Origin of the sequence: Paenibacillus sp. 276b (genome assembly GCF_900107875.1) — a bacterium.
In the GTDB taxonomy this organism is placed as follows: domain Bacteria; phylum Bacillota; class Bacilli; order Paenibacillales; family Paenibacillaceae; genus Paenibacillus; species Paenibacillus marchantiae.
Window position 1 is genome coordinate 807,402 of record NZ_FNRR01000001.1, and the last position, 57,671, is coordinate 865,072.

The 57,671-nt window shown below is 45.9% G+C and carries 47 protein-coding genes and 1 other annotated feature (2 of these 48 cut by a window edge); of the genes, 36 read left to right on the forward strand and 11 right to left on the reverse strand.

Translation table 11 applies throughout. The annotated features are described in order from the left end of the window. A protein-coding gene (locus BLV50_RS03605; protein WP_090805920.1) for a cellulase family glycosylhydrolase crosses the window boundary here: on the reverse strand, positions 1-230 show its 5' end (the start). 1,495 nt of this gene lie to the left of the window's left edge; the window shows 230 of its 1,725 coding nt (coding positions 1-230); its start codon is at positions 228-230; its stop codon lies beyond the left edge, outside the window. A gap of 622 nt (positions 231-852) precedes the next feature. On the opposite strand from BLV50_RS03605, the gene BLV50_RS03610 reads away from it, so the two are divergent. The 3 genes from BLV50_RS03610 to BLV50_RS03620 all read left to right on the forward strand — a co-directional run bounded on the left by BLV50_RS03610 (position 853) and on the right by BLV50_RS03620 (position 5,527). Continuing rightward, positions 853-2,295, forward strand: coding sequence for a 6-phospho-beta-glucosidase (locus BLV50_RS03610; protein WP_063563508.1), 1,443 nt, complete (start codon positions 853-855; stop codon positions 2,293-2,295). A gap of 297 nt (positions 2,296-2,592) precedes the next feature. Beyond that, complete coding sequence (gene licT / locus BLV50_RS03615; protein ID WP_090807446.1) at positions 2,593-3,423, forward strand: BglG family transcription antiterminator LicT; 831 nt, start codon at positions 2,593-2,595, stop codon at positions 3,421-3,423. A gap of 214 nt (positions 3,424-3,637) precedes the next feature. Next, a complete protein-coding gene (locus BLV50_RS03620) occupies positions 3,638-5,527 on the forward strand; it encodes a beta-glucoside-specific PTS transporter subunit IIABC (protein ID WP_072732637.1) in 1,890 nt (629 codons plus the stop codon). A 70-nt stretch (positions 5,528-5,597) separates the two neighbouring features. Here the strand turns inward: BLV50_RS03620 and BLV50_RS03625 are convergent, their stop codons facing one another. From BLV50_RS03625 to BLV50_RS03640, 4 genes are all read right to left on the reverse strand, one after another. Next, complete coding sequence (locus BLV50_RS03625) at positions 5,598-6,656, reverse strand: helix-turn-helix domain-containing protein (RefSeq protein WP_090805923.1); 1,059 nt, start codon at positions 6,654-6,656, stop codon at positions 5,598-5,600. 3 nt (positions 6,657-6,659) lie between these two features. Further along, positions 6,660-7,145 (reverse strand): AraC family ligand binding domain-containing protein, encoded by a 486-nt coding sequence (locus BLV50_RS03630; RefSeq protein ID WP_090805926.1) that lies wholly within the window; start codon positions 7,143-7,145, stop codon positions 6,660-6,662. 90 nt (positions 7,146-7,235) lie between these two features. Then, positions 7,236-8,243 (reverse strand): ABC transporter substrate-binding protein, encoded by a 1,008-nt coding sequence (locus BLV50_RS03635; protein ID WP_170867780.1) that lies wholly within the window; start codon positions 8,241-8,243, stop codon positions 7,236-7,238. A gap of 196 nt (positions 8,244-8,439) precedes the next feature. Then, on the reverse strand, positions 8,440-9,030 hold the full coding sequence (locus BLV50_RS03640; protein ID WP_090805928.1) for a biotin transporter BioY: 591 nt from the start codon (positions 9,028-9,030) through the stop codon (positions 8,440-8,442). Between the two features lie 130 nt (positions 9,031-9,160). Here BLV50_RS03640 and BLV50_RS03645 point away from each other — a divergent pair, with 130 nt between their 5' ends. The 7 genes from BLV50_RS03645 (at position 9,161) to BLV50_RS03675 (ending at position 14,800) form a co-directional block, all read left to right on the forward strand. After that, positions 9,161-10,006: an ATP-binding cassette domain-containing protein gene (locus BLV50_RS03645; RefSeq protein WP_218135359.1), complete on the forward strand. Its 846-nt coding sequence runs from the start codon at positions 9,161-9,163 to the stop codon at positions 10,004-10,006. Next, positions 9,991-11,742 carry an ATP-binding cassette domain-containing protein gene (locus tag BLV50_RS03650; RefSeq protein ID WP_090805933.1) on the forward strand — a complete coding sequence of 584 codons (1,752 nt, stop codon included), beginning with the start codon at positions 9,991-9,993 and terminating at the stop codon, positions 11,740-11,742. Before BLV50_RS03645 ends, BLV50_RS03650 begins: the two co-directional genes overlap by 16 nt. 97 nt (positions 11,743-11,839) lie before the next feature. After that, a complete protein-coding gene (locus BLV50_RS03655) occupies positions 11,840-12,145 on the forward strand; it encodes a hypothetical protein (RefSeq protein ID WP_063563514.1) in 306 nt (101 codons plus the stop codon). A 173-nt stretch (positions 12,146-12,318) separates the two neighbouring features. Then, a complete protein-coding gene (locus tag BLV50_RS03660; RefSeq protein ID WP_090805936.1) occupies positions 12,319-12,894 on the forward strand; it encodes a GNAT family N-acetyltransferase in 576 nt (191 codons plus the stop codon). A gap of 82 nt (positions 12,895-12,976) precedes the next feature. Next, positions 12,977-13,525 carry a hypothetical protein gene (locus BLV50_RS03665; protein ID WP_090805939.1) on the forward strand — a complete coding sequence of 183 codons (549 nt, stop codon included), beginning with the start codon at positions 12,977-12,979 and terminating at the stop codon, positions 13,523-13,525. Positions 13,526-13,590: 65 nt separating this feature from the next. Continuing rightward, the gene (locus tag BLV50_RS03670) at positions 13,591-14,166 is read left to right on the forward strand and encodes a GNAT family N-acetyltransferase (protein WP_090805941.1); all 576 of its coding nucleotides are present in this window, start codon (positions 13,591-13,593) and stop codon (positions 14,164-14,166) included. Positions 14,167-14,209: 43 nt separating this feature from the next. Continuing rightward, positions 14,210-14,800 (forward strand): HAD-IA family hydrolase, encoded by a 591-nt coding sequence (locus BLV50_RS03675; RefSeq protein WP_090805944.1) that lies wholly within the window; start codon positions 14,210-14,212, stop codon positions 14,798-14,800. A gap of 149 nt (positions 14,801-14,949) precedes the next feature. Here BLV50_RS03675 and BLV50_RS03680 read toward each other — a convergent pair whose 3' ends face one another. Beyond that, entirely contained in the window at positions 14,950-16,476 is a 1,527-nt protein-coding gene (locus BLV50_RS03680) for a sensor histidine kinase (RefSeq protein ID WP_090805946.1), read from the reverse strand. After that, positions 16,476-17,159, reverse strand: a complete 684-nt coding sequence (locus BLV50_RS03685) for a response regulator transcription factor (protein ID WP_063563521.1) — start codon at positions 17,157-17,159, stop codon at positions 16,476-16,478. Before BLV50_RS03685 ends, BLV50_RS03680 begins: the two co-directional genes overlap by 1 nt. A gap of 203 nt (positions 17,160-17,362) precedes the next feature. Here BLV50_RS03685 and BLV50_RS03690 point away from each other — a divergent pair, with 203 nt between their 5' ends. The 12 genes from BLV50_RS03690 to BLV50_RS03745 all read left to right on the forward strand — a co-directional run bounded on the left by BLV50_RS03690 (position 17,363) and on the right by BLV50_RS03745 (position 30,150). Then, positions 17,363-19,612: a glycosyltransferase family 39 protein gene (locus BLV50_RS03690; RefSeq protein ID WP_090805949.1), complete on the forward strand. Its 2,250-nt coding sequence runs from the start codon at positions 17,363-17,365 to the stop codon at positions 19,610-19,612. 33 nt (positions 19,613-19,645) lie between these two features. Further along, the gene (locus BLV50_RS03695; protein WP_079694408.1) at positions 19,646-20,632 is read left to right on the forward strand and encodes a glycosyltransferase family 2 protein; all 987 of its coding nucleotides are present in this window, start codon (positions 19,646-19,648) and stop codon (positions 20,630-20,632) included. Beyond that, positions 20,625-21,062: a GtrA family protein gene (locus BLV50_RS03700; RefSeq protein ID WP_090805952.1), complete on the forward strand. Its 438-nt coding sequence runs from the start codon at positions 20,625-20,627 to the stop codon at positions 21,060-21,062. Before BLV50_RS03695 ends, BLV50_RS03700 begins: the two co-directional genes overlap by 8 nt. A gap of 1 nt (position 21,063) precedes the next feature. Next, the gene (gene galU / locus BLV50_RS03705) at positions 21,064-21,936 is read left to right on the forward strand and encodes a UTP--glucose-1-phosphate uridylyltransferase GalU (protein ID WP_090805955.1); all 873 of its coding nucleotides are present in this window, start codon (positions 21,064-21,066) and stop codon (positions 21,934-21,936) included. Positions 21,937-22,084: 148 nt separating this feature from the next. Further along, positions 22,085-22,930 (forward strand): class I SAM-dependent methyltransferase, encoded by an 846-nt coding sequence (locus tag BLV50_RS03710; protein ID WP_063563526.1) that lies wholly within the window; start codon positions 22,085-22,087, stop codon positions 22,928-22,930. A 191-nt stretch (positions 22,931-23,121) separates the two neighbouring features. Beyond that, positions 23,122-23,399 (forward strand) — a binding site (T-box leader). A gap of 117 nt (positions 23,400-23,516) precedes the next feature. Next, positions 23,517-24,602, forward strand: coding sequence for an aspartate-semialdehyde dehydrogenase (asd, locus tag BLV50_RS03715; protein WP_063563527.1), 1,086 nt, complete (start codon positions 23,517-23,519; stop codon positions 24,600-24,602). 187 nt (positions 24,603-24,789) lie between these two features. After that, positions 24,790-25,890, forward strand: coding sequence for an amidohydrolase/deacetylase family metallohydrolase (locus BLV50_RS03720; protein ID WP_090807448.1), 1,101 nt, complete (start codon positions 24,790-24,792; stop codon positions 25,888-25,890). Then, positions 25,868-26,980 (forward strand): DgaE family pyridoxal phosphate-dependent ammonia lyase, encoded by a 1,113-nt coding sequence (locus BLV50_RS03725; RefSeq protein WP_090805957.1) that lies wholly within the window; start codon positions 25,868-25,870, stop codon positions 26,978-26,980. The genes BLV50_RS03720 and BLV50_RS03725 overlap by 23 nt, the downstream gene beginning before the upstream one ends. Further along, on the forward strand, positions 26,973-27,725 hold the full coding sequence (locus BLV50_RS03730; RefSeq protein ID WP_079694402.1) for a 2-dehydro-3-deoxy-phosphogluconate aldolase: 753 nt from the start codon (positions 26,973-26,975) through the stop codon (positions 27,723-27,725). The genes BLV50_RS03725 and BLV50_RS03730 overlap by 8 nt, the downstream gene beginning before the upstream one ends. Beyond that, positions 27,718-28,734: a sugar kinase gene (locus BLV50_RS03735; protein ID WP_090805960.1), complete on the forward strand. Its 1,017-nt coding sequence runs from the start codon at positions 27,718-27,720 to the stop codon at positions 28,732-28,734. The genes BLV50_RS03730 and BLV50_RS03735 overlap by 8 nt, the downstream gene beginning before the upstream one ends. Before the next feature lie 203 nt (positions 28,735-28,937). After that, positions 28,938-29,609 (forward strand): SGNH/GDSL hydrolase family protein, encoded by a 672-nt coding sequence (locus BLV50_RS03740; RefSeq protein WP_090805963.1) that lies wholly within the window; start codon positions 28,938-28,940, stop codon positions 29,607-29,609. Positions 29,610-29,889: 280 nt separating this feature from the next. Then, positions 29,890-30,150, forward strand: coding sequence for a hypothetical protein (locus BLV50_RS03745; RefSeq protein WP_218135360.1), 261 nt, complete (start codon positions 29,890-29,892; stop codon positions 30,148-30,150). A gap of 82 nt (positions 30,151-30,232) precedes the next feature. Here the strand turns inward: BLV50_RS03745 and BLV50_RS03750 are convergent, their stop codons facing one another. Next, positions 30,233-31,201 (reverse strand): bile acid:sodium symporter family protein, encoded by a 969-nt coding sequence (locus BLV50_RS03750; protein ID WP_090805966.1) that lies wholly within the window; start codon positions 31,199-31,201, stop codon positions 30,233-30,235. A gap of 141 nt (positions 31,202-31,342) precedes the next feature. Here BLV50_RS03750 and BLV50_RS03755 point away from each other — a divergent pair, with 141 nt between their 5' ends. Next, positions 31,343-31,819, forward strand: coding sequence for a DUF6376 family protein (locus BLV50_RS03755; RefSeq protein ID WP_090805967.1), 477 nt, complete (start codon positions 31,343-31,345; stop codon positions 31,817-31,819). A 144-nt stretch (positions 31,820-31,963) separates the two neighbouring features. Here the strand turns inward: BLV50_RS03755 and BLV50_RS03760 are convergent, their stop codons facing one another. Beyond that, entirely contained in the window at positions 31,964-32,401 is a 438-nt protein-coding gene (locus tag BLV50_RS03760) for a MarR family winged helix-turn-helix transcriptional regulator (protein WP_170867822.1), read from the reverse strand. A 209-nt stretch (positions 32,402-32,610) separates the two neighbouring features. Between BLV50_RS03760 and uvrA the strand changes: the two genes are divergently transcribed. The 6 genes from uvrA (at position 32,611) to BLV50_RS03790 (ending at position 44,181) form a co-directional block, all read left to right on the forward strand. Continuing rightward, positions 32,611-35,115, forward strand: a complete 2,505-nt coding sequence (gene uvrA / locus BLV50_RS03765; protein ID WP_090805970.1) for an excinuclease ABC subunit UvrA — start codon at positions 32,611-32,613, stop codon at positions 35,113-35,115. Positions 35,116-35,142: 27 nt separating this feature from the next. Next, entirely contained in the window at positions 35,143-36,672 is a 1,530-nt protein-coding gene (locus BLV50_RS03770; RefSeq protein WP_063563535.1) for an MDR family MFS transporter, read from the forward strand. A gap of 66 nt (positions 36,673-36,738) precedes the next feature. After that, positions 36,739-37,494: an SDR family NAD(P)-dependent oxidoreductase gene (locus tag BLV50_RS03775; protein WP_063563536.1), complete on the forward strand. Its 756-nt coding sequence runs from the start codon at positions 36,739-36,741 to the stop codon at positions 37,492-37,494. Between the two features lie 473 nt (positions 37,495-37,967). Continuing rightward, positions 37,968-38,765 (forward strand): sulfite exporter TauE/SafE family protein, encoded by a 798-nt coding sequence (locus BLV50_RS03780; protein ID WP_090805973.1) that lies wholly within the window; start codon positions 37,968-37,970, stop codon positions 38,763-38,765. A gap of 189 nt (positions 38,766-38,954) precedes the next feature. Continuing rightward, on the forward strand, positions 38,955-41,339 hold the full coding sequence (locus tag BLV50_RS03785) for a polyprenyl synthetase family protein (RefSeq protein ID WP_090805976.1): 2,385 nt from the start codon (positions 38,955-38,957) through the stop codon (positions 41,337-41,339). A 202-nt stretch (positions 41,340-41,541) separates the two neighbouring features. Next, positions 41,542-44,181, forward strand: coding sequence for a PAS domain S-box protein (locus tag BLV50_RS03790; protein WP_072732659.1), 2,640 nt, complete (start codon positions 41,542-41,544; stop codon positions 44,179-44,181). A 108-nt stretch (positions 44,182-44,289) separates the two neighbouring features. Here the strand turns inward: BLV50_RS03790 and BLV50_RS03795 are convergent, their stop codons facing one another. Further along, a complete protein-coding gene (locus tag BLV50_RS03795; RefSeq protein ID WP_090805979.1) occupies positions 44,290-46,056 on the reverse strand; it encodes an ABC transporter substrate-binding protein in 1,767 nt (588 codons plus the stop codon). Between the two features lie 147 nt (positions 46,057-46,203). Here BLV50_RS03795 and BLV50_RS03800 point away from each other — a divergent pair, with 147 nt between their 5' ends. The 5 genes from BLV50_RS03800 to BLV50_RS03820 all read left to right on the forward strand — a co-directional run bounded on the left by BLV50_RS03800 (position 46,204) and on the right by BLV50_RS03820 (position 53,212). Further along, positions 46,204-47,439 carry an MDR family MFS transporter gene (locus BLV50_RS03800; protein ID WP_090805982.1) on the forward strand — a complete coding sequence of 412 codons (1,236 nt, stop codon included), beginning with the start codon at positions 46,204-46,206 and terminating at the stop codon, positions 47,437-47,439. A 121-nt stretch (positions 47,440-47,560) separates the two neighbouring features. After that, positions 47,561-48,385 (forward strand): stalk domain-containing protein, encoded by an 825-nt coding sequence (locus BLV50_RS03805; RefSeq protein ID WP_090805984.1) that lies wholly within the window; start codon positions 47,561-47,563, stop codon positions 48,383-48,385. 447 nt (positions 48,386-48,832) lie between these two features. Then, entirely contained in the window at positions 48,833-49,564 is a 732-nt protein-coding gene (locus BLV50_RS03810) for a Stf0 family sulfotransferase (RefSeq protein WP_090805987.1), read from the forward strand. Between the two features lie 136 nt (positions 49,565-49,700). Continuing rightward, positions 49,701-51,446: an ABC transporter ATP-binding protein gene (locus BLV50_RS03815; protein ID WP_090805990.1), complete on the forward strand. Its 1,746-nt coding sequence runs from the start codon at positions 49,701-49,703 to the stop codon at positions 51,444-51,446. After that, positions 51,443-53,212: an ABC transporter ATP-binding protein gene (locus BLV50_RS03820; protein WP_090805992.1), complete on the forward strand. Its 1,770-nt coding sequence runs from the start codon at positions 51,443-51,445 to the stop codon at positions 53,210-53,212. The genes BLV50_RS03815 and BLV50_RS03820 overlap by 4 nt, the downstream gene beginning before the upstream one ends. Positions 53,213-53,314: 102 nt before the next feature. Here the strand turns inward: BLV50_RS03820 and cyoE are convergent, their stop codons facing one another. Next, complete coding sequence (cyoE, locus tag BLV50_RS03825) at positions 53,315-54,238, reverse strand: heme o synthase (RefSeq protein WP_371121420.1); 924 nt, start codon at positions 54,236-54,238, stop codon at positions 53,315-53,317. A 398-nt stretch (positions 54,239-54,636) separates the two neighbouring features. Between cyoE and BLV50_RS03830 the strand changes: the two genes are divergently transcribed. Beyond that, the gene (locus tag BLV50_RS03830; RefSeq protein WP_090805994.1) at positions 54,637-55,566 is read left to right on the forward strand and encodes an NAD(P)/FAD-dependent oxidoreductase; all 930 of its coding nucleotides are present in this window, start codon (positions 54,637-54,639) and stop codon (positions 55,564-55,566) included. A 275-nt stretch (positions 55,567-55,841) separates the two neighbouring features. Continuing rightward, positions 55,842-57,671 carry the 5' portion of a bifunctional cytochrome P450/NADPH--P450 reductase gene (locus tag BLV50_RS03835; RefSeq protein WP_090805997.1) on the forward strand. It continues 1,413 nt past the right edge of the window, so only the first 1,830 of its 3,243 coding nucleotides appear in the window; it begins with the start codon at positions 55,842-55,844; the stop codon falls past the right edge of the window.

Genomic DNA, 57,671 nt, shown 5'->3' on the forward strand with positions numbered 1-57,671 from the left:
AGCGGGTTACCCCAGGCCGTCTCATCTGCTCCAACGGCGTCCAGCGAGTTACCCAGATTCCAGCCCGGCTCCATCGCAGTGACATAAGACTGAATATTGGTTGGAGCAGCGGCTGCACTTGCCTGAATCGAGTTATCAGTAGCAGCAGAAGCGATGGTGGATGAGAAGAGGGACAGGATCATCGCAGTCACGAGCGTGAGTGAGAGAGCCGATTTGCGGTTGTTTTTCATTAACATATTCTCCTTTGAGTTATAATCGTTGAACTAAAATAGGATGCTTGCAAAGATTGGCAATAAAGCTCAACAAAAAACAAGCCGTAAGCTTGTTAAAAACGCGGATCACCTCCAAATCAAAATTACTGAAAGCGTTTTCTGAATTGAAATATATCATGCTTTAATAGAAGATAATACCAGTATAATTGGTTAATATTTCATGTAAAAATTAGTGGTTATGACAATTTTGGAATATTATATGTGGTACGCGAAACAGGTTTTTTTGCATGAAAAACCTCCGTGGACAATAGCATGAACTCTACTTGAGATCGATTACCGATCTTTCTAGTCTTTGCTTAGTATTCGATGCGTCTTCGTATGTTGCAGGGACAACGTTCCATGCAGATGCAGGATATATATCACGCTTATTAAATTGACAATGGCCCTAATTCTTGCTAAAGTTTTATCCAATCCGCATAATTGTGATCTGGGAATGTTACCGATATGGGCATAACCTGAGCTGGCTTGTATACACTGCAACGTGTATCCGGGCTGGTTCGGGTTTTTTCTATTTTGTTTTTTTAATGTTTCTTGCGATTTGAGCGGATAACAGAATTACATATTTGGAAGGAGAATAAGGATGACTAATTTTAAGTTTCCCAAAGACTTTTTGTGGGGTGGAGCCATTGCTGCCAATCAGGCAGAGGGTGCTTATCTGGAAGATGGCAAAGGGCTGAGCATTGTTGACTTGCTGCCGACAGGAGAGAATCGCAGAAGCATCATGAAGGGTAATGTCCTTGCATTAACCCCGCTGGAAACCGAGTTTTATCCTTCGCATGAAGCGATTGATTTCTACCATCGTTATCCCGAGGATATCGCGCTGTTTGCCGAGATGGGCTTCAAAGCGCTGCGTGTATCCATTTCCTGGGCGCGGATTTTCCCAACCGGAGAAGATGCACAGCCGAATGAAGCGGGTTTGCAGTTTTATGATCGATTATTCGATGAACTGTTGATGCATGGTATCGAGCCTGTAGTAACACTTGCTCACTTCGATGTACCGGTTAATCTGATTGAGAAATATGGCAGCTGGAGAAGCCGTGAGTTGGTGACTCTGTTCGAAACCTACGCGAAAACCGTATTCAGCCGTTACAAGGACAAGGTGAAATACTGGATGACGTTCAATGAAATTAATATGCTGCTTCATCTGCCATTCCTTGGTGCGGGTCTGGTTTTCAAGGATGGCGATCATGTGAAAGAGATTCAGTATCAGGCAGCGCACCATCAATTGGTGGCCAGTGCACTGGCGGTTAAAGCCTGTCACGAGATCATCCCGGGCGCAATGATCGGCTGTATGCTTGCGGCAGGAAGCTTTTATCCTTATACCTGTAATCCGGATGATGTGTTCCAGGGCATGGAGAAAGACAGGGAGTCTTATTTCTTCATTGATGTTCAGTCGCGTGGAGAGTACCCGGGCTATGCCAAACGTTTCTTCAAGGATCATGGGTTGAATATTAACATGCAGCCTGGTGATGCGGTAATTCTGAAAAACCATACGGTTGATTATATCGGATTTAGTTATTATTCAAGTCGTACAACCTCCACAGACCCGGAAGTCGTCAAAAACATGACGAGCGGCAATGTATTTGGTTCTGTAGCGAATCCATATTTGGCAAAATCGGAATGGGGCTGGACGATTGATCCCAAAGGCATCCGTATTACAGCCAATCAACTGCACGACCGATATCAAAAACCGCTGTTTGTTGTAGAGAATGGATTTGGAGCCAATGACGTGGTTACCCCTGAAGGTGAGGTTGATGATGCGTACCGGATTGATTATCTGAAACGCCATGTTGCCGAGATGGGTGAAGCTATTCAGGATGGTGTAGAGATCATTGGTTATACAAGCTGGGGGCCAATTGATATTGTCAGCGCTTCTTCAGGAGAGATGAGAAAACGTTATGGTTACATCTATGTGGACCGTGACAATGAAGGTAAGGGTGACTTGAAGCGGATCAAGAAAAAGAGCTTCCATTGGTACAAAAATGTGATTGAATCAGATGGCAGCAATTTAGAACAGGAATAAGCAGGGAAAAAACAGGGAAAAAACAGGGACATTCTCCATGATCATATCGGAAGGACCACTTTTCATGGAACTTCCGATTGTCCCCTCGTTGAAAGCGTTGACATTTGTGTCTCTTCGCGCTATACTTGACGCAATTATATCGTTTTGGGATTGTTACTACTTGAAGTAGGCAAAACCTAAGCACCAAAAAAACAGACGTACATGTCTTGTTTATTTTGTGATGCTTCAGGTTTTTTTTGTATGCCCAAAAGGCGATGTATGACTGCCAAGAGAGTGGATCGTGACGGGGGGATTGAAGTGAAAATAGCAAAGGTTATCAACAATAACGTCATTAGCATCTATCAGGCGGATGGAGCAGAGCTTGTAGTGATGGGGCGTGGGATTGCCTTTAAGAAAAAGCCCGGGGATAAAGTAGACGAGACCCGCATCCAGAAAGTATTTGCGCTTAAAAACAAGCAGACATCCGACAATTTCAAAATGTTGCTGCGCGAAGTGCCAATGGAACTGATCGAAATTGTGGAAGAAATTATTACCTACGCTAGAGAGAATCTGGGCCGTAACCTGAATGAAAATATTTATGTTTCCCTAACAGATCATATTAACTTTGCGATTGAACGATATCGTGAAGGAGTTGAAATCAAGAATGCACTGATGTGGGAAATCAAACAGCTGTACAAGGCTGAGTTCGGACTGGGTCTGAAAACGCTGGAGCAGATTAAGTCCAGACTTAATATCGAGCTTCCACCGGATGAAGCAGCGTATATTGCCCTGCATATTGTCAATGCGGAGATGAATGAAGAAGTCATTACAACGATGAACATAACGAAGTTTATTCAGCAGATTATTAATATAGCGAAGTATCACTTCAAGATGGAATTCGATGAAGAGTCTCTCAGCTATTTTCGCTTCATTACGCATCTGAAATTCTTCTCCCAGAGGGTATTAAGCGGGACGCATTATGACAATAATTATGACCACTTTTACGACATGATCAAAGAGAAGCACCCGGAAGCGGCGGCATGTACGGAGAAAATCGAAATGTTCGTCAACAAGGAATATAACCATCAGCTTACCAACGAAGAGAAATTGTATCTGACCGTCCACATTGAACGGGTCGTTAATCGATAATAATTAAAATGTTGACAAATTTGGTTAAATCATAATAATATGAGATTAACAGGAATTGAATACGATTTAACTGGGATTGTTACTGGTTATGCAGGCAAAACCTAAGTCATGAGAAGGCAGGACCAATGTGTCCAAACCTTACTCAAGGCTTAGGTTTTTTGCGTGCAAAAAAATCGGTAAGGTGCCTGTTTTAGTAAATATGGGGGTGCACATCATGAGTCAGGAAAAACTCGCAAAAGAGATCGTCGAGCTGGTCGGCGGCGAAAAGAATGTGGTATCACTGGTACATTGCGCAACACGTTTGCGGTTTGTATTGAAGGATGACGCGAAGGCAGACAAAGCCAAGCTAGAAAAGACAGAAGGAATCATCGCAGTCAAGGAAAATGGGGGTCAGTTTCAGGTGGTCGTGGGCAATAAGGTGCCTGAGGTATATAGCGCCATTGGTCAGATCAGCAACATTTTGGATGACTCTTCCGAAAAGGAAAAGCCGAAGAAGTCCGCGAAAGGTTTAGGCGGCATTATCGATGTGATTTCCAGTATTTTCGCACCACTGCTAGGGGTAATGGCGGGAGCAGGTATCTTGAAAGGGCTGCTGCTCATTGCAAGCAATGTTGGCTGGCTGGAAACAACGGAAACCACGTATAAGATCTTATTTGCAGCAGCAGACAGCCTGTTTTATTTCTTGCCTTTGCTGTTAGCGGTTACAACCGCTCGCAAATTCCAGGGTAACATGTTTGTAGCAATGACCATTGCTGGCGCATTAATCTATCCTTCCATCGTCACGCTCAAGGCGGAGGGAACGCCAACCGATTTCTTCGGTATCCCTGTGATTTTGATGAATTATTCATCTACCGTTATCCCTATTATTCTGGCAGTCATCGTTATGAGCAAATTGGAGAAATTCTTCAATAAAGTTCTTCACGAAAGTGTGAAAAATTTTGTCACTCCATTATTTTTGCTTGTTATTATGGTACCTCTTACCTTGCTCGTATTCGGTCCATTTGGAGTGTATGTAGGTAATGCCATTGCATCAGGACTTGTGGCCGCCTTTGGATTCAGTCCTCTATTAGCAGGAGCAGTTATGGGTGCAAGCTGGCAGCTGCTCGTTATTTTCGGAATTCACTGGGGACTCATTCCCGTATTTATTAACAACGTTGCTGTATATGGACGCGATGGTGTTAAACCGGCTGCGACGGCTTCCATCTTCGCACAGACCGGAGCTGCATTCGGCGTTATGTTGAAAACCAAAAATAAAAAGCTGAAAACGCTGGCGGGTTCATCGACATTGACAGCCTTGTTCGGGATTACCGAGCCTGCTATCTATGGTGTCACTCTGCCACTCAAACGTCCATTCATCGCAGGAGTGATCGGGGGTGCTGTTGGTGGGGCCATCATTGGTCAGGCAGGTACTCAGGCATTTGCTTCGGGCGCTCCAGGATTACTGACTTTGCCGATCTTCTATGGACCAGGTGGAGAGGGCTTCCCTGGACTGATTCTTGGGATCTGTGTATCCTTTGTTGTTTCGGCTGCATTGACGTACATTATGGGATTCAAAGATCCGGTGGAAGAGGAAGAACAAGAAAAAAGCACGGAATCCACCAATGCATCAGTAAGAACAGCGGATTCCTTGGATCAAGAAGTTCTTAGCCCGATTGAGGGAACCATTGTTGAACTGACTGAGGTGCCAGATCCGGCATTTTCATCCGGCGCGATGGGCAAAGGCATTGCGATTGAGCCAGCAGTTGGCCGAGTCGTTGCTCCTTTTGACGGTACTATTACCGTGGCTTTCAAAAAGAAACATGCCCTGGCTGTTGTATCGGATACAGGTGCGGAGATTTTGGTTCATGTTGGGGTGGATACCGTCAAGCTCGATGGTCAGCACTTTACATCACATATTCAGGAAGGAGATCGGGTTAAAGCAGGAGATTTGCTGCTGGAATTCGATATCGCTGCAATTAAGGCCGCTGGTTATCATACGGTAACCCCTATAATTGTAACGAATTCTGCGAATTATGAGGAAGTGGTTCCTTTGACTACGGGACAAGTTCGGGTTCAAGAGCCTTTACTTACCCTGTATGGAGGAAAGGGACAGGAACAAGAGTAAAAATAACAAAAGCCGTGTCCAAGGTGGAACAGAACGATTTCTGTTTACGTGGACGCGGCTTTTTTTGCTGTTACCCAATCAAATTCATCAGATCCTGAACCTGTCCCATCATGGAGATTGGATCTTCCCGAAGCCAGTCTTCCGTCATACGGTAAACCTGACCGTTCTGCACTGCCGGAAGCTGCTGCCAATACTTGCTGCGTTCAAGCTGTTCAAACTGTCTGATGGATTCCGGGTCGCCCGACACAACGATAAAGAGATGATCACCCGCATACTTATGCAATTGATCCAAAGGAATATCTTCTTTGAACGGATGAGATTTATTTTGCTGGGCTGCCAGCACCGGAGCAGGTGGTTTTAATTGCAAATCACGATATAACACACCTACGTCGTAGTAGACCTGGAAGGTAGCGGGAAGTCCTCTCATCCAGAAGAATGAAACTGTTTGGTCACCATCTTGAAGAGGAGACAAGACTCTTTGGGTTTCCTTGATCTTGTTCATATAGCTTTCCATCCAGGCTTCTGCCACAGATGTCCTTCCAGTCAAATCCGCAATAAGACGAAAGCGTTCAAAGAAGGGCAGGGACCAGGGAACATCCAGTGTAGGAGCAATTTTGGAGTATTCGGCATAATGATGCCCGTTAAAAGTCACGATGAGATCGGGTTTCAGCTCCGATATCTTATCCATATATGGCGTTACCACGGAATTTCCAATCGAAGGAACACCTCGCACATGACCCTGGTAATAACGGCAGTCTAGCAATTGGTAAGGTGCACCAATCGGTGTTATGCCGAGCGCCAGCAGCTCACCCAGGAACTGAAAGGAGGCGACACGCATTGTATGCTTTCTTAAATGAATATATAAACGCGGCGATACACCGGTATATTGCTTGAAGCTGCGACTGAAATGAAAAGGATCGCGGAATCCGATGTGTCCTGCAATTTCCTGAATCGAATCGTTTGATTCCAGCAGACGTTTTTTGGCACGATTCATTCGCAAGGCATTCAAATATTGGATAGGGCTCTGTCCGGTGTGCTCACGAAAAAGACGTGAAAAATGGCGTGTGGATAGCCCAGTCTCTGCGGCAAGTTGATCCAAAGTATAGTCAAGTGTAACGGATTGTTCCAACCGTTAAAGGAGTGTATCCACGGCCTGTATGCTGCGATGCTCTTTATCCATCGTGTCGGCTTTCATGGCTAGTAAAATCAATTCCTGAAACAGCACATGTTTGCTGTAGTTTTCCTTTTCATCGCAAAGATCCTCCACGGGATGCAGCAAGTGTACCAATTGAATCATGCGAGAAACATGTTCAGGGTATACTTGTCCTTGCGCTAATGCAGCCATTCGGGGCGTACCCTGAACAGTCACGGGCAGAGGTTCGAATTCAATACTATATACTTGCAGAGGAAGATCTGACAGACTCTCAAGCTGCACTTCCATACCGGGATGAAATAGAAAGCAGTTTCCTGGCATAACCTCAGTCTGTCTATCCATGGAATGGACTTTACCACGCCCTTCGGTGATGATCATCAATGTATGACGGTGTATTGATTTTGTACACGGACCGGATATCGCATCGCAGTATGTCCCTGTAAGTATATAGACCAGCGAAATCATGGTATCCCTCCTCAAAAGCTGAAAAGAAGCTCTTCAGGCAGGATCGCTGAAGAACTTCTCCTCTATTGCATATGATGTGATTAATATCTTTTATTTGGTGAGCAATTGAACGGCATCATCCAATTGAGCACTGAGAGACATCACGTCGTAAGAGAACCATAGGCTCTCATCAACCACGTAAACTTTATTATTTTTGACGGCAGGCAGTGAGTGCCACAACTGGCTATCATCCACCTCTTTCAGGAAATCAGGATCATTATCGAATCTTACCACAAACAGTCGATCTGCTGAAGCATAATCCGGCAGTTTCTCAAGAGAGATGTTGATGCCGAGTTCATGATTCCCTTTTGCCCATTCCTCTTTGACGGTATCCGTCATGTTGAACTTCAGAGCATCGTATAAGGTATAACCGACATTAGCGTTCCCGTACACTCTGAGTTGACCTTTTTCAAATCCGCCAATAACCACAACACCGAATGTCTCATCTGGTGAAACGAAGGAAGAAAGCTTGGTCCGTGCCTCTTCGGATTTCTGATTAAATGCTTGAATCCATTCCTCTGCCTGTTCGCTTCTGCCAATAACGTCAGCCACTGACTTGAAATGTTGGAATGCATCGGCACCTTCCCATTGAACAACAACCGTAGGGGCAATCTTGGACAGCTGCTCCAATTGATCCTCATTCCACTCTGCAGCAATGATGAGGTCCGGCTGCAGTTCGAGTGCCTTTTCCAAATTCAGCTTATTGGAGACCCCGATATCTTCGATCCCTTCCAATTGATCTTGAATCGAGACATAGTTGTTAAGCAGATGAGATGCTGCCCCAGCGGGCTTAAGTCCTGCTGCCAGCATTTCCGGTAAATATTGTGTAGTGAGAACACGTTGGGGATGGGCTGGAATCGTTACCTCACGGCCCAGAGCATCCTTATATACGCGAGTTGCCGATTCTAAGGCAGTATCGGTTGACGTTTCTGTCTGCTGTGCAGAATTACCTTCAGTAGAAGGTGATGATGTTTGTTTCCCTTGACCGCAAGCGGAGAGAAGCAAGGTTAGCACAAGGATAATGCACGAAAGCTGGAGTTTATTTGGATGACGCAACATAATAATGAAATCCCCTTTTTCTTTTATAATGATAATCATTATCAATTATTATAGTCAAGACTTCTTTTGAAGAACATGTTGAATATGGACTTGAAGCATGGAAAATATGGACATGACGTTCTGGCACAAAAGAAAATACCTCCAAAAATTAATTTTGGAGGCATTTGTTTCGTTTTATTCACGATCCAATGATGTCCTAAGAATCTGCTCGCACAACCGTTGAGTTCATATTGCCTGTCAGTCGTTGCGGAGGGAAGACCATGCGCACAGGTGCGATGATGATCGCAGCGAACAAGGCTTTGATCAGATCACCGATGATGTAAGGATAGAATCCTTGAATCATCGCTTCGGGTATAGACATTTTGTAAGCATAGGCCAGCCAAGGCACGCCCGAAACATAGATCAACATTGAACCAAACACCTCAAATACAATAAAGGCCAGGAAATAACCAACGAATCCGTTCAGTTTGATTCTGCTGAGCAATAGTCCAATGAGCAATGCGGAGAAGGGCCACATCATAACATATCCCCCGGTAGGCCCAAGGAGTACTGCAAGTCCGCCTGCGCCATGCAGAAGCGGGAAGCCAATTGCAGTCAGGACCACGACCAAAGCGACACTTAGAAAACCATATAATGGGCCAAGCAGTCCGCCTGCCAGCATAACCGCAAGAGTTTGCAGCGTAATCGGCACAGGAGAGAAACCAATGGGAATACTTATGTAACCAAAAAGAACAAGTATGGCTGCCATCAGTGCGCTGAATACAATACCTCGCAAAGATAATTTCATGTTTGAACATTCCTTTCAATTTTGGTAATCTTATTGTTAACCGATTAAACTGATGTGGTTAACGATTTGGATCGTACCACAAAAGATTCAAAAGGGAAAGGACCAATTTGCGATGCAAGACGTTACACCTTTGATAAAACTAGAGAATGTCCGTGTTCATTATGCGTCGGAGTCAGGACGTGTTCGTAAGGCAGTGGATGGAGTTTCGCTGGAATTAGCTCCGGGAGAATGGATAAGTATTGTGGGAGCCAATGGTAGTGGCAAAAGTACGCTGGCAGGGCTGCTAATCGGATTCACTCCGCTATCCGGTGGGGAAAGGAAGGCTTCTTCGGAACTGGTTGTTCGTGGAGTCCTCCAGCAGCCTGATGCGCAGGTACTTGGAGACACCATTGAGGAGGAATTTCATTTTTCCTTATCCTCGCTGCTGGAATCTCCTGATGAACAATTACGACGGAGAGAGCACGCATTACATACGGTAGGACTTGAGCACTCGCCGGAGGCGGCAATATCGATTCTGTCTGGAGGACAGAAGCAGTTGCTTAATATCGCGGTAGCGCTGGCGGCCAAGCCGGATGTACTCATTCTGGACGAGCCTACGGCCATGCTTGATCCGGGAGCCAGAGAACGAATGGAGGCGGTAGTCCAAGCCATTGTCCAGCAAGGGACGGCGGTAATCTGGATTACGCATCATTTGGAGGAAGCGACGCTGTGCGATCGAATTATTGCCATGGAACAGGGACGCTGTGTTTACGATGGAGTGCCTGCGGCTTTCTTTTATGGAAAAGATAAGGAAGAGACGACGGCTGACGCTGGAAAAGAAGCACAACAACCATCACCCTGCGAACAGCTTGGGCTTGCTCCACCTTTTACAGTGCAGACGACTCTACTCCTAAAACGGAAAGGTCTGCTGCAACATGCGACACCTCTGCGACCAGAGCAGTTGGTTAAGGAGGTAGCCCTTTGGCAATCGAATTAGAACATGTAGGTATAGCTTCGTCACAGGCTGACAAAAGAGCGCTGCTTCAAGATATCACTGTCCGACTGAACCGTGGCGAAATCACTTTATTATTAGGCTGCACAGGATCAGGCAAAACCACACTGCTGCAAACGATCGCTGGCCTAAAACCTCCAGATAAGGGTAGCCTTAAGCTGGACGGAGAGCCTTTCTGGCAGAACGGGAAAGTGCCGCAGTCCATTCTGTTGCAAATGGGGTTGGTCTTTCAATTCCCAGAGCAACAGCTGTTCGCCCGAAGCATTGGGCGTGAATTTGCTTATTCTCTGCGTCCATATCGTCTACCGGATGAACAAAAGAAAAAGCAGATTTCCAAAGCACTGGAGCGCTGGGACTCCCCAGCGGGTCAGGGAGGGGAAGAACGATTCCATTCGGACAGATCACCCTTTGCACTAAGTGGGGGGGAACGGAGAAGACTGGGGCTTGCCCTGGGAACTGCTACGCAGCCTTCATGGCTATTGCTCGATGAACCCAGCGCCGGATTGGAAGCACAAAGTGTGCTTATGCTGCTGGATGCTTTGAATCAGCATCGAACTGCAGGTGATGGAGCCATTGTGGCTACACACGACCTGGACACATTTTTACCACATGCAGATCGGGTTCTTTTGTTGCAGGAGGGGCGTCTGGTTGCTGATCTCACACCAAGGGAACTTCATACAAGGCCAGATCTGCTGGAGCTTGCCGGAATTGGTCTGCCACCCTCCATGCAGCTGGCACAACAATTTGCGGCGGCGGGCATTCATTTTCCTTCTACTGCGTTGACTCCGGAGGAAATGGCTGAAGGTATTGTTCAGTCCGTCAATGAGCCTTTAGAGCAGAAGGTTGATGTTATTGGTAATGAGGATCAATTCACAGATGAAGCGAAGCTTGCCTTTTCAAGCTCCGACACTTTGGGAGGAGAAGGCACACAGGGGGTCATACACACCCACGCAGAATCAGGATCCAACAGAGGATTGTATGGTGCCATGGACCCGCGTCTGAAATGGGTTTTATACATTTTGCTCGTGACCGCTGCGATGCTTCAACACGACTGGTTAGGTCTATCTCTTACGTTGGTGCCAGTCATCTTGGCGCTCGTTATGCTGCCACGTCAGGCTCTGATGGGATGCTTGAAATTAATGAAACCGCTCGTACTGTTCTTTCTCGTATCAACCGCGTTGTCGGGCACAACTCTTTCTACAGAAGGTGGCGCCCTACAGTTCGGATTTTCCCTGATACAGGCGGAGGGGACGTTAATGAATGTCTACCGTTTGTTTATCGTTACGTTAGCAAGTCTTTGGTTTTCACTGACTACGCCTTATGGCCGTATGGTCGAGGGACTGAATTGGGTACTTGGTATCGGCGAAAAAATCAAGCTGCCCGTGTCGTCGTTTGCACTCGCCGTGTCTTTAATCTTTCGTTTTATCCCGATGATCTGGAGTGAATGGCAGCGATTCTCGCTGATCGTCCGGGCACGCGGCAAAGCTGCATTACGACCGAATACGGTACGGGTACGTGATCTTGGCCCAATGGTCATTCCCTTGCTCATGGCGTTGTTTCAGCGTGCAGAAGATATGACGATTGCGATGGAAATGCGGAAAGTTAGAGAGAATTCCCTGCTTGGAGCACGTTCCTCCTTATTGGTATGGTCCAAACGAGATACATGGACTTGCATAATCGGACTTATTGTTTTTGTATTTTATATCTGGATCAGAGACTGAAACGCAGTGTTTGCCATTGATCATGCATAAATCCTTTCATTTCCGCTCAAAATAAACATGCTTTGATCACCACGAAGCAGATATGGAGGGACGAACGATGAAGGATAAATTTTTGCAAGAAGAAAGACAAGAATATACCGATGTGTCCACGGTGGAGTCGCAGCGAAATGATATCACACTCGAAGAGTTCCCTGAAGGTCCTTACGGCTCATCTCTAATGTCTGAATCTCTTGGCAAAAGCTCGCCGTGGCGAGTGGATCAAAGGACCGCGCATCGTTTCGATTATGAAAATCATGAGCTGCACGAAGGGGAAGTTCGGGATTATCCCGGTCAGGACGTCTACGATGAAACGGTCCCCGATAATGTAACCAAGCCTCAATACCCGGAAGAAGAAGAATTGTAATGACGTATTATATAAAATAGATGATAGCCTTCGGCAGGATTTTCCTGACCGGGGGCTATTTTTAGTTGTACCGTTTATGAAAACAAATCTCCTCAAATTCCACAATATGGGTTATCATAGGCGTAGTTCATATTAAAATGAAAACATTTCATGGCCAAGTGGGGGATATCAGAATGAGAGAGATTAACTATAGCGATTATTTTTGGCAGGATGATAAGGTCAGATTACGTGCTTTGCGTGAGGAAGATTGGGAGGATCATTATTATAACCGGTTTGATTCACACGCTCGTCGTTTACTGGAATGTGCAGTAGAGCTGCCACCTACGAATGCTGAGGCGAAGAAATTTACGGAAGCCTTTTCCGATTTCTCTCTAGACAGAGGATGGATCATGTTCACGATTGAAAATATGGATGGTGAGAATGTTGGGGGCGTGAACCTGAACAGCATCGATGAGCGGAATGGAACCTTCAGTATTGGGATTCAAATTGACAGGGATCATCGCGGAAAAGGATACGGGACGAGAGCCATTCGAATATTGTTGAAATATGCCTTTTTCGAGCGCAGGCTTAATAAATTCAATGATTATGTTCTGGAAGGAAATGAACCTTCTGCAGCGATGATGAGAAAGCTTGGATGTGTGCAGGAGGGCGTGCGTCGTCAGGTGATTTATACCGAGGGGAAATACCAGGATATGATCCTGTTCGGATTAACCAAAGACGAGTTCATGAAAAAGGAGGAACTTGCGTGAGTCCCATTTTAAATCAAAGTGGTACGGTGTTTATGGTCTGCCAATGTTAGTTGGGTAACTGGCAATGTGCAAGGGGGGGAATATGAGGAAGCTGTTATGGATAAGTTCGTGCTTTGTTGTATGTGTACTGGTTAGTATTTGTGTATTCTTCTGGAATGATATTTTTGGATATAAAACGTTAGAGAAGGCTGTTCAGTCTACATGGAAATACCCCCTTCAAGTGGTTAATGTAGATCAACAAAATGAACTGGTTTTGTCACTGGACCAAACACAATATGTTTTCGCTGCTTATGAACTGAAGAATGGGAGATATCACTATGATACCGATAGTGAATCAGGTTGGACAGCGAGTTCAGATGTGGGGCCTGCCTTTTTGGTACAAGCGGAACCGAAGAACAACAAAGGGAATTTTATATGGGGCGCTTTATATTCGGATATGCCTGTACACAAGTTTAAGATTGAATATACAAACGGTGAAACTCAGGAGGTTGAGTCCAGCAATAATACATTTATCGTGAAGATGCCGGAAGCTTACCAGAGTGAAGACAAAATGATGTTAATGGCAACGTTCACGAATGTGTATGCTCTTGATGAAGAGAACAACGTAATACGAGCTTATAATTTGAATTGATTTTTTGTTATCGAGCTTTAAAGTGAGACGCAAAAGGGTAGATAAGATGTACACCAGGAGGCATTATGAAACAAACCAACCAAAGTGATGAATTAATCATTGAATGCAAAGATATTTATTTGCGCGAGTATCGACTTGAGGATTTGAAGAAATTGCAGGAAATCACCTGGCAACCTGAGGTTTACGAATTTTTGCCGGGATGGAATGCTGCGGTTGAAGATAGAGCACTTTGGCTCACTCAATACGAAATCCCTGAGAATCAGAATTTTAAACAAGCTGTTTTGGCGGAAGGGGACATTGGAGACCTCTGTTTACGTATGGCTATCGTGCTCAAAGAAAATGATGAGTTTATTGGATGGTGCTGTTCGGGGATCAAGGATGAACTGCCAGCGCCCAATCGGGAGATTATGTACGGCATTTCGAAACACTTCCGGAACCGTGGCTATACAACGCAGGCAGTACAAGGCATAACGCAGTATTTATTTGAAAATACAAACGTTGAAGTATTGAATGCCATTGCTTTATTAACGAATCAGGCATCGAATAAGGTAATACAGAAATGCAATTTCGAATGGCTAAATTTGATCGAAATCGAGAATGAACCGTACAACCATTATCAACTGTTGAAGCACCAACGATAACCCTACTGTAATTGGGTCAAGATGACTGTACAGGAGTGATCTCATGGATTCCAAACCGCAGCTTGTTTTAGATCTGGCGGGTGTGTTGATCACCAATCTTTCCTCTTCATTCTGGCAGGAGCTTGCTAGGTATGCAGGTACGCCTTTTCCTGTTTTAATCGAGCAATTAAGCGGTATACGCAAGGACTTGTGGACAGGGAGGCTGACGGAGGAACAGTTCTGGATCTGGATGCAAACACAATATCCCAATATTGAAAAGATGTATGCTTATGAATTGCTTGAACAAACAACAGAGTTGCTACCTGCCATGCATTGTCTTGAACGATGGAGCGAGCAGGCAGAACTTCATCTCTTGAGCAATCATTGTCATGAATGGATTCAATCTATTTTGCCGTTGATCCAACCGTACTGCAAGAGCATAACCATTTCCAATCAGGTCGGATATTGCAAGCCCAATATAGAGATATATGAACTTGTACAATCTCATCTAGACAGGGATGTACGTATTATATACGTGGATGATCAGGCTAAAAATTTGAAGCCTGCTGCTGAGCTGGGATGGGAAACATTACTTGCTGATGAACAGCATCAATGGATTGTTGAAATTGACGCATGGCTCGCAGACCAACGATAATCCTTGATACATATGCACTCTTCACCATTCTACCAATCCGATACCAAACAAATGCCCCCTTCATTTCTCCGCAGAAATGAAAGGGGCATTTGTCATGTGATAAGAGCCGCAATAAAACGAAAGGCTGCATCTTACAAGCCTCGTTCAGCTTAGGATTCACTCTTGACCAATGGCAGCAAAATCGTAAATTCCGTTCCTGCTCCTAGTTGGCTGCGCACTGTTATTTTCCCCCCATACGATTCCACAATCGAACGGGTAATGGCAAGGCCGAGACCCGCTCCCCCTTGTTTTCTGGAACGGGAAGAGCTTGTCCGATAGAAGCGTTCAAAAATATGAGGGAGATGTTCCGGTTCAATCCCAGAGCCGTTATCTTTGACGGTTAACTCGGCTTTATGCTGAGCGGCATACAACGAAATACTGATGGTTCCCCGATCTGAATCGGTGTGCTGCACTGCATTGTGGAACAGATTGAGTACAACCTGTTTTAGTTTGTGAGCATCGGCCATTACATGAATTTCAGCGGTCAGGTCGAGATGAACCTGTCTTTCCTGAGCCATCATGATCAGCTGTGGCTGCATTTCGAGCAGCAGACTGTCAAGTTGGATGACTTCCTGCTCCTGCTGAGGCGCCTGATCCAGCTTGGTCAGCATCAGCAGATCCTCTACAAGTTTGTTAATCCGCACTGATTCACCATACATGCTGTTCAAAGCGCTATATAATTGCTCGCTGTTGGAAGCTGCGCCGCGCTTGAGCACCTCAATAAATCCGTGAATGGAGGTAAGAGGGGTACGCAGTTCATGGGAAGCATCAGACAGAAAACGCTGCATCTGTTCTTTCGATTCCCGCTCTGCTTCAAACGAGTCTTCAAGCCTCTCGAGCATGCCGTTAAATGAAAGCGCCAGCTGATCCACTTCCTGTTGTCCCTGGACAGAGGGAAGGCGTTCGGCCAAGCTTCCTGCATCGATTCGTTGCACCGTATCTACCATACTGGACAAGGGAATCAGTGTCCGGCGAAGTGCCTTGGCGTATAGAACGAGTCCAGCCACCATAGCCAGCAGGGATAACATCAAGAAGATCAGAAGCTGTTTCACAATCAAATCTTTTAGCGGTTTTGTAGCGGTGCCCATCTGCACCATGGGTAAGCCGCGATTACGCGGTCCAGGCGAGGAGAAGACGATTAACTGCTCATTGCCTTGATTATCCGTTACAATCCGGTACGGAACATGTTGTTTATCGTTAATCCGATCTGTGATGTTCTGATATTCAACTGATGTCAAGCGAGGAGCGGTCAGACCGTCTTCACCAAAAATGTCCTCGAAGCCACTTTGATTATCAAATAAAGCCAGTGAACGATCAGGAATGTATAAGAAACGATTGCCTGATCCTCTTGGATCTGATCCAGATTGCCCACCAAAAGGATTGTTCGTTGCACCATTTCGTGAAGACGATCCGAGCCACACAGGAGGCATGGACATGAGCTGTTCTTCCATAGTTTTTGCCTGGTTGCGATACAGAAAGCTTTCCATAATCCAGAATTGAAGAATGCCAATTAACAATAACAGAGCAGCCATAATAAACAGGGATCGCGCGAGTAATTGAGAGCGGAGCGAATGTGGCGATATCCATTGATGAAGCCATGTCCAAAAATGTTTATCTTTCTTTAATAAAGAGGTCATTAGAGATCCACCCTGTATCCGACACCTCGAAGTGTACGAATGAGCTTATGTTCTTTATCCCCCAGTTTGTCACGCAAGGAGCGGACGTACACCTCCACAATATTCTCTTCTCCACCAAAATCGTATCCCCACACGCGGTTCAGAATGGTCGCTTTACTCAGGACAATGCCATGATTAAGCACGATGAATTTTAATAGTTCATATTCGGTTGGAGATAACTCCAGAATCTGATCGTGATAGGTAATCTCTTTGCGTTGATCATCAATTCGGAATGGACCATGAGTCACTGCCCCTATTAATAAAGGAAACTGATTACGCAGCCTTGCCTGAATCCGTGCAAGCAGTTCATCGAACGCAAAAGGCTTAATCATATAATCGTCAGCACCAAGCCATAGGCCTTTTACCCGATTCTCGACTTCATCTTTGGCTGTCAGCATGATCACCCCGACCTGAGCCCCGCTCTTGCGCAGACGCTCAACAACCTCAAACCCATCCATCTCGGGCATCATGACATCCAGAATGGCCATATGTGGACGAAAGTCTAGTGCCAATTCAAGCGCAGCGGCTCCATCCGGGGCCGTACGTACGTCAAATCCTTCGTTGCTTAGCCCAAGCTCCAGAAATTGCAAAATATGTGGTTCATCATCTGCCAATAGTATTTTAATGCCAGTACTTAGCTTCATAAGCAGGCGTTCCCTCCCGTTAAATCCATCGATTACATACCCTCAAATCTAGAGGTCTATATGCTGTATTATCGCTCGCCAAACTGAAAATTAGCTGAAAAGTTTGCAAGTTATCCTCAGGCAACATTCAGCGGGCACTCATCCCAGTTTTACTTTGGCATGTCACAATAGTAGACATGAAGAACTTGAAGGAGTGATTGAGATTGAATAACGCCAAACGAAGGATTGACCTTGTCCTTCTGCCGATTGTTTTACTGGCGGCATTTCTGAACGGGTATGGCATCTGGAACGACCAATATGCCAATTCCTATTATACGACCGCCGTCGGGAGCATGCTGAGAAATTTCCATAACTTTTTCTACGCATCGCTTGACTCGGCTGGTTCGGTAACCGTAGACAAACCACCGGTTGTCTTCTGGATTCAAACCGCTTTTGCTTACGTATTTGGATTACATGGATGGAGTGTTATTTTACCGCAAGCGTTAGCGGGGATCGGTTCGGTGCTGCTGATATATTTCATGGTCAAGCCTACATTTGGTCTTGCCGCGGCGCGAATCTCGGCACTTGCGATGGCGACTGTTCCTGTTGTGGCAGCGGTCAGTCGTACCAACAATATTGACAGCATGTTGGTATTCACGTTGCTGCTGGGTTCATGGTTTTTGTTCAAGGGAAGCAAGCAAGGTAGTACGTGGCGCATCCTGGTTGCCTTTGCACTCATTGGACTTGCTTTTAATATGAAAATGCTGCAAGCCTACATGATTCTTCCGGCTTTCTACTTGTTCTATCTGCTTGCATTCAATGCAAAGTGGAGAAGAAAAATCATCCTGCTGATCGGAAGTACGGCAGTGCTGGCAGTTGTTTCCTTATCCTGGGCAGTTACCGTGGATTCTATACCGACAGATGAACGGCCTTATATCGGCAGCAGTGAAACCAATTCGGTGCTGGAGCTGGCTTTTGGATATAACGGCTTATCCCGTCTCACGGGACAACAGAACAGATCAGCGAATGCAGGCATGCCAAACGCCTCTGATGAAGGCAAGGTCCGTGGCAACGCAACTTCCCAGACATCAGCATCCGATCAGTCGGGCAGCGGCTCGGCTCCAACAGTCAATGCACCGGGAAATGGTGAAATGGGTGGCATGAACGGAATGACTTTCCCGGGCGGTCAGATGCCAAACGGTGGCGAGATGCCTAATGGAAGGAATTTCGGAGGCGGTAATGGCGGCGGTGGAGGCATGGGTGGCATGTTTGGTACAGGGGAAAAAGGTCCTCTGCGCTTATTCCAGACCGAACTGTCCGGCCAGGCCAGTTGGCTTTTGCCGATGGTATTACTTGGCTGCATCGCGATTTTTGCAGGATTAAGACGGAGAAATATAACAGATAAGCACAAGGAAGCTTTGTTCTGGCTGGTCTGGCTGCTTCCGGTAGCTGCTTTCTTTAGTGTAGCTGGTTTTTTCCATCAATATTATCTGATTATGCTCGCACCTCCTGTAGCGGCATTAACCGGAGCAGGATTTGCAGCCATGTGGACGGCGTATCGTGAACGCAATGGCTGGCAAGCCTGGCTGCTTCCGATATCCGTACTGCTTACGACCATCTTCGGCTGGTACATCATGCAGGTGTATAACGAAACGATCGGGGCAGCTTGGTCCATAAGTGAATTGATCGCAGGCATTCTGATCACGGTTATTCTGATTGTGATGCTTAATCGTTCACACCCCTGGAAACAGGGTTTGATTATCGCAGGCTTCATGGTCATGCTGATCGGTCCAACCTATTGGGCATTCACCCCAATCACATATGGAGGCAACAGCATGATTCCGGCGGCTGGACCGACAGGTTCCAATGGGATGTTCGGTGGAATGGGCATGGCGATGGGAGATAGACAAGGTGGTCGCAATGGTGGCGGTATGGTTCCGCCGAATGCATCAAATGACACCGACACCGATCAGGCTTTCCCATCATCCGATGAAACTGACCCGAACGATGCGGGCATGGGAACACCTCCGAATTCAGGCGGAAACATGAATGGCGGAGCAGGCATGCCTACGACAGGTGGGCGAGGTGGAGCGGGAAACCGCAACGAAGAAGTGGACACCACTACACTGAGTTATCTGAGAGAGCATAACACAGGTGAAACCTATCTCTTCGCAACGACGGACTATAACCAGGCAGCTCCATATATCATCGATGAGAATGAAGCAGTCATTACGCTTGGGGGGTTCTCGGGCTCAGATCCGGTGTATACCACGGAAAAACTGGAACAACTTGTGAAGAGTGGACAAGTGAAATACTTCATGGTAGGTGGCATGGGCGGCCGAGGTGGAAGTTCTGATATCGGTGACTGGATCAAGGAGCATGGTACCGAAATTCCAACTTCAGAGTGGAAGACAGGTACGGACAGCGGTTCCGGTTTCGGTGGTCAAACCACTTTATATGAAGTGAAATTATAAGCGTGATCGATTGGTATAAGGGAGGGAACGAACATGGCTCAAAAGTGCCGTTACAGCATTATCATTCCGATGTATAACGAAGAAGCGGTGATTGAGGAGACTTATCGGCGTCTGAAAAAAGTGATGGGCAGTACAGGAGAGAGCTACGAGCTGCTGTTTGTCAATGACGGTAGCGTGGACCAAAGTGCACAGATGATTCGTGACTACGCCCGTTGGGACGAGAGTGTGAAGCTGATTGATTTTGCACGCAACTTCGGTCACCAGATCGCGATTACAGCAGGGATGGATTATGCAGCAGGCGATGCGGTCGTCATTATTGATGCGGATCTTCAGGACCCTCCCGAGCTGATATTGGACATGATCGCCAAGTGGAAAGAGGGCTATGAGGTTGTCTATGCCCGTCGGACCAGACGAAGCGGGGAGACCCGCTTCAAGAAATGGTCGGCAAGCCTGTTCTACCGCGTACTGCGTGCGTCGACGGATACGGATATTCCAGTGGATACCGGCGATTTTCGTCTGATTGATCGCAAGGTATGTGATGAGATGAAACGTCTTCCGGAAAAAAATCGATTTGTTCGCGGACTGGTCAGTTGGGTGGGGTTCCGTCAGACGGCCATTGAGTACGAACGGGATGAACGTTTAGCAGGGGAGACCAAATACCCACTGAAACGCATGTTGAAGCTGAGTCTGGACGGCATTACCTCATTCTCACACAAACCGCTCAAGCTGGCAGGTTACGTAGGAGCTGTTCTATCCATCGGCGGTTTCATCTATATGCTAAGTGTCATCGCTTCAGCGATATTTACAGATTCAACGATCAAAGGATGGCCTTCAATGGTCAGCATCATGCTGATCTTTAACGGCTTCATTCTGATCATGCTGGGCATTCTTGGCGAGTATGTTGGCCGAATCTATGATGAAACGAAGGCGCGCCCGCTATATATCGTAAGAGATGTGTATCAGGTGGAAAGTCAGTCGAGTCAGTCACGGTTAACGGGCAGAGTTGCTCATCATGACTAATCGTTTGGTCACTATATTTAAGTTTGGAATTGTGGGTGTCCTGAATACGGCGGTGGATGCAATGGTATTCACGTTGCTCGCTGCCGCAGGCGCACCTGCTCTAATTGCTCAGGTGATCTCGTATAGCTGTGGGGTCGTGAACAGTTACTGGTGGAACGGCAAATGGACCTTCCAGGATGCGGGAAGACAAGGCAAAAAAAACGAAATCATGCGTTTTGTAATCACCAATCTGGTGGTACTGTCTTTATCCTCCCTGATTTTGTATATCTGCAATAGCACATTAGGTTGGAGTGTTGTAATGAGTAAAATACTGGCGACTCTCTCAGGCATGGTTATAAACTATATTGCCAGTCGGTATTGGGTGTTCCGGGCAGAGCCCGTTCAAGGATCTGATCCTTCATCTGATGCTAATGAAAGGAGTGTTTCATGATATGAGAATTAAAAAAGCAGTTATTCCGGCAGCGGGGCTTGGCACCCGATTTTTGCCGGCAACCAAGGCTCAACCCAAAGAAATGCTGCCAATAGTGGACAAACCAGCCATCCAATACATTGTGGAAGAAGCGGTACAATCGGGCATTGAAAATATCATCATCGTAACCGGACGCAATAAAAAATCGATCGAGGATCATTTTGACAAATCGGTTGAATTGGAGCATTCCCTGTATGCCAAAGGCAAGCAAGCTCTATTGGAAGAAGTGCAAGCGATCAGCGAAATGGCGAGTATTCATTTTATCCGTCAAAAAGAACCGCTTGGATTGGGCCATGCGATTGGGTGTGCTCGTCAGTTTGTGGGAGATGATCCGTTCGCCGTACTGCTTGGAGATGATATTATGGTGTCTGATCCTCCGGCGCTCGCACAGATGATTCATTTATATGAAAAGACAGGCAGCCAGATTGTCGGCGTACGGCAAGTGCAGGATGCTGACGTGAGTAAATACGGAATTATCGATTCACAGGGCGCAGAGGATCGGGTTCACCGGATCACCAATCTGGTAGAAAAACCTTCAATGGCAGAAGCACCCTCCCGAACCGCCGTGATGGGACGTTACATTCTGAAACCTTCCATTTTTCCAATTCTTGATCGAATCGAGAGAGGGGCTGGAGGGGAATATCAGCTAACGGATGCGCTGAAAGAAGTAAGCCAGGTGGAAGAGCTGCTGGCCCTTGAGCTGGAGGGGCGTCGCTACGATATTGGTGATCAGTTTGGATATATTCAGGCGATCTTGGAGATCGGACTGATGCGTAAGGAATTACAGCCCATGCTGACACCATATCTTCAGAAGCTTGCAACGCAGTGGGGATAGGGATTGATATGTAGCGAAGTTTAGATCTGCTGTAGGACGGAGTCTCCTCTGTGTCATGGTTCTGGCATAGACTCCAGCATTGTACAATGGTGACTGTCACGATACAATGAGCAAGAAGTTCAAGTTGCTCTTTGAGGAGTGAGGAATCATGAGTGAGGCTATCATCAGTGACCTTATTAAGTATATGGACGTGGAGGACAATGCCGCCATTCAATACATTCAGACCGAGCATCGGATGAAACTGGGACTCTTTTGGGGGATCCGGGAAGGCAGCCGCGTTCTGGAAATCGGTTGTGGTCAGGGAGATACAACGGCCGTGCTTGCACATCTGGTGGGGGAGCACGGGTATGTTCATGGTGTAGACATTGCACCAGAGGATTATGGTGCACCACTGACCGTAGGTGAAGCGGCAGCCAAACTGCGGAAATCTCCGCTGGGTGACCGAATTCGAATGGATTATGATTTTGACATTCTAAGTGATCAGGCCCAATTCGGCGAAAATGAGTTTGATGTGATTGTACTTTCCCATTGTTCTTGGTACTTGAAATCATTTGACGAACTCGCCCAGATTCTTAGCAAGGTTAGGAAGTGGGGGCATCAGTTATGTTTCGCCGAATGGGATGCACGAGTTACAGATGTGAGCCAGCTCTCACATTGGTTATCCGTTCTGATTCAGTCCCAGGTCGAATGTTACAAGGAGAACAGCTTCTCCAATGTGCGCACGCTTTTTACACCGGAGGATATTCAAGAGCTTGTCTCTGCGGCGGGCTGGACGATTAAGGAAGAGATTTCGATCCATTCTCCCGAGCTGCAGGACGGTCGCTGGGAAACCGAAATGACACTGGCAGAAGCGCCTATGGAACTGCAGATGCTTCCGATTCCGAATAAGGTAAAAACACTTCTTCTTTCCGAACTGAAATTACTTAGGACACATCATGCCTCGGGGCCTGAGAGCCCACTGGGAACGTATGCGATTGTTGCCAAAAAGCAGTAAAGAAATAGCCATTTGCAGCAATTTATAAGAAAAACGTCTATCGACGTACTTTCACAGAAGACAGACCGCGTTTAGCTGAAGTTTTTCTTGCGATAATTGAATTGTTCAGCTCCGCTGAAAACGTATAAATTCCATTATCTAAAAAAATGTGTTTACTTCACGATGGTAATTTTGATATTATAATCGCAATATCAAATGCGACGAAGAGATGAGTAGATAAAAGGTTTCTTTTACAGAGAGCTCCGGTAGCTGAAAAGGGGTAAAGAATTTTTTATTGAATAAAGACTCAGAGCAGCACATCGGAACTTTAAGGCTTGAGGGATGGTGTGACAGGAGCTCCTGTTACAGAGCGAGAGTATATGCGGATGCGGCATAATTGAATGCAGTTATCCTTAACTCGAAGAGGCTGGTATGGCGACATATTGGCGAATCTGGGTGGTACCACGAGTGTAACAATCTCGTCCCTGAGACTTTTGTCTTGGGGATGGGATTTTTTGGTTTTTCCGGGATGTTAGCTACACGCTTTGGAAATGCCTGAATAGTGTTTAATAAGGGGAAACTCACACCGAAAGGAAATGATGATTTTATGTCAGCAAAATTGAAAGTCGGTATCGTCGGAGGAACGGGGATGGTAGGTCAGCGTTTTGTGGATCTGCTCAATGAACACCCATGGTTTGAAGTAACGGCTATTTCAGCAAGTGCTAACTCGGCAGGCAAAACATACGAAGAATCCGTACAAGGCAGATGGAAGCTCGCTGCTGCGATCCCGGAAGCAGTGAAAAACATCGTTGTGCAGGATGCTTCCCAAGTGGAAGCTTTTGCAAGCCAGGTTGATTTTATATTCTGTGCTGTAGATATGAAAAAGAATGAAATTCAAGCGCTCGAAGAGGCTTATGCCAAAACGGGAACTCCGGTTGTTTCCAACAACTCGGCTCACCGCTGGACAGCGGATGTACCAATGGTTATTCCGGAAATTAACCCAGGACATCTGGACGTGATTGAAGCTCAACGCAAACGTCTCGGAACGAAAACCGGATTCATCGCAGTTAAACCAAACTGCTCGATTCAGAGCTATGTACCTGCACTTCACGCGTTGCGCGAGTTCAATCCAACTCAAGTGGTGGCTTCCACATACCAAGCGATCTCAGGCGCAGGTAAAAACTTTACCGACTGGCCGGAAATGCTGGATAACGTGATTCCATACATCGGTGGCGAGGAAGAGAAAAGTGAACAGGAGCCGCTGCGCATCTGGGGAAGCATTCAAAATAATGAGATTGTAAAAGCGTCCTCACCATTAATTACAACACAATGTATTCGTGTTCCGGTAACAGATGGTCACCTGGCGACAGTATTTGTATCCTTTGAGAAAAAACCATCCAAAGAAGAAATTCTGGACCGTTGGCTGCAATTCAAAGGTCGTCCGCAAGAACTGGGTCTGCCAAGCGCACCGAAACAGTTCATTACGTATTTTGAAGAAGAGAACAGACCACAAACGAAGCTGGATCGTGACATCGAGCGCGGTATGGGCGTTTCAACGGGCAGACTGCGCGAAGACTCCCTATATGATTACAAGTTTGTAGGACTGTCTCACAACACGCTGCGCGGAGCAGCAGGCGGTGCTGTTCTGATCGCTGAATTGCTCAAAGCTGAAGGATATATTCAGCCGAAATAAACAGGCATTGTGGAAATAGGAATAGAAGTAATAGAATATTACTGACAGGCTACCCCTTTTAGTAGACAAGAGTATGAGCATCTGGGAAGATGAATTTATTTTTGTTGAACAGAGGGGTATTTTCATATCAATACATATGAAGCAGGAACACGTGAATCCAATATTCCAGAACAGGAAGGGGATTGTGATGGACGGTCAGCTGGTATTGCGTCGAGTCCGTCTTACAAGTGGTGAAGAGGTGGATGTGGTTATCAATGAAGGCAGGATTGTGAAATTCGCTCCTGGTGGAACGGCAACCGGAGATCGGATATGGGAATCGCCTGGAGCTTACATATCCAGCGGATGGATCGACATGCATGTGCATGCTTTTCCAGAGTTTGATCCTTATGGGGACGACATTGATGAAATCGGTGTAAAACAGGGCGTTACTACGATTGTGGACGCAGGCAGCTGCGGTGCTGATCGAATTGGCGATCTGGCGATAAGCACTCATAAGGCGGCTACCCGGGTGTTTGCCTTTTTGAACATATCTCGCCTCGGCTTACTGCGTACTGACGAATTGTCGAATCTGGACTGGATTGATCGGGACAAGCTGTTACAGGCTACCCGGGCATATTCTGAATTCATCGTGGGATTAAAAGCAAGAATCAGTGGGAGTGTGGTTGGCAAAAGTGGACTGCGGCCGCTGTATTTGGCAAGAGAGTTTTCGCAGGAAACAGGCCTGCCGCTTATGGTTCACATTGGATCAGCCCCACCTGATATTCGTGAGGTCATGCCGCTCTTACAGGGTGGTGATGTGGTCACTCACTATTTGAATGGAAAAAACAATAATTTGTTCGATGATAGAGGCGCGCCGCTGGATGTATTGAACGATGCCATCAAGCGCGGTGTGCATTTGGATGTGGGACATGGGACAGCGAGTTTTTCATTTCAGGTTGCAGAAGCTGCCAAGAAGCATGGCATTGACCCGGATACGATCAGTACGGATATTTACAGGGGCAATCGTCTGAACGGCCCGGTCTATAGCATGGCTAATCTGTTAAGTAAGTTTCTGGCCCTTGGCTACTCGTTGAGCGAGACGATAGATCGGGTGACCTTACGGGCAGCAGAGTGGCTGGGCAGACCGCAGCTGGGGAGGATTCAGGCAGGTGATGAAGCCAATTTGACACTTTTTAAAGTGGTAGACAAGCCTGTAACACTTGTGGACTCCGAGGGAGTAAATAAGGTAGGCAGCCGTCAAATTGAAGTAAAAGGAGTGATTGTGGGTGACCAATTCATTGAATGTTAAATATGGACTGAAACGTGTTATCAACGCCAGCGGGCGGATGAGTATCCTCGGCGTATCTGCACCGACGGACACAGTCATGGATGCCATGAAGCAAGGCGGGCAGAGTTATGTGGAGATCGCAGATCTTGTAGACAAATCAGGGGACTATGTATCCCGTCTAATCGGTGCCGAAGCGGCCGTTGTTGTCAATTCCGCTTCTAGTGGCATCGCGCTCGCCGTAGCTGCCATGGTAACAAAGGGCAACCGCCACGAAAGTTTGAAGCTACATCAGGAAGTCATTTCGAACAATGAAATTGTTATGCTGAAAGGCCACAATGTACAATATGGAGCACCCGTGGAGACGATGGTTTACCTTGGTGGTGGGAAGCTGATCGAAGCCGGATATGCCAATGAAGGTCGGGCGGAGCATATCGCGGATGCGGTTTCAGACAAAACGGCTGCGATCCTATACGTCAAATCCCATCATGCGGTACAGAAAAACATGATTTCCATAGAGGAAGCCTGGCAGGTTGCCCAGAAGTGTGAGGTACCCCTCATTGTCGATGCGGCTGCGGAAGAGGACCTGCACAAATATGTGAAGTATTCGGATTTAGCCATATACAGCGGCTCCAAGGCCATTGAAGGCCCAACTTCCGGCATTGTGGCAGGTAAACGAACCTATATCGAATGGTTGAAGGTTCAGCTTCACGGGATTGGGCGCAGCATGAAAGTTGGTAAAGAAACTACGTTTGGCCTGCTTCAGGCTTTGGATGAATATGCAGTCAAAGCTGACCATAGTGAGCAGGAAAAGGCTTCCTTGCAGGAGTTAATGTCACTCAATCAGATAGCCGGGATTCAGGTATCGATTGTCCAGGACGAAGCGGGCCGAGCGATTTACAGGGGGCGCATCCAGGTCGACGAAGCGAAGGCGGGGATCAGTGCCAAACAGCTTAATGAGGAGCTGAGAGGCGGTCCTATCGCCATTTATACTCGTGATTATGGCGTAAGGCAAGGTTATTTCGATATCGATCCCCGTCCGTTGATGGGGGATGACATGCGGGTCATTGAAGATCGAATTCGACAATTGACAGGAGGAGAAGGAAATGTCTGAGATTGCAAAACGATTTTATAACAATCGGGTGGCTTTGAATGTGCTCGCCAAGGACATTACGAATGCAAAAGAGGTTTTTGATGCGGCTGAGGGCCATGTTCTGGTTGGCGTTCTTTCCAAGGATTATGCCACTGTGGCTGAAGCGGTGGAAGCGATGGAAGCCTATGGGCGGGAAATTGACAATGCCGTTTCAATTGGACTAGGTGCCGGAGACAATCGACAGGCTGCTGTCGTCGCCGAAATCGTAAAGCATTTTCCGGGCAGTCATATCAATCAGGTATTTCCGGCAGTCGGCGCAACCCGAGCGAATCTCGGGGACCGGGACAGCTGGATTAACAGCCTCGTCTCCCCGACTGGTCAGCCGGGCTTTGTCAATATTTCGACGGGTCCAGTGAGCGCTGCCCAATCCGAGCTTGCCGTGGTGCCTGTACACGCGGCCATTGCATTGGTACGGGATATGGGTGGCAATGCACTGAAGTACTTCCCGATGCAGGGGCTAAAAAGGGAAGATGAACTGCGAGCGGTAGCGAAAGCGTGTGCAGAAGCGGACTTTGCGTTGGAGCCTACCGGTGGCATCGATATGGATAATTTTGAAGCCATTCTCGAAATCGCACTGGAGGCGGGGGTTCCGCAGGTTATTCCACATGTGTATTCCTCCATTATTGATCAGGAGGGTCTGACCATTGTAAGTGATGTGCAGTCGTTATATGCATCAATGAAGTCGCTGGCGAAGAAGTATGGTTAAACGCGTAGGGGCTTTTGGCGAAGTCATGATGCGACTTGAAGTTCCGGGACATGATCTGTTGATTCAGAGTAATCGGCTGAAATACTCCTTTTCGGGCAGTGGGGTCAATGTAGTGTCGGCGATGACACGTTACGGATATGCAGGCTTGCTGGTGTCGAGGCTTCCGGTCAATCCGTTGGGTGATGCCGCCGAATCCTATTTGCGCGGACTGGGCCTGAGCACCGAATATGTGCGTCGCGGAGGGCAGTATATCGGGATGTACTTTCTGGAGAATGGTTATGGGGCCAGACCTGGGCGGGTGACCTACTCTAACCGGATGGAGAGCAGCTTTAATATTGCGCCTGAAGGCACGTATCCCTTTGCGACAGTTGCATCAGGCATGGACGCTATTCATTTCTGCGGAATCACGCTGGCGATGAATGATTCGGTGAGACTGGCGATGAAACAATTGGCACAGGCGGTCAAAGAACAAGGCGGCACAGTTGTTTTTGATTGTAATTATCGTCCTGCTTTATGGGGGGATCAGGGTTATGCCACGGCGAAGCCGCATTATGAGGAAATGTTGCATTTGTCAGATATCGTCCTGATGAATGAGCGGGATGCTCTTCATATTCTGGGGTTAAATACGGACAAAGTACAAAGGGAAGAGCAACTGACTGAGCTCATTCCCCTGGTTGCCGAACGGTATGGCCTGCGTACCCTTGCTGGAACGCATCGTACCATATACAGCGATAACCGACACTGCCTACAGGGCTATATGTTCAAGGAAGGGGTGTTTGCTTATTCCGAGCCGCTGACCTTTTCTGTTTATGACCGGATCGGCGCGGGCGATGCGTTTGCGAGCGGCATCATGTATGGTGAACTGGAGGGGTGGATGCCAGCGGAGACAATCTCTTTTGCTGCGACAGCCGGAATGCTGGCGCATACCGTAGCAGGTGATACACCAATGGCTTCCACTGGAGACATCATCCAGGCAAGGAACAGCACCGTGCGTGATGTAACAAGGTAATATTTTAGTGGAGAATGCCTGGAACGTAGAGCGATAGATGCTGATCTTCTTCTCTATTAAGATTGTCTCGGTATCGTGTGGCACGAAAACTTTTGTTACAATAGTGTAGCGAACGATGAAAGGCTGGAAAGGCCGTTTTGCTTCGGTATTTGGATGACATCGTTACTATACATATCTGTTACAAGGGAAGAAGGGATCTGCTCATGTCGTCACAATCATCATCCTATGAAGGGCAAAAGGCTGTTTTTCTGGGAGACAGCATAACTTTCGGATATGGACTCCAGGAAGGGGAACATTCGTATCCGGAGCTGGTTTGCAGAGCATTGGGATTTCAATCCCATGAGAATCATGGCATTTCCGGAAGCAGTGTGGCGGACGGAGGGTTTGAACCGATGTGTAATCGCATTGGGCAGATGCACGCGGAAGCGGATGTTATCTTTTTCATGGGCGGAAGAAATGACTTCTCCAGTGGTATGACGGCATTTGGCGATATCAGTACTTCGCCCAATTCGAAGGATACCTTTTATGGGGCGCTTAAACATATAGCAGAAGAGTTGATCCAGCGCTATCCAACCAAGCTGATCGTGTTTCTTACTCCGCCCCATGGATCAAGTGAAGCTGTCCCAGAAGACCTGCCCAATACGGTAACCAGACGGATATACAGTGACTATGTCGCTGCGATTAGAGAGGTCGCGTCGTTGTACTCCATCCCGGTCTGTGATCTGTGGAACATTGCTGGAATCCAGCCATTATTGCCAATCCACAAAGAATTATATTTTACAGGTGATAATGGTGTACCGGATGGGCTCCATCCCAACCAGGCCGGACATGAAAGAATTGCCTCCAGAATCGTGGGCTTTTTGAAATCGTTGTGATACCTTGTGAATTAGTGTGAGGAAAAGAGAAATAGAGTGAATGGGGATCTGCAGGGTAGGCACTTTAATCATAAGTGTCACTTATTGCAGGTCCTTTGTGTTATACAGAATCAGGATATATTATAAAAAATTTATGTCGAAACTAATATGGTAAATATTACATTGTAAATTCATGAGATTTCCGGTATTTTTATTAACGGCAAACTTTTATTTATAAAGTAGAAGTAGATTGTCTTAGCAGGTAGCAATTGAAATGAAGGAGAAAGGAGGAAGAAATATTATGTCAGAAGTTGCTAGTCAAAGAGTACATAAGCAAGGACCACAGCCAGTAAGTTTCGGTAGTTGGATGCTCACGTTGTTCCTTATGATGATTCCGCTTGTAAACATTATTATGTTGTTTGTATGGGCATTTGGAGATTCCAATCCTTCGAAAGCCAATTATGCCAAAGCAGCGTTGCTGTGGGCAGCGATCGGAATTGTTGTGTATATTCTAGTGTTCGTGCTTATCATTGGAGCTGGAATTTCGCTCTCGGATTACTAGGTTTATGAATACGTAGCTTGATAAAGTTTAATCAAAAAAACGCCGACAATACTGTCGGCGTTTTTGATTTGTTTATTTTGTACTAGGCTGCGGACGTCTTATCAGCATTGTGAAGAGTCTGCGAACGGCGGCCAAGCAGATATCCTGCAAGCGAGGCCAACACCTGCTGGAATACCATGCCGAGTACAACCGGGACGGCAACCGGTGGAGGGAAATACGATACGGCAAGCACCGCTCCCGCACTAATATTGCGCATGCCTCCGTTGAATACAAGTGCGACTTGATCGGCTTCATTCCAACCGAGTAATCGGGCAACGAAGTAACTTAGAGCATAGCCAAATGAGGCCAGAAAAATAATGATTGCTGCTAGACCAGCGAGCTGCCAGTTAAAGTCAGCTAAATAGGGCGCAACAACAGAGCCATTAATCGCGACAACCGCTGCCATGAACAATTTGGAGAACGGATTCAGTCTAGGCCCCCAGACTGGAACAATGGCCCCTTTGGTCCATTCATTCAAAAGCATCCCGAGCAAGGAGGGAACAACGATCATCCAGAACAGACTGCTCATCATGGCTGCTATATCCAACGATACGCTAGTGCCAATCAGCAAGGATAATACGCCGGGTACCACGAAAGGAGCAAGCATGGTGTCAATCAGGATAATCGACAGCGTCAGAGCGATATTGCCCCGATAGATACTGACCCAGATAAAGCTGCTCACACCTGTCGGAATAACGGCAGCCAGAACAAGGCCCGTTATCGTGTAGGCATCCGTTGGGAAGACCAGGTGACCCATGCCAAGAGCAATCAGAGGCATCGCCAGGTGCAGAATAAACAGACAAACGAACAGTGGAAAAGGCTTCTTCAGCACGTTCACAAAATCCCGTATCCCGAGACTGATGCTTCCCGCAAACGTCATGAATGCAAAAAGCCATGGCGACAAAAAGGTATAAGAAGAAAGAAGACTCCCGCAAAGAACGCCAATAATAATGCTGATTGGAGTAATCAGTGGCATGATGCGGTTCAAGCGTACATTTAAGGCCTGAAGCATATTCATGACATCCCTTTACCGTATGATTCCTTTATTATACATGTTAATAACGCTGAATGTAGACCCATTTGCAATGAAGCATACGGAGCAGTTATCATAAATCTGGAAGAAACACTTCAATATGAAGAAGGGGAGATGGTCATGATTAAACGGAAAAGAAAGCATACATTGATGATGGCAGGCCTCATTGCGTCAAGTATTCTTGCGATATCGGCCTGTTCCGTTGTAGAACAAGCGAATCAAAGTTTGAATTACGTTAGTGGGGCTACTGATTATATAGAGCAAGTATCAAACGCCGGAGCCGATCTGCAAGAACTCGCATCAGGAGCGGTGAGTAACCCTGAAATAACAACTCAGGTCCAGGAGAAAATAGATCAAATTCAGGCAGAAGCCAGCGAATTCTCTCAGCTGACAGCACCAGCGATAGGGGAAAGCATTCATGAAAATCTGGTCAGTTACAACAATCAATTAACCGAAGTTGTGGGTCAATTTGAGAACACGCTTGCAGAGCAGGGTTTTACGGCAGAAAACTGGGAGAAGACAGGTATTCCTGAATTGATCACCAATATTAATGGTTTAAAAGATCCGTTAAGCGGTCTTGGAATCGAGGCCAATTAAGATTTAAACCAGGAAATGCCTTGAGTATAAAGCGGCTTCATCCCCAAAAAGGACGATATACCGGAGTGATTTTGATCACTTGCGGATATCGTCCTTTTTGTTTTTCTAATATAACTCACATTTTTTACAAAATATAAACATGGATCACGATGATGATTTGCCACGGATTTTGGAGCTTAGATCTTCAATCTGTCCATCCAGAACATTTCCTGCTTTACTTAGGAACCCTGTAATAAGCTCCAGCTCTTCCTCTGTGTATGTGGAAGCCAGATTAACCATAGCTGCATGAAGGGTGAGGTAGGTGCTGCTGACCTCTTCCTTGTTTTCGTACAAAGGCACAATGATGACTTTACGGCGGTCATTGGGGTCATTTTCTCGACGGACAAAGCCGTTCTTCTCAAGCCTGTCAATTAATGTCGTAACACTTCCGGTGGCCAGACCGGTAAGTTTTGACAGTTCACCTGCAGTGATTGGCCCCTTCTCGCGCAGGATATCCACGGATATGAAATCGTTATTGTACAAGCCCAAAGAGGCAGCCACATGCTGCTGATATAAAACGGTTCGGGTACCCAGGCTCCGCATTCGCAACGTAAAATTCTCCTGTAATTCGGTAGGTTGTTGTTGATGTTCTCTTGACAAAAGATAACCCTCCTCTTAAGATGACATATATCTTGATTATCGAGATATTAGATTAACGAGATAATAAATTTTGGAGATACTAGATTAACGTATGATTAATTTCAACTTATTTTAACGAACTCTGTACTTATTTGCAAAGGGGACGATCGATTTTGAGAGAAACAATGATGATTAAAGGAGCACGGGAGAACAACCTAAAGAATATTTCACTTTCGATTCCGAAGTATAAGTTGGTGGTTCTAACGGGACCGTCCGGCTCCGGCAAATCCACGCTGGCAATGGATACCCTTCAGCGAGAATGCCAGAGACAATACATGGAATCGATGGGATTAACATCGGATTCGATCAGCAAACCGAAAGTGGAGTCCATCACAGGTCTTTCTCCATCCATCAGCGTAGGACAGCACATTACTAATCGGAATCCACGCTCAACAGTAGGAACAGTGACAGACATTTACACTTACGTTCGTTTCATTTTTTCCAGACTTGGGGAGCGTATATGTCCATCCTGTAATGGCACCATATCACCATCGTGGGAAGCGGCTGGTCATTTAACCGAGGAAGACGAATACATGGGTCATCAGACTATACATTGTCCACATTGCAATGCCGTGCTTGAGAAGTTGGGCATGTCACACTTTTCGTTCAACAAACCGGAGGGTGCTTGTGATGTATGTAGTGGGCTTGGTCATGTGGCATCAATCAACGAAGCGGCTGTATTCAATCCTGAGCTTAGTGTGCGGGATGGAGGTGTTGCTTCGTTAAATGGTGTGCATCGGGATATCCAGATCCGAATTCTGGTTGCAGCTGGACAGCATTTTGGATTCGGATTCGATCCGGATCGTCCATTGAAGGACCTTGGTGAAATCGAGCGCGATTTGCTGTACTACGGCGTCGAGAGCGAAGCGTTTAAGCAGCATTACCCTAATATCAAGCCCATTCAGGGAACCAAGTTCGAAGGTGTGATCCCCGGATTGTGGAGACGATATAAAGAAAAGGAAGGAGAAGGTGGCGGAACGGAAAAAGACGGACGTTTTTTTCATCAACAGCAGTGTCCTGAATGTCAGGGTGCTCGTTTGAAAAAAGAAATTCTTTTGGTAAGCGTAGCTGGCGCATCCATCTCCGACGTAACCAACTGGTCATTCAGTAAAGTGCTGGAATGGACGGTAGGCCTACAAGAAGTGATCTCACCCGAGGCACATCACCTGCTTGATCCAATCCTTCATGATCTGCCCACCAAGTTGAAACGCATTATGGATGTTGGACTTGGCTATCTCTCCATGGATCGTCAGACCGTAACTTTATCTGGTGGTGAAGCTCAGCGATTACGACTTGCATCGCTTCTAGGCTCTGGTTTAACGGGCGTATTGTATATTCTGGACGAACCGACGACAGGGCTTCATCCGAAAGATACCATTGGCCTGATTCGCGTACTTCAGGAGCTTCGTGATCTGGGCAATACGATCCTCGTCATTGAACACGATATTGAGATGATGCGTGCTGCTGATCATGTGATCGACATTGGACCTGGTGCTGGAGTCAATGGAGGGGTGGTTGTTGGTGAAGGGAGCCTGGAGGATTTAATGGCAAGTGAGCTTTCGGTTACGGGCGCTTATCTGAGAAATGAATCTGTGGCTAGTCCTTCTTATAACCGAAGAACAGGTACGGGGCAGCATCTTGCCATTCGGGGAGCGCATTTGCGCAACATTGATATTCCGGTTGTATCTTTTCCATTAGGCACGCTGATCTCCGTAACGGGTGTTTCAGGGTCCGGCAAATCTACGCTTGTATTTGATATCCTCGCACAGGGAATGGAATCACTTCAGAAACCATCAGGTTGTGAAGAGATAACAGGGTTGGAGAACGTAGGTGATATCGTTATTTTTGACCAAACGCCAATGGGCAGAATGCAACGGTCGAATGTTGCCACCTACACAGATGTATTTACGCACCTGCGCCAACTGTTCGCTGGTTTGCCAGATGCCAAGGCACGAAAGCTTACTGCGAAGCATTTCTCGTTCAATACACCCGGAGGGCGCTGTGAAACCTGTCAAGGCCTGGGAGTGTTGTCTGTGGACATGAACTTCCTGCCTGATCTGGAGGTTACTTGTCATGACTGTAAGGGCAGACGATTCATGGATGAGGTGTTACAGGTTCAATACGAAGGATTCTCGATATCCGATGTACTGAATATGTCAGTAGCCGAAAGTCTGCCTGTCCTGAAAAGTCAGACCAAAATCGCCGATCTCGTCGAGATGTTGTGTGAAGTTGGACTTGGTTATCTCCAATGGGGTCAATCCGTCAAAACATTGTCAGGCGGTGAGGGTCAACGGATCAGGCTGGCAAAAGAGCTGAGTAAAAAGACCAAAAAACACACGCTCTATCTATTGGATGAGCCAACAACCGGCCTTCATCCGTCAGACATCAAGCAACTCCATATTTTGCTGGATAAGCTGGTTGAGTCGGGGAATACCGTTGTCGTTGTAGAGCACAGTCTGGAATTGATTCGGGAATCCGATTGGGTTATTGACATTGGCCCAGAAGGTGGCGCAGCGGGTGGTGAGCTAGTAGCCGAAGGCACGCCGGAGCAGGTGGCGGAGGTCAGAGCCTCCCATACAGGACAATTTTTGAAGCGTATATTAGCCGAGGGGCTTTAATCAGAATCGATAAGGGGAAAAATAATCATGGTAAAAAGCAATAAATTAGGCGTTATTCTTGCAGGCTTACTGCTTGCCATACTCATGGCTTCGATGGATAACACCATCGTTGCCACTGCAATTGGTACCATCGTGGGTGATCTTGGCGGATTTGATAAATTAATGTGGGTCACCTCTGCCTATATGGTTGCAGAGATGGCGGGTATGCCGATCTTCGGTAAACTATCGGATATGTATGGCCGCAAGCGGTTTTTCATTTTTGGAATCATCGTATTTATGATTGGTTCTGCATTGTGCGGGACAGCGGATTCTATCATTCAGCTCAGCATTTATCGTGCGATTCAAGGAATCGGCGGCGGAGCATTGATGCCGATCGCATTTACCATTATGTTCGATGTCGTTCCCGCAGACAAACGGGGGAAAGTGGGGGGACTATTTGGTGCAGTCTTTGGTTTATCCAGTATTTTTGGCCCCCTTCTTGGAGCCTATCTCACTGATTACATTCATTGGTCCTGGATTTTCTATATCAACCTGCCACTTGGTCTGATCGCCTTTGTCATGATTGCATTCTTCTATAAAGAATCCGTAGAGCATTCCAAACAGAAAATTGACTATTTTGGCGCATTCACACTGGTAGCTTCCATCGTGTGTCTCATGTTTGCACTTGAACTTGGAGGCAAGGAATATGCCTGGAATTCCAGTATGATCGTGGGTTTGTTTGCCTCGTTCGCCGTGCTGATAACTGCATTTGTGTTCATAGAGCGGCGTGTGGCAGAACCAATTATTACATTCAGCATGTTCAAAAACCGGCTGTATTCCACGAGTAATCTAATGGCTATATTTAGCGGTGCAGCCTTTATTACAGCTTCCATCTATATCCCCATTTATATTCAGGGCGTACTTGGTGGATCAGCTACCAACTCCGGTCTGGTTCTGCTGCCGATGATGCTTGGATCAGTTGTAACAGCTGCGGGTGGAGGAGCCATGCTTACCAAGCTCAGATACCGCTCCATCATGTTACCCACACTTGCGCTGCTGGTCATTGGTATCGCCTTGCTGACAACGTTAACGACGGATTCCTCCCGATTTATGGTGACCATTTTCATGATTCTGGTTGGTCTGGGCATTGGGTCTTCGTTCTCTGTATTGAGCAATGCAGCCATTCACGGTTTCTCAGCAAGACAGCGCGGTTCTGCCAGCTCAACCCTTAACTTCAATAGGGAACTCGGTATGACGTTAGGAATTACGGTATTTGGTATCGTACAGAGTCACGTATTTGCAAGTAAATTGGTTTCCTTCTTTGGAAATAGTAATGGTAGTGAGCAGGGTGGTGGCGTGAATCTGAGTGATCCTAGCTTAGTCCTAAAACCGGACACTCGTGCTGATATTCCTGCGCCAATGTTGGATAAGATTACAGAAGCATTGTCCTCATCCATCGTTCATACGTTTGCCTGGGCCATCATTCCGGCCGTTATTGCTCTATTGGCTGCTTGGTTTATGAGTAAGGAAAAATTTGACCCTGCATCCGAGTCAGATGAATATTTAGCTTCACACTAGCAAGACTATGTAATGGATTTGTGTGCACGATATGACAATATGTTCTTATCAAAGGAGACCTACGTTATGTCTGAACAAAATGGAAAAGTAATCATTATCACCGGCGGAGCGAGTGGTATTGGTAAAGAAACAGCGCTTCAGCTTTCGGATCTGGGTGCAACGATTGTTGTAGCAGACTATAACGAAGAGGGTGCCAAAAAGCTTGCATCTGAGATTGAAGCAGGTGGTGGCACAGCCGGAGCATACAAAGTGGACGTGTCTAAAGGAGACGAGATCAAAGCCCTGATCGACTGGACCGTAGAGAAATACGGAACATTGAGCGGTATTTTCAACAACGCGGGCATTGGACTTGTGAAGCCATTTCTGGAGATGGACCCGGAATCCTATCACAGAGTAATCGATGTTGACCAGCACAGTGTCTATTACGGTATGTATTATGGCGCCAAAAAAATGGTTGAACTGAATGTACAAGGCACCATCGTAAATACAGCATCGATCTATGGAAGTATTGCCGCTGTGGGAAGCTTTAACTACAATGCAGCCAAGGCGGCTGTCGTGATGATGTCCAAATCCGGTGCTTTGGAACTTGCCGAGCATGGCATTCGTGTGGTTGGTGTAGCTCCAGGCTTTATTGAGACACCGATTTTGGGTGATGACAGAGCGATGAAGGATGCGCTTGCCACCCAACATATGCGCGGAGAGCTCATTCAACCGGAGAAAGTTGCGAGTGTTGTAGCCTTCCTGTTCAGTGACGCTGCCAGTGCAGTGAATGGTACAACGGTTGCAGTAGATGATGGATTCCTCAGCTTCAAAACAAAATAAGATTTGGACAGTAAGGTAGTGCAGTCCGTCTCTGAAAAATAAAAGAAAAAACGGTGCAGAACGAATAAATCGTTCTGCACCGTTTTTTTGCAATCAATATAAGAAGAGTATTTATTATGAAAATAATTCTATATAGTCATCCTGGGAGTTCAGAGATCATGATACAATAAGCAGGCATGCGTCTTTTATCATTTTGTGGTGTCATAGACAATACGCACACCTAGAGAGCCATAGCTCTCTTCTTTGTAGTGACATTGGGAGCATGTTTTTGTAGCGCATAACGCATCACTGTGAACTTGTAATTTTTCGTTGCACTGCGGGCATTTATTTTCAAAAAGAGTCTTCAACACGTTAAACATGCTTAATCACTCATTTCGGATTAATTTACTTGGTTTTTATTATAGCCGATTATTTTAACTGCGTATACTGTTTTTTGCATCATTTTTTACACCGCAAGAAAGGAAGAAAAACCGATGGATACTCTGCTTTTTGTCATCATGTTTATACTGGGTCTGGTCGGTTCCTTCTTCTCCGGTTTGTTGGGTATAGGTGGAGCCATAATTAATTACCCGCTGTTGTTGTATGTACCTTCTCTCATGGGGCTGGAACCGTTCTCGGCACATGAGGTGTCGTCGATCAGCATGTTTCAGGTGTTTTTTGCCTCGCTCGCTGGTGTGATTGCCTACATTAGAAGAGCAGGGAACGGGAAAAAGAGCGAAGTTCTCATTCATAAAGGTCTGGTGGCTTACATGGGCTCCAGTATTCTGGTCGGCAGCCTGATTGGCGGCTTCATATCCGGTCACCTGAATGGAGAAGTCATCAATCTGATCTATGGCATTCTGGCCATTATCGCGATTGTACTTATGCTGATTCCGGGTAAGGGAACAGAAGGCTCGGCTGAACAGGTGACATTTAACACATATGTTGCGGCAGGAGCAGCTCTTGCCGTAGGGATCGTCTCGGGAATTGTCGGTGCGGGTGGTGCTTTTATATTGATTCCGATCATGCTCACCGTGCTTAAGATCCCTACCCGGACGACCATTGCTTCTTCGCTTGCGATTGTATTCATCTCCGCCATTGGTGGGGTGGTGGGAAAAATTCTGGGTGGGGACATTCCGTTGGAGCCCATCATTTATACGGTTATCGGGAGTCTGCTTGGTGCTTCACTTGGTTCCAAAGTGAGTTCAATGATTAATGTGAGACTTCTTAGGTACGGACTGATGGTTCTTATCGCCATTACAGCAGTGAAGGTATGGTCTTCGATTTTGTAAAACCACACAGGATTGAAGCGTCCATGACGATTTCGTAACCAAACGGATGGAATGCCGTATAAAGGTTATGAACATGAGCTGGCGAATTTGTTGTTGCATGAATTCACATCAGTTTTCGTCCATGGAGCACCCTCAAACTCCTTTCATGGATACATGTTTAACATTATGAGAAGTTGAGGTATCCATCCTATGAATAACGTACTCACAGATCAGGCTGATGCAGGATATCGGTTGGCTGAGCAGAAGGCAGCTCAGTATTTTAATTCTCTTCATGAACAACTTCTGAATAACACATATACCACTGCACTTACGCAAGATATTCACTTGTGGCAAAAAAAACATATTCAACCTTTTTCCTGGTTATCTTTTTTATCACCAAGTCAAAGAAAACCGGATTCCCGGGATGCTCATAGATATATCCATTGGCTTAATGTTACAGGCAAACTGGATGATTACTTGGATCGCAGTATTTCTTACATTTATATGCGAGATCTGGGCAAAGCCCTGGACTCCTTGGATACCCAAGCACGCATTCAGCGTGTCGCTCAGGATACCAAAGCGTATTTTATGCGTTCAAATACAACCCACCGCAAGGAAAGCCCGGATTATATCAGTCTGGCCGCTTTGTATCGTTGGGCCCAGAAGGAAAACGTGGAAACAGCTGTTATCTGGGTCATCAGCAAATTGAAAAATGTTGCTTCCAATATTCCCAAAGAACTGGATTCAGAACAGGCACAGCGCAAGCTGCTCAAGATCATTCTTGGTGTTGTTCTGCATGTGAACGATGATATGAATGATGAGACTCCCCAGGCAGAACGTTCCGAGAGGCTGGACGCTGCGGTTAGGCTCGGTTATTCTTACGGATTGACCTATCCATTTATTGACGACCTGCTTGATTCGCAGGCGTTGACTGCGCAAGAGAAGGAACAGTATTCTCTCTTAATTCGCAATGCGCTTCTCACCGGGATTGTGCCGGATATCGGCGAATGGAAGGGAGACAATCTCAAAGTCATTCAATATGTTCATGCCGAGCTGCGTGATGCGTTCGAGTATATCAAGAACTACCAGCGCCCTGAGACGCAGCGCACATTCTTCGAGCAATCCTATGTATTCTTTCAATCTCAGGAAATAGACCGTGCCAAGAAACTATCGAACGCGAATTATTCTAATGAAGAACTTTATATTCCAATCATTATTAAATCCTCATCCTCCAGACTCATTGTTCGTTCCGTGCTCAGTGCATCTGCGGATGAAGGTTTTGATCTGCGGACATTCTACTATGGCATTTATAATCAGCTCGCGGACGATTTCGCTGATATGTTTGACGATATGGAGGAGGAGGCAGTAACTCCTTATACTTACTATCTGAAGTATCGTGACCTGCGGCCCGATCTGATCAATCCGTATGAACTATACTGGGCGGTTATCTCTTATCTGATTCATGAGGTGTACCATTCAGATGCGAAGACCCGGGAGGTCATACTGGATCGTGCTATTAATGGTCTTAAGCGTTGTAGAGAGCGTTTGGGTCAAGAACAATACAACGAAGTGATGAACATCTTTGCCTCCGGACAACCTGAATTCAATCGCCTCATTCAGCAAATGGTGCGAAAAGCCGATGATGTGGATTTCCTGGATAAATTGCTGCGGGATCAGGTCATCCTTCAATTGCAGAATGACAAGCAGGAAAAACAGGATTTTCTGGATACGATTCGCACGGTTCGTGAACAGATCAATATTGAATTGCAGATATCCAAGCCGGGTGGACTTCCGGAGATGAAAGGCACACTTATTGATGCAGCGAATTACAGTTTACAAGGAGATGGAAAACGGCTAAGGCCCATCCTGACCTGGGTGATGGGTGTGCGTGAATATGGTCTGCATGAATCATCTATCATTCCTCTTCTAAGATCACTGGAATACATGCATACGGCTTCACTGATCTTTGATGATCTGCCGACCCAGGATAATGCTTCGACCAGGCGGGGGCGCTCTACCTTACATCAGGTGCATAACAGCGCAACAGCAGAATTGACAGGTTTATTTCTCATTCAAAAAGCCATTGGCGAGCAATCTTCCCTCAATCAGTTTGATGCCGCAACCGTGCTTACCCTGATTCAATATTCCGCTGAAAAAGCAGAAGATATGTGTATGGGACAGGCGATGGATCTGAATGCCAAAGGCAAAGCATTGACCCTGGAACAATTGAACATGATCTGTTTCTACAAAACAGGTATTGCTTTCGAGGCTGCACTTGTGATGCCAGCCATTCTGGCTCAGGTGAAGGAAGTGGAGATTGCCTCCTTAAAGAAGTTTGCGTATCATGCAGGTATCGCCTTTCAAATTAAGGATGACCTGCTGGATCTGGAAGGAGATCATCGGGTACTCGGTAAACCGGCAGGTCAGGATGTACGGAACAACAGCTCAACCTTTGTATCCATTCTGGGTGAAGATGGCGCGAAGAAAGAGATGTGGGAGCACTATTGTCTCGCAACCGATGCGCTGAACGAAATGCCAAAGCCGATTTCTTTTCTAAGACATCTGTTGGATTACATCATTGGACGGGAGCGGTAAAATCGTTTCTGACTAAAACCCATTCCCATGTGTTCAACATGGTTTATATGAAATGAAACAAAGTTGCCTGGATTCCATGCGAATAGAATCCAGGTCTATTCTGCTTTAATGACACAAACGTTTAGAAAATGAGATGTTTCAACAATTAAAAATTCGGGTATTAAGCAAATATTGTGTTTATACACCAAAAGGAGAGCTTAAGATGCAGGTTCAAAAGGTCGATCATCACGAATTGTTTGAGCAGATTTATAATCAAGCACCTATTGGGATTGCACTTGTTGCTCCAACAGGACAGTGGATGAAAGTGAATCCTGCTTTTTGCAGTATGCTGGGTTATACAGCTCAAGAATTAATCCATCTTCATTACCAGGAGATCACCCATCCCGATGATTTAGCACAGGATCTGATGTACGAGCGCGAACTGTGTGAAGGTAAATTGAGTGAGTACAAATACGAAAAGCGTTATATTCAGAAAAATGGAGATATTTTATGGATATCGCTGCATATATCATTGGCTCGAAACGAGGTCAGCGGTGAACCGTTGTATTTTATTTGCCACGTTGTAGATATTACGGATCATAAAACAACCGAACTAAAACTGCTTCAAACGGAAGAAATGTTCAAACTTATTTCTGATAATGCACAAGAAATCATCTATATTGCGACCATTGACGGGATTTGTCGCTATTGTTCTCCTTCCATTTATAATCTGCTTGGTTATTCACCAGAAGAGGTGGTGGGCAAGAACAATACCGCTGTTTTCCACTCGCAGGACCTGGAACGTGTCTCGCAAATCGATTTGAGCACAGGTCATATGTTGAATCTGCAGGCTCGCCATAAAGATGGGCATTCTCTTTGGTTTGAGACCACCTATAAGGTTATCGGGGAGCCTGGACAAGAACAACAAATCCTTGCCATTGGTCGCGATATATCGGAGAGAAAGAAACATGAGGAAATTAGTGCAGAGGCTGAACGGATAGCCATGATCGGCAGTTGGGAGTGGAACATGCTGAGTGGCCATGTTTCCATGTCCGATCAGATATACGAGATGTTTGAAATTGATAACAACAAGCAGTATATGGCTAGCGATATCTTTGCATTCATGGAACAGGCGGAGGAGCAGCGGTTGAAGGACTGTATTGAATGGGTGAAAACAGGCCAACCGCTTGATTTTGAATATCGGCATTTGGGCTCGGCTGGTAAAGAAAAGTATATTCATCTGCGAGGGTTAGTTACTTTTAATGAGCATCAACAACCGATTCAGCTGAACGGAACTTTGCAGGATATTACGGAGCGTAAACTCGTCGAATTCAAACTTCAGGAATCGGTGGAACGTTATACTTCACTCAAAAAATATAATCATGATGCCATCATTTCTTTTGATATGGACGGCAATATCATAAATGCCAACCCGGTAGCTATGAAAATGACTGGATGCCCGGTTGTGGAGATGATTGGAACAAGTATCTGTCGGTTTATCGGACCTTACCATCTAGGGTTGATTCTCAATAGCCAGTATGAGATGGCTGAAAAAGAAATCAATGCCGTTCAGCACGTAAATGGTTCAGAGACAGAAGTTTTGGCAACGCTTGCGCCAATCATTATTAATGAGAAAAACGTAGGGTTCTACCTCATTGCCAAAGATATAACAGAACAGAAAAAGCTTCTTGTAGCCAAAGAGACTGCCGAACGAATGAATAAGGCCAAAAGTGAGTTTTTGGCGATGATGAGCCATGAGATCCGTACACCTATGAACGGCGTGATTGGGATGACGGATTTGCTTCTGGATACGCCTGGTCTTAGCGGAGAACAAAAGGAATACATTGAAATCATCCAAAAAAGTGGGGATTCGTTGCTTGCGATTATCAATGATATTCTGGACTTTTCCAAAATAGAGTCGGGTAAAACCGATCTGGTGGATGAGCCCTTTGATCTTAAGGAAATTGTGACAGAAACGGTTAATATCGTAACGCCAATGATTCGGGAGAAACAGTTGGATCTTCGTTTAAGCCTGGATGACGCCATTCCTGTTCCTTTGTTCGGAGATGCTTACCGTCTAAAACAGGTCCTAACCAACATTATTGGTAATGCAGTAAAGTTCACCCCGGAAGGCAGTATTGAGATCGAGGTGAAGGTTACCGGACAAGAATACAATGACGTTCAATTTCAGTTCAAGGTGAAGGATACAGGGATTGGAATTCCAGTGGAGAAAAGAAAGCATTTATTCGAAGCCTTCTACCAATTGGAGAATTTCATGACGCGCAAGCCTCAAGGTACTGGACTTGGACTGGCCATCAGCAAGAAGCTTGTAGAGCTTATGCACGGTGATATTTGGATTGAAGAGTCCGACGATCCGGGGACTACATTTATGTTTACGGTGTCGTTTAAAGCCAGCAACATGGAGGAATTCAACAGATACGATTTACAACAGAAAAAGAATAAAACAGATCAACTTCGAATTCTAATTGCCGAGGACAATGAGGTGAACCAGCTTGTTCTGCGTCGGATGATTGAGAAGAAGGGACATCTTGTCGATTATGTAGTGAATGGAATAGAGGCAGTGGAAGCTGTCAAAAGAAGTGCGTACGATATTGTGTTTATGGATGTGCACATGCCTCGACTGAATGGATTCGAAGCGACCAAAGCCATTAAGGAATTAATGCGGCCAGAGGCATGCCCTTATATTGTTGCGGTTACTGCGAACGCAGTTCGTGGGGATATGGACAAATGTCTGAAGGCTGGAATGGATGCGTATGTAAGCAAACCAATTAAAAGTGAATCCATTATGCAAGTGATGGAGGAATTCTACAAAATAAAGAAATATCCCACTACTTACAATTGAATTCAACATTCCGTAGGAACGGATTCTTGATTGGCAATGGAGCCGCTAACTTATCCATGGATAAGTTAACGGCCTTTTTGCTATTGTCCCATTCCGGGAATGACTAAATTACTGATTTTTGATCCATAGTTTGGAGATATCCATAAACCCAAACTCAGCGGTATGAAGGCCAAAGAGACTTTGATTAAGCAGGGCTTTTTTATTCATGTGGCAGCCGTACAATATCCAGCAGTTATCGCGAAGCAAATCCTCGGCTTCATTGAGCATCACAGACCTTTGCTCTTCATTCTGCTGAAGGAAATTCTCCATCTTTCGATAAAATATGGACTGTAAATCGGGTGATAAACAAATATGAAAATAGTTACGTTTGTTGATGAAAAAATTAATCATGCCAAATTGCCAGTCATCTTCCAAAACTTCTTCTGCGATAATCAAGTCGGCTTCGCTTGTTTCTCTCACATTGAGAAATTCAACGAAGGGTTGCAACTCAATACATAAACCGATGCTGGCTCCGCGTTGTTTAAGCCATTCTGCTTCTTTTTGATCTTTAGCTACAGTATAAGCAAGTATGATCTTTTCTCCCTGGTATCCGCTGCTGTACAGGAGCTCACGGGCATCCTCAAGTGAAGACTCGCGCCAAGGATGCTCTGCGCTTTTCCAGGGAAGAAAGCTGTTTGCCGGTGTAATTCGATTGCTGCCAAGTTCCCTCACCAAAGCGACTGGATCGAAAACAATGCGCATGGCTTGCCGAAATTCCAGTTGATGGTGAATACCGGCTTTACGAAAATTAATCAGCATATATCGGCATCCTGTTGCTGGATAATCAACACTGTTGCTCCCCGTATCGTCTGTAGCCAATTTAAGTCGGTCTGTTCCTGGTAACTCATAATGACGTTCATAAGGACCCAGATTGGGCACAAACCAGATATCTACTCGATCCAGATGAGGACGGATTCCATAATAGGCATCGAATGCGCTTATGATCAACACCGTTTCATTTATTTCATTGATCCGAAAAGGTCCGGTACCGATTAATTGTTGGGTTACATCGACATCATAGGGGAGAATCGTCATGGAGACACAACTAAGCAAGTTCAGGAAAAAACGATTAGGCCGACTTAGATAAAAACGTATGCAGTAATCCCCGACAACTTCGGTACGCTCAATATCCCGGTATAGCCAAATGAATGGACTGTCTACAGTGCGCAAGCGCTCTAATGTAGCTTGGACATCTCGGGATGTCATTACCCGACCATGGTGGAATCGCACACCTTTGCGCAGATAGAAAATCCAAACTCTTTGATCCTCGTTGCACTCCCACATATGCGCCAGATCCGGCAAGAAGGTTCCTGTTTTGGCGTCATAGGTGATTAGCGTGCTGCATACCTGCCCAAGCAGATAGGTTTCAAAAGCAGTATACACAAAAGCAGGGTCCAGCTCTGCCAACCTTCGTGACCTCACCATGCGAAGCACGTCCTGACCGGAAGAGCTCTCGGCATGACTGTGGAATCCCATCTGCTTGTTCAACGAATTCAGCAGTCGCTCCCGGAGAGCATCATTCTTCTCTGTGCTGCCGATCAACTCGATCGCTTCCTTCATTTTGCCTCTGCCCATGAGCTCCAAAAAACTCTCCTCGAGCGCCTCATTCACACTGCGCAGCAATGTCATCTCAGAATGATGACCCCGGCCACGCCCGGGCTGCCAGTGTATAAAGCCTTGTTCCTCCAGCTTGCGCAGAATAAACTTCACGTTGCGTGGAGTACAGCATAGGGCAGCAGAAAGGCTCTCAATCGTTACCGGAACCGCTTCATGAAATTTAAGAGAAAGTTCTTTTGCTGTGGCAAGACGCAGATAATGGGTTGTTGCTGTATCCATATGAAGTGCTCCTTCTTAAAGGGTGAAATCTGCTCACGTTTTCTTACACTTTTATTTCCCCCTTTTATCCATACAATTATACATAAAGGGATAGGGCAAAGGTAGCCCATCTGAGACAAAAACATCTAGAACAGGAGAACCATACGCATGAAGCAACATTTACGTCAAATTCACCCATTAGCTTGGACAATTATTGTTGGAACGATGTTTGGACGTCTTGTTACGTCCATGAGCATCCCGTTTTTATCCATTTATCTGACTCAGGTACTGGGAGCTACACCCACACAGACTGGAATTACCGTCGCGGTCAGTTCTCTGGCGGGGGTCATGGTCAGCTTTTATGGAGGTTATATTTCGGATCGAATCGGCCGCAAAGTGGTCATGATGGTCTCCGTATTTGGCTGGGCCTGTGTTTTCTTCATCTTTTCAGCAGCTGAGCATCTGTGGGTATTTTTTGTAGCCAATACGTTAAACGGATTATGCCGCGCCGTGTTTGAGCCCACGTCACGTGCACTTCTATCGGATATTACTCCACCGCAAAATAAACTGCTTGTCTTCAACCTCAGATATGCAGCCATTAATCTGGGGGTTGTGTTTGGACCGATTATCGGTCTTCAGCTTGGATCAGCGGAGTCTACGTTTCCGTTTATGATCTCCGGGTTGGTATACATCGTTTACGGCCTCGTTTTGTTCCTGCAATTTCGATTGCAACGCGCAAATCTGCCGGAACATGTTCAGGTCAGTGCACCTCGTTTACGAGATGCACTCGCTACTACGGGACGCGACCGTGTATTTTTGCCAGTACTTATCGGGACTACGTTTTGCGTGCTCGGGTATGGGCATTTTAGCTCAACCCTGGCTCAGTATGTGGCCCAGAATCCTCTTTTTGAACATGGAAGTCAAGTGTTTTCCTATATGCTTTCACTTAATGCGTTGACTGTGCTTGTAATCCAATTCCCGATTGTGCGGGTGGCCAGCAAATTCCCGCCGGTTGTGCCCCTCATTCTTGGAAACTTGCTGGTCGCAACAAGTCTGTTCCTGTTTGGCATAGCTGAAGGCGTTATGCTGCTGATGCTCAGTGTCATTCTCTTCACCATTGGGGAAGTGCTCATGTTCACCATGATGGATGTGCTGATTGACCGGATTGCCAAACCTGAATGGAAAGGGACCTACTTTGGCACAATTGGATTCAACAACTTGGGAAGCGTCATGGCACCGATTCTTGGAGGGCTCCTATTAACTCAATATGGGACGGGGAATGGCCTGTTCGTTTTTGTACCGCTGGCACTGACCACTGCACTTGGACTGCCTTTTCTTATCGTAGCGCATAAACGCCTTGTCGTCAGGGAGAGGGAAACACCACCCATACAAGTGAGCGCCTAGCTTGAGCGATGACAGTTGCATGGCGTATAAGCTTTAGCTGTTTTAACTTTTTTTGGAGAAAGGTAACTTTCATTGAGAAATCAGCGTTAATTAGTTAAACATTTCCTCATGGGGGTTCCAAATGATATTAAAAAAGTTTACTTTAGCATTACTGGCGTGTGTTATGTTTGCCGCGTTTTCAACGCCGAGTTCAGCTGAGGAAGCGACGCTAGAGATTGGGACTGGCGTATTGTCCAATAACCGGGTGTTAATTCCTTTGAGGGTTGTGTCCAGCAACTTGGGAGCAGAAGTAACGTGGTATAAGGAAGGGAAGAGCATTCGAATTCAAACGGATGAAAAAGAAATTTGGCTTGTGGTTAACTTTAAAAATGCGAAAGTGAATGAACAGATCATTAGAATGGATTCTCCTGTTGAAATAATTGGAAATACAGCATATGTTCCGCTGCGATTTGTTAGCCAAACGTTAGGAGCCAAGCTAGAGTGGAATCCACAAACTAAACAGGCAACCATCCATTTGAATAAACAAAACATGATTGTAAGTATGCAAGAGGAGACCATCCAAATACCTGATTCTGTGAAAATAACAAAGGGAAGAATAAATGTTTTGTCAGAGAAATTGAATGAAATTTCAGGCTTGTCTCAGATAAAGCAGGTCAGTACGTATTTCAAGCCTTATTTCACTGAAGATTTAATCCAATTTATTCTCAAGAGACAGGATCTAGTAAGTGATTGGATGGTATATGATGCTCCAGAGACTTCCGTTTATTATACAAGCAGTACAACAGCGACATTATCCCAATCGTTCGTAATCGGAAATACATTAACGGGTGATTCTCATTATGTAAATGATCGAAATATTGAACTAGTATACAGTCATGGTGTATGGAAAGTGAATCAGTTAATGATTAATCTCAGAGAAATTCCCTATCTGGGTTATGATCGTTGAAATCACAGCATATGATGTTCAGTGATATGAAGAAAATAACAACTGAGTTAATATTATCTTGACGGATTACGGTGGAGCGAATACAATAAACAACAAATATGTGTGACGGGTGGTTAAGATGAACATGTTCCAGACAGGGCGAATTCTAAATCGATAACTGAATACGCATGAGCAAGTGACTTAACCAATGTTTTTTTGTGTTGGCGTTTGGACAGTCATGTTTGTGCACCCCTGTCGTGGACGCTCATCATTATTGCGTGCAGAGGAGAAATCCGGAAACGCTTCTTATTTCATATGATTCTCTTATTGTTACAAGCTGTAGATGAACATTAGTTCATCTATGGCTTTTTTGCATGCATTCCACCCAATTTGTTGCACATGGAAGGGAGATTTTGCAGTGCTTTTTGGTATGAAACTACCCCTAAGGGGAGAAAGAGAGGCAGCGATATGAAACAACCTACTCAAAGTTATACCATTTGGTTTTCCCAACGAACCGGCAGTACTCTGCTGGGTGAAGCATTAAGTTCTACGGGGGTGGCAGGATATCCGAGGGAGTGGCTGCATTATCAGCATAAGAGCCCAGACACATTAAAGCGTGAAGATCTGGAGCAGATCTGGGATCAGGGAACAACGTCGAACGGAGTATTCGGAATCAAAATTAATTTTGAACAACGATGGATTGACGCATTCCGCAGTCTCTATAGTCTGCCAACAGCGTTATCGCGGGCGAAGGTATGGAGTACGGGTTTCCCTAATTGCAGCAAGCATATTTACATGACGCGTCGCAACAAAGTCAGATTGGCTGTGTCTTGGTGGAGAGCCATCGTCTCGGGTGAATGGCACCGCAAGCATGGGGACAGTCCTCAGTTACAAGATATTGCAGATCAATATAACTTTGATGCGATTAAACATCTGCTTGTGGAGAGTAACATGTGCGAAGCAGCAATTGAAGATTTCTTGTCCGAGTCAGACATTGTGCCGCTGACGATTGTTTATGAGGATTTTATAGCAGATTACGAAGGGACCGTCCTGAAAGTGCTAGAGTTTTTGGATGTTCAATCTGCCGGTGTTGCCGTATCGCCCCCTTTCTTTGACCCGATCGCAGACGAGATTTCTGAACAATGGGTGCAAAGATTTCGGGAAGAATGCCAGAGGGATTGGGAGAATGTTAAATGGTAAACACACTTGGTAAGATTCATCCACGGGTTGGAAATGTTGCATTTATTGTTATTATGTATGATTCATCTTAGCGAGGAACTAAAATGCTTTGAATCACAAAATAAAATAGAAATGTTATACGAAGGGGTGAGGGGCTATGCCCAAAACAGAGAAACGCTCCATGTCCTGGCTGCTACAATATCTAAAACCAGTCAAAGGACGATTGGCCTTGCTTATGGTGATGTTGCTGACGTCAACGGGACTGCAGCTCCTGAATCCACAAATTATCAAACGATTCATTGATACGGCCGCAAGTGGGGGAGTCCTTTCTAACCTGTTCCAGCTTGCCGGATTGTTTCTGGTTGTTGCCGTTGTAAATCAACTGATTACAGTAGCCGTAAGTTATCTGGGTAACGATGTGGCCTGGCGGGCAACGAACCGATTACGGGGAGATCTCCTGAAGCATTGTCTGCGTCTGGATATGCGGTTTCATAATGTTAAGACACCGGGAGAGATGATTGAACGGGTGGATGGTGATGTGACGAGTATCTCCAACTTCTTCGCGATGTTCATTGTGCAAGTGGTTGGGAGCTTTGTCTTGCTTGCCGGAATCCTCGGATTTATGTTCAGCGTAAACGTACCGATTGCGATCGTCATGACGGTGTTTACATTATTATCGATTCTGTTTATGGTGTTCATTCGGAATCTGGGAGTAAATTCTTCCAAAAATGAGCGGGAAGCGAGTGCAACCTTGTTCGGATTAATTGAAGAGCGTATTGCGGGAATTGAAGATGTTCAAGCGAACGGGCATGTCCCGTATGTGATGAATCGTTTTTATCGGACGATGCGTGTTGTATTTCAAAAAGGAAGGAAAGCCTGGCTGCTTCGAGTGATTCCTTGGAATACGACGGTCATTCTGTTCGCCCTTGCAGTCACGGCAGTACTTCTGCTCGGTGTTCATTACTACATGCAAGGCATTATCAGCATCGGAACGCTGTTTCTGATATATCAATACACACAGATGCTTAATGATCCGATTGAGATGTTGGGCGATCAGGTTCAAGAGTTTCAGAAGGCGAAATCAGGTATGCTTCGGTCAAGAGAATTGTTGTCTTTGCGCAGTGAGATCGAAAACGGACAAGAGGATCAGCTGCCAGAAGGGCCGCTTGGTCTGGAATTCAAGCAGGTGAACTTCAGTTATAACGAGGATAAACCTGTATTGCAGAATATTAACTTTGCCATTAAACCTGGCGAACGGCTGGGCATCATCGGTCGTACTGGTAGCGGAAAATCAAGTCTCAGTCGGGTACTTCTGCGCTTGTACAATCTGGATAGCGGAACAATTCGTGTGGGTGGCAAAGATATTACAGAGCTTACCTTGCCTGCACTTTACCGTAGGGTTGGTATGGTTACGCAGGATGTACAGCTGTTCGATGGTACGTTGCGAGATAATTTAACGCTGTTCAACCAAGATGTCTCGGATCAGATTATTAAGGAGACAACGGATCGACTGGGATTAAGTCACTGGATCGAATCACAGCCCGCAGGGTTGGATACACATCTGAAGGCAGGTGGTTCTTCATTGTCCGCTGGGGAAGCTCAATTGTTTGCCTTAACGCGAGTATTTCTGACTGAACCTAGTCTGGTTATTCTTGATGAGCCTTCCTCACGGCTGGATGCCGCTACAGAGAGCATGCTTCAGTCTGCCATCGATCAGTTGATGAAGCAATGTACGGGAATTATCATTGCACATCGCCTGGCTACTTTGGAGAAGGTCGATCAGATTATGGTACTGGGTGATGGCAAGGTACTGGAATTCGGAGCCAGAGAAGCACTCGCCAGCGATCCGGCTTCACATTATGCCAGATTGCTGATTACAGGGCGAGAGGAGGAATTGGCGTGAATGTGACAGGATTTATAGGCCGTTTGTTTCGATTCAGGCCTTTTCTATTTTTGATCAACGGATTGTTATGGTGCATATTTCATTCTTTGCCGCTGGCAATAGGAATAGGGATGCAGTGGTTCTTTGATCGGGCAACGGCAGGTTCCAGTGATTATATGTGGCTGGCAGCTCCGCTGATCTTCATTGCTTTGATCAGAGCGGCAAGAGTAGGCACGTTTTTTGCCGCATTCTATGCATGGATCACGTATATCTACCATATTCAGGCCATTCTGCGTACCAACATGCTCGCTGGGATTATGCGCTGGCCAGGACGTAATCTGCCAGCTTCACCGGGGGAGGCGATGAGTCGCTTTCGGGATGATGTGGATGAAGTGGTTGAGTACGTAGAATCCTGGGTGGATTTTTGGGGAAGGCTCGTGTTCGCCATCGTATCCATCGTCATCATGGCGAACATTAACTGGAAAATCACTCTAGTTGCAGTATTGCCCCTAGTAGTCGTGACGTTGCTGAATAACTTGTCAGGTAATCGGGCTCGTCGATATGCTCAGGTCAATCGTGAGTCGACAGGGAGAATTACCAGTTTCATTGCCGAAACCTTTGGAGCGGTGCAGGCACTGAAACTTGGGCAGGCAGAAGAGCATGTCTCTACTCGTTTTAACAAACTCAATGAAGAACGTCGTCAAGCCGCACTCCGGGATAATCTGTTCAAGCAGTGGATGAGATCACTTAATCAGCATGTGCTCAGTATCTGTACAGGTCTCATTCTCCTGATGTGTGCAGCTGAGATGAAATCTGGCAATTTCACCGTAGGTAATTTTGCCTTGTTCACCAGTTATCTAGCGAATATTGGCTTTAGTATCTCATTGTTTGGCTATATGGTATTTCAGCATAAACGGCTCAAAGTATCATTTGACCGGATGAGAACCCTGTTTCGTCCTGGTGAGGAAGACCGGATCATGGATTTCAGAGAGACTTATCTGAATGAAGATCCGCCTGAGCTTCCTAATGAACAGAGAGATCCCAAAGAGAAGCTAAGAGAGCTGGAGATCAGCAATCTGGCGTACCAATATCCACATTCTGCAAATGGAATACAGGATATCAGCTTCCGTGTGAAGCGGGGACAATTTCTGGTCATCACTGGACGGATCGGTTCTGGCAAATCGACTCTGGTCCGCACACTTCTGGGACTGCTGCCCAAACAAGAGGGCACGATTCGCTGGAATGGTAAAGATGTAGATCCCGCTACCTTCCTGATGCCGCCCAGAGCAGCATATACGCCGCAAGTACCTCGACTGTTCAGTGATACGCTGAAAGAGAATATTGTTCAGGGCAAACAGGGCCGTACGGAAGTCGCACTTGCAAAAGCCATACGATTGGCTGTAATGGATAAGGATATTCAAAACCTGGATCAAGGACTCGAAACATCCGTAGGTCCAAGAGGTGTCATGTTGTCTGGTGGTCAGATCCAGCGCGCAGCAACTGGGCGCATGCTGATGACGGAAGCGGACTTGTTCATCTTCGATGATCTGTCCAGTGCACTGGATGTGGAAACCGAGCAACAGGTCTGGGAAGGTTTGTTCCAGGAGCCGGATGTTACATGTATTGCGGTGTCTCACCGCAGAGCAGCACTTGCGAAGGCAGATCATATCATCGTCATGAAGGATGGACGAATTGAGGCCGAGGGCAGCTTATCAGATTTGCTTGCTACAAATGAAGAGATGCAATTACTATGGCAAGGTGAGCAAACACCGGTTAAAGTGGGATAAGATAAGATATACGATATATAAAAATGAAAAAAGCCGTACAGACAACTCTTTTTGAAAGAGTTAAGATCTGTACGGCTTTATTATTCCTAATTGGGTCAATCTTTATTTGATCAGCTGTGCAATCAATGAATACGCAATGATAACCAGGAAGATAATCGTGATGTGGTTAATGGAGAAAATAAACATTTTATGTGACCATTTCTTGGTTTCTTTCTTATCGAAAGTTGCCACACTAAGAATAAGCCATGCCAAACTTACCAGAAACGCAACAATGGCAATGAACGGGCTCAGCGGCCAGAACAAGAAGCTGGAGAATAACAACAATACCAGATAAACATTTGTCTGGATGTATGTCCGTCTGATTCCTTTTACAACAGGAAGCATGGGAACGCCAGCCGCTTTGTATTCGTCAAATCTCCGGATGGCAATGCCATAGAAGTGAGGCATCTGCCACAACAGCATGGTAACAACCAAAGCCCAAATTTCATAATGACCCAGTTCTGGCGAAATGGCTGCCCAACCAATGAGTGGAGGAACAGCGCCTGAAAGACTTCCTACTTCCGTATTGTATACCGTTGTCCGCTTGGTCCACATCGTATAAGGGAACACGTACAACAACAGTCCCAATATGCCGAATACGGCAGCCGAAGGGGAAGCGATATACAACATGATGCCCCCGATAATCGTAATGGCAATACCGAGGATCAAACCTGTTTTGGTATCTACACGACCAGTTACCGTCGGACGTGTTTTGGTGCGTTCCATGATCGCATCGATATCCCGATCATACAAATTGTTAAACACCCCGGCCGCTCCGATAATCAGGGAAGACCCGATGACAGAGAGGATAATGGGTACAATATTAGCTAAAATGGATGCATCAAATACATACAAAGCCAAACTTAAACCGGCAAACATGGCGATTAGATTGGATTTGATAATTCCGATCTTGATCGTATCAAAGAATACTTTCGGAATCGAGCTAGTATACTCCAGGCTGATTTCGGGCCGTGACCCTTTATTCAATGTTTTCAAGAACTCACTTCCTATATCTATTCTTATATATCTCGTGGTCTTATTATAGCATCCAATACACTATGTGAATTAATTAACGATTTAGGTTTTTAAATAATGTCATTTGATTGTGAACAATTTAAAAACACGGTTTTTTTTAATTGTTAAAAATGATTTTCTGTGATACAGGTCATTGAAACCAAATAGCAGCGATAACAAGAAAAGAATATTTTTCTTGCATGTTGAGTTGTATTTGTTTATTGTAGATATAAGAGATCTTTAAAGGCATAGAGTGATCTCCTCTTACGTTTTTTTCTATTAGAGAATAGCTGCAAGCGGCAAGGTATAATCAGTATAGGCTTTTTTTTGTAACAATAAAGGACATTGAATATCTGGAAAGGGTGTTAAATATGGATCAAAAGATGGATGTATTAATTATAGGCGGAGGACCAGCGGGTCTTAATGCTGCACTTGTACTAGGACGAGCTCGCAAACATGTTGTGGTCATAGATGATGAACGCCCGCGCAATTGGGTTACGCGTGAAACGCACGGTTTTCTGACGAGAGATGGAGCAAGTCCACGTGAATTTCGGAAGGTTGCGAAAGAACAGATTAGCGCTTACCCGTCTGTTCATTTTGTAGGGGACACAGCGACTTCAGTGACAGGAACAGATGGTGATTTTCAAGTTACAACGGCCCAAGGAGTCGTCTATCGCACGAAGAAAATTTTGTTTGCAGTGGGGAAAAAAGACCTCCCACTGGATATTAACGGGTTGAAAGAGGTATATGGCAAGAGTGCTTTTGTCTGCCCTTATTGCGATGGATGGGAATTAAGAGATCAACGGCTTGTCATCATTGTGAATGGAGCCAAGGCATTTCATATGGCCAAGACGATCTCGGGCTGGACAAGCGAGTTTACCATTTGCACGAATGGACCTGATGAATTAACGGATGAGCAGAGGGAGGAATTGAAGCAGCATGGTGTCCCGGTATGGGACTCTCCAATTCAATCTATTGAATCAAGCGATGGTATGGTGCAGCAAGTGGTGTTAGAAGATGGTACCGAAATCTCGTGCACGGGGATTTTCTTTGGACCGAAACTAACGGCTGGATCAGAACTTCCGCAGACGATAGGCTGTGAGGTTACGGATGCGGGTACAGTCGTTGTAGATGATTTCGGCAAAACAACCGTACCGGGTCTGTTCAGCGCTGGAGATGCAGCATCGGAGTTGTACCAGGCCATTGCTGCGGCGTCCCTTGGTGCATTAACCGCTGTAACGATTAACAGTGAGCTTAATATGGAAGCCTGGGATGAGCGCGGTAAACATTTAAACCCGTAGAATTACGTTGTACAATTTCTTGTCCAATACTTTGCACAAACGATAAGTCAACAAAATAGATCTGATCAAAAAGGGGAATGCAAAAAAGCAATTCCCTTTTTGTGTTTAATCAATCTTTTAGTAGATCTTTAGTAGTTCTTCTCCATCGATAAGTGGACTAGTTCCGACCGTTTTTGTCATAAACCCAATATTTGATTTTCATTCCTTAACGGTTTATTATTGTATCAAATGATAGATAATACTATCATTTTAAACTCTGGGAGAGGGTGTTTAAAATGAGCATTGCAACTAACGTTCCACAGCCCAAAATGTACGGACCGCTCGGGAATCTGCCCTTGATTGATAAAGAGAAACCAACATTGTCCCTTGGACAGCTTGCTGAGGAATATGGACCGATATATCGACTGACCGTTCCTGGTTATTCCGGATTGATTGTATCTGGCCCAGATTTGGTGGCTGAGTTATGTGACGTGTCTCGATTTGATAAATTTGTATACAATGAACTCGAAAATGTACGTGCCTTTGGAGGTGATGGTTTATTTACAAGCAGAACATCCGAGCCGAACTGGAAAAAGGCACATAATATTTTGCTTCCCACCTTTAGTAAACAGGCGATGAAGGGTTATCATCCGATGATGGTCGACATAGCCGAACAATTGATAAACAAATGGGCACGTTTGAATTCCAACGACACCATTGATGTAGCAGACGACATGACACGACTTACGTTGGATACTATTGGACTATGCGGTTTCAATTATCGATTTAACAGCTTTTACAGACAGGACCACAGTCCTTTTATCGAAAGTATGGTCCGTGCATTAAATGAAGCTATGCAGAAAAGCTCGCGTTTGAAAATCCAAAATCTGCTGATGGTGAAAACCAAACGACAGTTCGAGGAAGACATCCAAACGATGTTCTCATTAGTTGATCAGATTATTGAGGAACGTAAAGCAAGTGCTGCTCCTGAAGAGGTTGACTTGCTCGCTCGTATGCTGAATGGCAAAGATCCGGCAACCGGAGAAGCGCTGGACGATGAGAACATTCGGTATCAGATTATTACGTTCCTCATTGCCGGACATGAAACGACGAGTGGTTTGTTATCATTTGCCCTTTATTTTTTGCTGAACAATCCAGAAGCACTTCAAAAGGCCTATGATGAGGTAGACCGGGTATTGGTGAGTGACTCACCACAGTACGAAGAAATCCTTCAGCTTCCTTATATCCGCATGATTCTTAGCGAATCGCTACGTCTATGGCCAACCGCCCCGGGATTTGACGTCTATGCCAAAGAAGACACCGTCATAGGTGGCAAATATCCACTGAAAAAAGGGGAGAGCTGCAGTATTCTTCTGCCTCAGCTTCACCGTGACAAAGGCGCCTGGGGAGAGGATGCAGAGCTATTCCGCCCGGAACGTTTTGAAGATACGACTCAAGTGCCTCACCATGCGTATAAACCGTTTGGCAATGGAGAGAGAGCGTGTATCGGCATGCAGTTTGCTTTATATGAAGCAACCCTTGTACTCGGTATGGTACTTAAACATTTTGAACTGGTAGACTATAGCAACTATCAGTTGGATGTGAAACAAACGTTAACGTTAAAACCAGGCGATTTTCGAATACAGGTGAGAGCACGGACCGTTTCACCGAAACTGAGTACATCTGTTGCTCGCTCGGATGAAAAGCCGAATCAGGATCAGGGTATGCATACAAATGTAGCTGGTCATAGTGCTATGAAGGAATCGATGACGACTTCCGTAAATGCCAATCCAACGATACTGGTTCTATACGGCTCCAACCTGGGGACGGCAGAAGGCATTGCCAGAGCTTTTGCAGATAAAGCTCGTTCCTATGGAATTCCAAGCGAAGCCGCAACATTGAATGAATGGATTGGCCGTCTGCCCAAAAAGGGGATAGTTCTCATCGTGACAGCTTCGTATAATGGTAAACCTCCGCAAAATGCAGCGGCATTTATCGAGTGGTTAAAGGAAGCCGAGTCAGAGAAGGTGCAAGGTGTGACCTATGCAGTTCTGGGCTGCGGGGATCGGAGCTGGTCCAGTACCTACCAGAGCATTCCTCGATTGGTCGATGAGAAGCTTGCGAGC

Coding starts and splice junctions, on each gene's coding strand:
- BLV50_RS03610 (WP_063563508.1), top strand. CDS start 853: ATGACTAATTTTAAGTTTCCCAAAGACTTTTTGTGGGGTGGAGCCATT.
- BLV50_RS03620 (WP_072732637.1), top strand. CDS start 3,638: ATGAGTCAGGAAAAACTCGCAAAAGAGATCGTCGAGCTGGTCGGCGGC.
- BLV50_RS03630 (WP_090805926.1), bottom strand. CDS start 7,145: ATGATTTCGCTGGTCTATATACTTACAGGGACATACTGCGATGCGATA.
- BLV50_RS03635 (WP_170867780.1), bottom strand. CDS start 8,243: ATGTTGCGTCATCCAAATAAACTCCAGCTTTCGTGCATTATCCTTGTG.
- BLV50_RS03640 (WP_090805928.1), bottom strand. CDS start 9,030: ATGAAATTATCTTTGCGAGGTATTGTATTCAGCGCACTGATGGCAGCC.
- BLV50_RS03655 (WP_063563514.1), top strand. CDS start 11,840: ATGAAGGATAAATTTTTGCAAGAAGAAAGACAAGAATATACCGATGTG.
- BLV50_RS03660 (WP_090805936.1), top strand. CDS start 12,319: ATGAGAGAGATTAACTATAGCGATTATTTTTGGCAGGATGATAAGGTC.
- BLV50_RS03665 (WP_090805939.1), top strand. CDS start 12,977: ATGAGGAAGCTGTTATGGATAAGTTCGTGCTTTGTTGTATGTGTACTG.
- BLV50_RS03670 (WP_090805941.1), top strand. CDS start 13,591: ATGAAACAAACCAACCAAAGTGATGAATTAATCATTGAATGCAAAGAT.
- BLV50_RS03675 (WP_090805944.1), top strand. CDS start 14,210: ATGGATTCCAAACCGCAGCTTGTTTTAGATCTGGCGGGTGTGTTGATC.
- BLV50_RS03680 (WP_090805946.1), bottom strand. CDS start 16,476: ATGACCTCTTTATTAAAGAAAGATAAACATTTTTGGACATGGCTTCAT.
- BLV50_RS03685 (WP_063563521.1), bottom strand. CDS start 17,159: ATGAAGCTAAGTACTGGCATTAAAATACTATTGGCAGATGATGAACCA.
- BLV50_RS03695 (WP_079694408.1), top strand. CDS start 19,646: ATGGCTCAAAAGTGCCGTTACAGCATTATCATTCCGATGTATAACGAA.
- BLV50_RS03700 (WP_090805952.1), top strand. CDS start 20,625: ATGACTAATCGTTTGGTCACTATATTTAAGTTTGGAATTGTGGGTGTC.
- galU (WP_090805955.1), top strand. CDS start 21,064: ATGAGAATTAAAAAAGCAGTTATTCCGGCAGCGGGGCTTGGCACCCGA.
- BLV50_RS03710 (WP_063563526.1), top strand. CDS start 22,085: ATGAGTGAGGCTATCATCAGTGACCTTATTAAGTATATGGACGTGGAG.
- asd (WP_063563527.1), top strand. CDS start 23,517: ATGTCAGCAAAATTGAAAGTCGGTATCGTCGGAGGAACGGGGATGGTA.
- BLV50_RS03720 (WP_090807448.1), top strand. CDS start 24,790: ATGGACGGTCAGCTGGTATTGCGTCGAGTCCGTCTTACAAGTGGTGAA.
- BLV50_RS03730 (WP_079694402.1), top strand. CDS start 26,973: ATGTCTGAGATTGCAAAACGATTTTATAACAATCGGGTGGCTTTGAAT.
- BLV50_RS03735 (WP_090805960.1), top strand. CDS start 27,718: ATGGTTAAACGCGTAGGGGCTTTTGGCGAAGTCATGATGCGACTTGAA.
- BLV50_RS03740 (WP_090805963.1), top strand. CDS start 28,938: ATGTCGTCACAATCATCATCCTATGAAGGGCAAAAGGCTGTTTTTCTG.
- BLV50_RS03745 (WP_218135360.1), top strand. CDS start 29,890: ATGTCAGAAGTTGCTAGTCAAAGAGTACATAAGCAAGGACCACAGCCA.
- BLV50_RS03750 (WP_090805966.1), bottom strand. CDS start 31,201: ATGCTTCAGGCCTTAAATGTACGCTTGAACCGCATCATGCCACTGATT.
- BLV50_RS03755 (WP_090805967.1), top strand. CDS start 31,343: ATGATTAAACGGAAAAGAAAGCATACATTGATGATGGCAGGCCTCATT.
- BLV50_RS03760 (WP_170867822.1), bottom strand. CDS start 32,401: ATGCGGAGCCTGGGTACCCGAACCGTTTTATATCAGCAGCATGTGGCT.
- BLV50_RS03770 (WP_063563535.1), top strand. CDS start 35,143: ATGGTAAAAAGCAATAAATTAGGCGTTATTCTTGCAGGCTTACTGCTT.
- BLV50_RS03775 (WP_063563536.1), top strand. CDS start 36,739: ATGTCTGAACAAAATGGAAAAGTAATCATTATCACCGGCGGAGCGAGT.
- BLV50_RS03780 (WP_090805973.1), top strand. CDS start 37,968: ATGGATACTCTGCTTTTTGTCATCATGTTTATACTGGGTCTGGTCGGT.
- BLV50_RS03785 (WP_090805976.1), top strand. CDS start 38,955: ATGAATAACGTACTCACAGATCAGGCTGATGCAGGATATCGGTTGGCT.
- BLV50_RS03790 (WP_072732659.1), top strand. CDS start 41,542: ATGCAGGTTCAAAAGGTCGATCATCACGAATTGTTTGAGCAGATTTAT.
- BLV50_RS03795 (WP_090805979.1), bottom strand. CDS start 46,056: ATGGATACAGCAACAACCCATTATCTGCGTCTTGCCACAGCAAAAGAA.
- BLV50_RS03800 (WP_090805982.1), top strand. CDS start 46,204: ATGAAGCAACATTTACGTCAAATTCACCCATTAGCTTGGACAATTATT.
- BLV50_RS03805 (WP_090805984.1), top strand. CDS start 47,561: ATGATATTAAAAAAGTTTACTTTAGCATTACTGGCGTGTGTTATGTTT.
- BLV50_RS03810 (WP_090805987.1), top strand. CDS start 48,833: ATGAAACAACCTACTCAAAGTTATACCATTTGGTTTTCCCAACGAACC.
- BLV50_RS03815 (WP_090805990.1), top strand. CDS start 49,701: ATGCCCAAAACAGAGAAACGCTCCATGTCCTGGCTGCTACAATATCTA.
- BLV50_RS03830 (WP_090805994.1), top strand. CDS start 54,637: ATGGATCAAAAGATGGATGTATTAATTATAGGCGGAGGACCAGCGGGT.